Raw genomic sequence first — 57671 nt, 5'->3', positions numbered from 1 at the left:
GTTCAGCGCACCACCCTTGAAACCGGCCAGCGGCGAGACGTGGAAGAACTTGAAGCGCGGGCCGAGGGTTTCGCAGTAATCGCGCACCGGTTCCCACACCGCCGGGTCCTTGGTGTTGTTGTCGATGATCAGGACTTCGTAGTCCGGGTAATCGAGGGCGGCCAGTGCATCGAGGGTCTGTTTGACCATGTCCGGCGGCTCGTTGTAGCACGGCACGTGAATCGACACTTTCGGGCGATAGCTGGAGTCGCCCTCGACCGGCAGGAACTCGCGCCGACGTTTGTGAATCCACACCGCCTCGGCCAGCTCATGCGCCTCGGTCAGCAAGACGATAAACACCCCGAGCGCACCCAGCGCCAAGAGGAAACCGACAGTCAGACTGAACCACGTGCTGTATTGCAGGCTGTAGTCGTAACCGATCCACACCAATACCGAGCCGCAAAGAAACGCGATAAAGGTCAGGAAGATCCGCCCACGTTGACGCAGGGCCGAGCCGTCGATCATCAGCAAGGTCAGCGACAACAGCGCCAGCACCACCGAACCGATCGCCAGCACGCGCCATTGCGGGATTGCGACCACCGGGCCTTCAAAGTTGAATTTCTGCTGACGCGCAGCGTTGAACACGCCCCAATAGGCGCCGACCGAGCCTTCGTCGCTGGCCTTCCACGGCTGGTCAAAGGCTTCGATCACGAAGTAGTTGAAGCCTTGGCGGTTGAGCTTGTTGACCAGGTTACGCAGGTAGATCGCCTGATCCGCCGGCGACGCATCGGCGCCACCGCGCATGCGGCCGTTGCTCGGCCAGCCCACCTCGGAGAGCAGCAGCGGTTTTTTCGGGAACATCTTTTTCAGATCGCGAGCGCGATCGAAAACGAACTGCCCGGCCTTGTCGACCGGGATGAACTCCCAGTACGGCAGAACGTGCGCAGCAATCAGGTCAACGTGCTTGGCCAGCTCCGGGTGTTCTTCCCAGACGTGCCATTGCTCGGACGTGGTCACCGGCACTTTCACCGCCGCGCGCACGCGATCGAGCAGCACGCTCAGCTCTTGGGCGGTGATTTCCTTGCGGAAGATCGCTTCGTTACCGACCACCACGCGAACCACGCTGCGTGATGTATTGGCCAGTTCGATGGCACGGGTGATCTCGCGTTCGTTGCGTTCCTGGTCGGGGCTGATCCAGATCCCCAGCGTCACGCGCAAGCCGAATTCTTCAGCCAGTTTCGGGATGTCTTGCAGCGAGCCGTCGACCGAGTAGATGCGGATGTTGTCCGTCAGCTTGCTCATGATCTCCAGATCGCGGCGCATTTCGTCGTCAGTCGGATACTGATCCTTCTGCGGGAACTGTCCCTGCTGGAACGGTGAATAGGAGAAACCGGAGATCTGCTCCGGCCAGTTCGGCGCGGAAACCGGGCGATTGATCAGCGCCCAGAAACCGGTGAACAGGGCGGCGATTGCCAGAACCACCACCAGGTTGAGTCCAAATTTACGCGATGACATAGCTATTTCGGGTTCCAAAGGCTGTGGAACGGAGGATCGGTCGGCTATACGCCCGAGGGGCGCGCATCCTACACCGGCAGTTCGCAAGTCGTACATCAGGCAGGGAAATGCCCGACATTGGGCAGCCGACTTTGACTTAAGTTCTTACACTTGTAGCTGATGTTTAGAACTTGTCGCCGCGTGGCCCTATAATGCGCGCCGGTTTTTGGGGTAATGGTCATGAGTACAGAAGATCCGCGGTTTGCAGGCATCGCCCGTTTGTATGGCATTGAAGGCCTGGAACGCCTGCGCGCGGCCCATGTGGCGATCGTCGGCGTCGGTGGTGTCGGTTCCTGGGCGGCGGAAGCCATGGCCCGTTGTGGCGTCGGCGAGATTTCGCTGTTCGACCTTGATGACGTCTGCGTCAGCAACGCCAACCGTCAGTTGCACGCGCTCGACAGCACCGTCGGCAAGCCCAAGGTCGAAGTGATGGCCGAGCGTCTGCGCGGGATCAACCCGGATTGCACCGTGCACGCCGTGGCGGATTTCGTCACCCGCGAGACCATGGCCGAGTACATCACGCCGAACATCGACTGCGTGATCGACTGCATCGACGCGGTCAACGCCAAGGCCGCGCTGATCGCCTGGTGCAAGCGCCGCAAGATCCAGATCATCACCACGGGTGGCGCGGGCGGGCAGATTGATCCGACGCTGATTCAGGTGTGCGACCTCAACCGGACGTTCAATGACCCCTTGGCCTCGAAAGTGCGCTCGACGTTGCGTCGCGATTACGGCTTTTCGCGCACCGTGACCCGTCATTACAGCGTGCCGTGTGTGTTTTCCACCGAGCAACTGCGCTACCCGAAACCGGATGGCAGCATTTGCTTGCAGAAGAGTTTTGTTGGCGATGGCGTGAAACTGGACTGCGCCGGTGGATTTGGCGCGGTGATGATGGTCACGGCGACGTTTGGCATGGTTGCGGCGACCAAGGCTGTGGACAAGATTGTCGCGGGTGTTCGGCGACCGGCGGAGCGTATTAAGCCTCAGGTTTGATGTTGGGGCTGCTGGCCTCTTCGCGAGCAGGCTCGCTCCCACATTGAGATGCATTCCCCTGTGGGAGCGAGCCTGCTCGCGAAAGCGATTAACCGGCCAACTCATTCATCCGCTTGAGCACAGCATTAAGGCCATTACTGCGCGACGGCGATAGCTGGCGCGAAAGCCCTAGCTGATTGAACCAGTCCGGCAGATCAATTTGCTGCAACTCCGCCGCCGACAACCCGTTAACCCGCAACAGCAACAACGCCACCAACCCACGAATCATCCGCGCATCGCTGCTGGCGCTGAATTGCCAGTGACCGTCGTGCAGTTCACCCACCAGCCAGACCTGACTCTCACAGCCATGCACCCGGTTAGCCTCGCACTTATCTGCATCGTTGAGCGCCGGCAAGCGATCACCAAACTGCATCAACAACCGCGCCCGCTGTTCCCAGCCCGCCGCGTTCTGAAACGTCTGCAGCGCTTCAACTGCCTCGACCGGCAAACTCATCGCAACAACTCCAGCGCCTGATCCAGCGCCTCAAAGAAGCGTTCCAGATCTTCCGAGTCGTTGTACAGCGCCAGCGACACCCGAATCGCTCCGGCCAGCTCAAAGCTTTTCAGTAGCGGCATGGCGCAGTGATGCCCGGCGCGCACGGCAATACCTTGCTCAGTCAGCAAGTGCGCCAAATCAGCGTTATGCACACCTTCAACGACAAAACTCGCCAGCGCCAATTGCGGCTTGCCGAGCAAACGAATGCCATTGCGCGCCGCGAGGCCACGCAGCAGGTAGTCATGCAGCGCCGCTTCATGGGCGGACACCGCTTCCTGATCCAGACCCGCCAGATAATCGAGCGTGGCGCCAAGGCCTATCACACTGGCAATCGGCGGCGTGCCCGCTTCAAAACCCAGTGGCGCCGGGCGAAAGCGCGCGTCGTGATAATTGGCTTCCAGCACCATCTCACCGCCGAACTGCCAGGGCTTCAACTGCTCAAGTGCTGCATTGCGCCCGAATAGCACGCCGAGGCCATCGGGGCCATACAGCTTGTGACTGGAAAACACATAAAAGTCGCAACCCAGCGCCTGCACGTCATGCCGACCATGAACCACGCCCTGCGCGCCATCGACCACGGTCAGCGCGTTCTGCGCCTTGGCCATGCCCAACAATGCCGGTAATGGCTGCCAGGCGCCCAATACGTTGGATAACTGACTGACCGCCAGCAATCGCGTGCGCGGACCAATCAAATGCACGGCAGCAGCGAGGTCGATCAAGCCGTCGGTATCCAGCGGCAGGATCACCAGTTTCAGATTGCGCCGTTGCGCCAGTTGCTGCCACGGCAGCAGATTGGCGTGATGCTCCAGGGCGCTGATGACAATTTCATCGCCCGGGTGGAAAAGATGTTCCAGGCCATAAGCCAGGAGATTCAGCGCACTGGTGGCGCCGTGGGTGAAGATGATCTGCCCGCTGTCACCGGCGTTCAGCCATTGCGCGACCTTCAGCCGACTGTCCTCGAACGCCTGCGTCGCGTGAGCGCCGGGCAGGTGTTGCGCACGGTGCACATTGGCTGCGCCATTGGCGTAGTAATGCGTCAGTGCGTCGAGCAGGGCCTGGGGTTTTTGCGTGGTGGCGGCGTTGTCCAGATAGGTCTGGTCTTGCCGTTGCAGCGCGGCGATGGCCGGGAAAGCGGCACGCCAGGGGGAGGGAATCATCACGGTCTTTAGCCCTGGTGAAGAGGGGCGGGATGTACGCCAAATCCTGTAGGAGTGAGCCTGCTCGCGATGGCGTCCGTGAGGGCGCTAAAAGCATCGCGAGCAGGCTCACTCCTACAATGGATTATCCAAGCACTTAGTTGTGAGCGTGGAGCGCTTCGTTCAGTTCGATCGCCGATTTGTGGGTTTTGCATTCCACAGCACCGGTTTCCGAATTGCGACGGAACAGCAGGTCAGTCTGACCGGCCAGCTCACGCGCCTTGACGACTTTAACCAGATTGTTGTTTTCGTCCAGCAGCGCCACCTTGGTGCCGGCGGTCACGTACAGGCCCGACTCAACGGTGTTGCGGTCGCCCAACGGAATACCGATACCAGCGTTGGCGCCGATCAGGCAGCCTTCGCCGACCTTGATGACGATGTTGCCGCCGCCCGACAGGGTGCCCATGGTCGAGCAGCCGCCGCCCAGGTCCGAACCCTTGCCGACGAACACGCCAGCAGAAACGCGGCCTTCGATCATGCCCGGGCCTTCGGTGCCGGCGTTGAAGTTGATGAAACCTTCGTGCATCACGGTGGTGCCTTCACCGACGTAAGCGCCCAGACGCAGACGTGCGGCGTCAGCGATACGCACGCCGGCCGGGACCACGTAGTCGGTCATTTTCGGGAACTTGTCCACCGAGAACACTTCCAGCAGGTCGCCACGCAGGCGAGCTTCCAGTTGCATTTCGGCCAGTTCGCTCAGGTCGATGGCGCCCTGGCTGGTCCACGCGACGTTTGGCAGCAGCGGGAAAATCCCGGCCAGGCTCACGCCGTGCGGCTTGACCAGACGGTGCGACAGCAGGTGCAGCTTCAGATAAGCCTCAGGGGTCGAAGTCAGCTGTGCGTCTTCAGCCAGCAGGGTGGCGACCAGCGGCTTGTGGCTTTCGGCCAGACGCGTCAGCAGCTTGCCTTGCACGGCGTCGATGCCTTTCACGGCTTCAGCCAGTTGCGCCGCCTGAGCGGTGGTGAAGGTAATGGCCTGGTTGCCTTCGGTGTAACCGAGGATCGGCGCAACAGCGGCGACCAGTTCGGCCGAAGGGTTGAGCAGCGGCTGTGCGTAGAACACTTCCAGCCACGCGCCTTGACGGTTCTGAGTGCCGACACCAAAGGCGATGCTGAACAGGGAATTGGACATGTAAATACACCTCTACAAAGAGTGACGGGCTGCTTACTTCAGAGCGGCCGCGTAGATATCTGGCTTGAAGCCAATCAGGGTTCGGTCACCGAGATCGAGCACCGGGCGCTTGATCATCGAGGGTTGAGCGAGCATCAGTTCGATGGCTTTCGACTGGTCGAGATCGGCTTTGCGTTCGTCGTCGAGTTTGCGAAAGGTCGTGCCTGCGCGGTTCAACACCGTTTGCCAGCCGTGTTCGTCACACCATTGGGTCAGGTGTTCACGGTCGATGCCGGCGGTTTTGTAATCGTGAAAGTCGTAACTGACAGCGTGTTCATCGAGCCAGGTGCGCGCCTTCTTCATGGTGTCGCAGGCTTTGATGCCGAAAAGGCGCAACGTTTTACTTGAAACGGTCAAGGAATCGCCCCCTTTACAGGTGCTGGAGAAAAATGGTGTCGGATTATGCCATGACCAAACGGTTTCGTCGGCCACGGTTGTCGTAACGCTGCAAAACCTGTGGGAGCGAGCCTGCTCGCGAAGGGGCCGTGTCAGGCAATATCTCTGTTGAATGACGCACCGTATTCGCGAGCGGGCTCGCTCCCACAATGGGCTGTGTTCCAGGCTGCGACATAGGTGCAACGGTCAGACGCATCCTAAGCGGCTAATATGGCAGTTCAACGCTGTCGATTGTCTGAGATTTCCGCTATATGCAAACTGCTTACACCGTCCTGATCCTGCTGATGCTGGTCAGTGTCTCGCGTCTGGTCGGGCGGGTCATCCCGCTGCCTCTGCCACTGGTACAAATCGCCGCCGGCGCTTTGCTCGCCTGGCCGACGCTGGGTCTGCATGTGGCCCTCGACCCCGAATTGTTCCTGTTTCTATTTCTGCCCCCCTTATTGTTTTCCGATGGCTGGCGCATGCCCAAGCGTGAGTTCTGGAACCTGCGCGGGCCGATCCTCACGCTGGCGGTGGGGTTGGTGCTGTTCACCGTGGTCGGCGCCGGGTACTTCATTCATTGGTTGTTGCCGTCCATTCCACTGCCGGTGGCTTTCGCCCTGGCGGCGGTGTTGTCGCCGACGGACGCCGTGGCGGTGTCGGCCATTTCGCAAAACCGCCTGCCGACTCCGCTGATGCATATATTGCAGGGCGAGGCGCTGATGAATGATGCCTCGGGTCTGGTGACCTTCAAGTTCGCACTGGCAGCGGCCATCACGGGCGTGTTCTCGCTGACCAATGCCAGTCTGACCTTTGTCGTGGTGGCGCTCGGCGGATTGGCGGTCGGTGTGGCCTTGAGCTGGCTGGTCGGGCGCTTGCGGGCGTGGATGATCGCTCGTGGCTGGGATGACCCGGCTACCCATGTGGTGTTCATGTTGCTGTTGCCGTTCGCCGCTTATGTGCTGGCCGAACGTCTTGGCGTCTCGGGCATCCTCTCGGCCGTGGCGGCGGGGATGATGCAGAGCTGGCTCGATCTGCTGCCTCGACAGACCAGCACCCGCTTGCTCAATCGCAGCGTCTGGTCGCTGCTGGAGTTCGCTTTCAACGGTCTGATTTTCCTGCTGCTTGGCCTGCAATTGCCGGACATCATCAAAGCTGTAGTCAGCCATGAACCGACGCTGTGGCCGACGTTGTTCTATCGCTGCCTCGATGTCGTGGCGATTTTCCTCACGCTGGTGTTGCTGCGGTTTATCTGGGTGCAGAGCATCTGGCGTTTGTCGGTGTTGCTGCGCCGTGTGCGCGGCAAGGGCGAGCTGACACAAGTACCGACCGCGCGCTCCTGCTGGCTGCTGACCGTCGGCGGGGTGCGAGGTGCGGTGACCCTGGCGGGGGTGATGTCGGTGCCGATGTTGATGGGGCCGGACGCGTTTCCCGAGCGTGATCTGCTGATTTTCATCGCTGCCGGAGTGATTCTGCTGTCGCTGGTTTCGGCGTGCATCGCGCTGCCTCTGCTGTTGCGCGGCATCGAAAAAAGTCCGGACGACAAACGCCGTCAGGAAGTGCGTGATGCGTGGCGTAAAACTGCGGAAGCGGCGATTCACGCCCTCGAAACCGAAGAAACCACCCCTCAGGACGCGGCTCAAGCGGCGCTGTCGGCAGAACTGAAGGCGCGGATCATGTCCGAGTATCGCCATCAGCTCGATGTCTTCAACGATTCCGCCGAAGCGCAGGCGTTGGCGTTCCAGATGGATCTGCTCGAGCGTCGCTTGCGCCTCAAGGCGCTGCGGGCGCAACGCCTTGAGTTGTACAGCTTGAGCCGTCACCACCAAATTGGTGATGACGTGTTGCGCGAGGTATTGGGGGAATTGGATCTGAGCGAAGCGAACCTTGGACAGATCAAATGATTTTATGCCGGTCGTACTCGCGGATGGCTCGCTACCTGTCGCGAGCATTTAGCTCATGGACGAGTCAGGGACGGTGCGAAGGATCATCGGGTGATTCGGAAGGTGTTTCTGGATAGATGCTCAGGATCATGCGCATGTCATCTTCGCTAAGGATCTTGTTGGGGGCGAGCTCATAGACGCCATCGGTGAGTTCCTTGTCTACGCGATAATGCATGATCGAGTTTTTATCGTAGGGAGTAAGCACCAGGCGGAGAGTGTCGATAGGATCGAAAAAGTTCTTTTCAATCTCCTCGGGACTCCAGCCGTGACGTGCGTAAAGTTCTCGAACTTTTTGTTTGTTCCAGGGGATATTGGCGTCGGGGTGCAAGTGTTCATGATGGAGACCCAGTACGTGGCCAAACTCATGGAGTACTGTTGCCTCGAAAAACTCGCTGCCGGGCTTTTCTGCAATATAGGTTGTCGGTTCACCGGGTTCAGCCAGTAGGCAGTCTGTGCCGATACGCGAGATATTTAAATCGGTGTTGGTCTTTATTCTTATGGTTGCATTGGTTCTGCTGGTAAAAACTATATTAAGGTTGGTTAACTTGGCCCATTTCCAGATGGTGCTTTTAAAAGCCTTTGCATCTGCAGCACTCAATTCGTCAAGAAAGCAGACGGAAAGCGTTCGGAAATTACTCCAGAGTTTTGAGTGGACACTCACCGATCTTGCAGCTTTGCCGCCGTTAAGTGCATTGCGTTGGCTCTCTGTGACGGCAGTCTGGTAGGCGAGAAGCGGATCCGCGGGGTGAATGGTCTTGCAAATTTTGCAGCTGTTCATTTTCTCAATTTCCTTATTTAAGTTCAGTTTTATACAAATGCCCGATCAAGGGCACCATCCTCGGTAACTCGGTAACTCGGTAACTCGGTAACTCGGTAACTCGGTAACTCGGTAACTCGGTTGGAGTGGATGGTTGTGAAGGTTTTTACTTTTTTCGTAGCAAATAGGGCAGAACTTGGTTAATAGCAGTTCTAGTGGTTTCTGTTTTTTTTGATTGTTTCGCGCTTGATGAAGTAACGCTAAACTTAGTGGAAAGTTTGATTTTGTAGAAGTTATATGTTGGGTGGTTGTGTTGCTTTGTATTAATGCGATGGGGTTTTTGTTGTTAGGGGTAGTGGCGTTTCTGCAGATTTATTGTTGTTGGTTTGGGCTGTGAAATGGGCTGGAGTGCGCGCGCTCAACGATAACGACCGGGCAATATAGAAGTTGAATATAAAAAAAGAGCGGCGAGATGGTCTTTGTAGCACCCGTGCCGGATTGCCCGGCACGGGCAGGCGGAGATTACTTGTGGCGAATCAGGAAGTCCCGGATCCGCTCGGCCGCCTCTACACATTCGGCCAGCGGCGCGACCAGTGCCATGCGCACGCGGCCAGCGCCCGGGTTGACGCCATCGACGTCACGGGACAGGTAAGAACCCGGCACCACGGTCACGTGCTCCTGCTCGAACAGATCGCGGCAGAACGCGGCGTCGTCGCCTTGCACGTTCGGCCACAGATAGAAGCTGCCATCCGGGCGCTGCACATCCATCACTGGGGCAAGAATCGCCAGCACCGCATCGAACTTCTCGCGGTACAGCGCACGGTTGGCGCGCACGTGCACTTCGTCATTCCACGCTGCCACGCTGGCCAGTTGCGTTTGTACCGGCATCGCGCAGCCGTGGTAGGTGCGATACAGCAGGAAGCCTTTGAGGATGTCGGCGTCGCCGGCAACGAAACCGGAGCGCAGGCCCGGCAGGTTGGAACGCTTGGACAGGCTGTGGAACACCACGCAGCGTTTGAAGTCCTTGCGACCCAGTTCAACACAGGCAGTCAGGAGACCCGGTGGCGGGGTTTGTTCGTCGAAGTACAACTCGCTGTAGCACTCGTCGGCGGCGATCACGAAATCGTATTCGTCGGCCAGGGCGATCAGCTTCTTCAAGGTGTCGACCGGGATCAGCGCGCCCGTCGGGTTGCCCGGCGAGCAGAGGAAGAGGATCTGGCAGCGTTTCCAGATGTCTGGCGAAACGGCATCGAAATCCGGGTTGAAACCGTTCTCGTCGAGGCACGGCAGGTAATGCGGCTTGGCCCCGGCAAGGAACGCGGCGCCTTCGTAGATTTGATAGAACGGGTTCGGGCTGACCACCAGCGCGTCGTCGCCACGGTTGACCGCGGTCTGGGTGAATGCGAACAACGCTTCACGGGTGCCATTGACCGGCAGTACGTTGCGCGCTGGATCGATCCAGCCGCTCGGCACGCCGAAACGCCGCTCGCACCAGCCGCCAATCGCCTCACGCAGGGCAGGGATGCCGAGGGTGGTCGGATACACCGCCATCTGATCCAGACTGTTGGCCAGCGCTTCGGCGACAAAGCTTGGCGAACGGTGTTTCGGCTCGCCGATCGACAGGGCGATCGGGCGTTTGTCCGGGTTCGGGGTCACGGTGCCGAGCAGGGCGCGGAGCTTTTCGAACGGGTACGGCTGGAGCTGGTTCAGAGCGTTGTTCATTGGGGCCTCTTTTAATGTGGGAGGGATTGGTTCAATGCGCGCCTTACACAAAACCTGTAGGAGTGAGCCTGCTCGCGATGAGGAAGGCACATTCAATATCTATGCAAGCTGATGAACCGCTATCGCGAGCAGGCTCACTCCTACAGGGGTTTGTTGAACAGGCTGGTATCGGAGTCTTCCTTCCCACCGGAGTAATAGTTACTAATTCAAATACTGATACGCGAAAGCTTGATATCCGGTTCCTGATTGACGCTCAGTTGCTCAACAATCGCATCCTGCAAACGGCTGCACAGCAGCGGGTCGGACAGCGGCTGGTTGTGCGCGTCGGTGATAAAGAACACGTCTTCCACCCGCTCGCCCAAGGTCGCAATTTTGGCGTTCTGCAGCGACAGGTCGAATTCGAGGAAAATCCCGCCGATCCGCGCCAGCAGTCCAGGGCGATCAGGCGCGGTCAATTCCAGCACGGTCACCGGACGCTGAGCATCGTTGTGGATGGTGACCTGCGGCGCAAAGGCGAAATGCTTGAGCTGGCGCGGCACCCGGCGCTGAATAATCGTCGGGTAATCGTCCGGATTGCGCAGGGCTTCGGTCAGGCCTTCGCGGATCTGTTTGACCCGCGTCGGGTTGTCGCCGATGGACTCGCCTTCGTTGTCGAGCACGATGTAGGTGTCGAGGGTGAACTGGCTGCTCGAGGTGATGACCCGCGCGTCGTGAATGTTCAGGTTCAACTGGTCCATCGCCGCCACGGTCACCGCGAAGAAGTCGTGCTGGTCCGGTGCATAAATGAAGATTTGCGTGCCGCCCTCGAACTCGCGCTGGGTGGTCTCCTTGATCAGTACCAGCGGCCCGCCATCGACCGGTTGCTGCAGGATCGCATCGCTGTGCCAGGCCACGTCGCCGGCGGTGTGGCGCAGGAAATAGTCATCGCCCAACTGCGCCCACAACTGCTCGACATCGTCCGGATCGGTGCCGCCGCGCACCAGAATGTCCAGTGCGGCGCTTTGGGTCTGGCGGATCTGCTCTTCGCGATCCACCGGGTTTTCCAGGCCGCGACGCAGCGCGCGTTTGGTCTCGGTGTAGAGCTGACGCAACAGGCTGGCGCGCCACGAATTCCACAGCGTCGGGTTGGTCGCGTTGATATCGGCCACGGTCAGCACGTACAGATAGTCGAGGCGGGTTTCATCACCGACAGCCAAGGCAAAGTCGTGGATTACCTGCGGGTCGGACAAGTCCTTGCGCTGGGCGGTGGTCGACATCACCAGATGGTTCTGCACCAGCCAGACGATCAGGCGGCTGTCCCACACCGGCAACTGGTGGCGCTGGCAGAACGCTTCGGCATCGACCGCGCCGATCTCCGAGTGATCGCCATGCCGGCCTTTGCCGATGTCGTGGTACAGGCCGGCCATGTAGATCAGTTCGGGCTTGGGCAGTTTGGCCATCAGCTTGGCCGCCAGCGGAAATTTCTCCGAGACCTGGGTGTACTGCAATTTGCGCAGGTGCTTGATCAGGTTCAGCGTGTGCGCATCAACCGTATAAATGTGGAACAAGTCGTGCTGCATCTGCCCGACGATAAAGCCAAACTCCGGCAGATAACGCCCGAGAATGCCGTAACGGTTCATCCGCCGCAGGTTGCGGTGGATGCCGATCTTGCACTTGAACAGCTCGATGAACAGGCTGGTGTTGCGAATATCGTTACGGAAATTGTCGTCGATCAGGTGACGGTGCTCGCGCAGCAAGCGAATGGTGTCGGCGCGCACGCCTTTGATTTCTGGCTGCTGCGCCATGAGAACGAAAATCTCGAGCATGGCGAACGGCGTGCGGCGGAACACGTTGTCGTTGCGCGCCTCGATGTAGCCATCATGCAACTGGAAGCGCGAGTTGATCGGCTGCGGCGGCGCTTCGTCTTCCGGCGCGAGGATGACTTCCTCGAAATGCTGGATGATCAGGTCGCTGAGCTGGGCGATGCTCATCACTACGCGGAAATACTGTTGCATGAAGTTTTCGACGGCCTGTTTGGCGTCGTCACCTTCAAACCCGAGCAGCCCGGCGATGGTGCGCTGATGATCGAACAGCAAGCGGTCTTCGGAGCGACCGGCGAGCATGTGCAGGGCATAGCGCACTTTCCAGAGGAATTCCTGGGAGGAGGCGAGCAACGCGTTTTCACTTTCGACCAGGAAACCTTCGCCGGCGAGGGCGCGCAGGTTCAGGGTGCCGTACTGACGTCGGGCCACCCACAGAATCGTCTGAATATCCCGTAGTCCGCCGGGCGAGCCTTTGACGTTGGGTTCCAGGTTGTATTCGGTGTCGTTGTATTTGTGGTGACGGGCCTTTTGTTCGGCGCGCTTGGCCAGGAAGAACTCCTTGGCCGGCCACATGTGTGCGGTGCTGGTGACGTCGAGCATGCGCTGGCGCAGACGCTCGGGACCGCAAATGGTGCGGCTTTCCATCAGATTGGTGACGACCGTCAGGTCAGCACGGGCCTCTTCGGCGCATTCGTCGACCGAGCGCACGCTCTGACCGACTTCCAGGCCGATGTCCCACAAAAGCGTCAGAAAACGCTCGATGGAGTCGCGGAAAACTTCGTGATCGGCGCTGTCCAGCAGGATCAGCAAATCGATATCGGAATAAGGGTGCAGCTCTCCGCGACCATAGCCGCCAACCGCGACCAGCGCGATGTCGGCGTCTTCGCTCCAGTTGAACTGCTCCCAGGCCTTTTGCAGGATGTTGTCGACGAACCAGGCACGGTCTTCGATCAGGCGGCGAATGTCGCGACCCTGGCGAAAACGCGTGTCGAGGACCTCGCGAGCCTGGCGGATCGCCTTCTTGAACGCCGCGATAGGACTCGCTTTCAGGGCCAGTTCAGCCTGGAACTGGCCGCGGTCGAAGAGTTCGGGATCCACCTGCGGCATCGATTGGCTTTCCTTCTATAAGGCTGGGAGCGTTGTCTGGATCAGGCCGAGATGCGCGGGATGGTGTCATCGGCGCGCAGGGTGAAGATCTCGTAACCGGTGTCGGTCACCAGCAGAGTGTGTTCCCACTGCGCCGAGAGCTTGCGGTCCTTGGTGATCGCCGTCCAGCCATCGCCCAATACTTTGGTGTCGGCTTTGCCCTGGTTGATCATCGGCTCGATGGTGAAGGTCATGCCAGCCTTCAGTTCCATGCCGGTGTCAGCGCGGCCGTAATGCAGGATCTGCGGCTCTTCGTGGAAAACCTTGCCGATGCCGTGACCGCAGAACTCGCGAACCACCGAGAAACCGTTCTTCTCGGCGTGCTTCTGGATCACTTCGCCGATGTCGCCGAGGCGGCAGCCGGGTTTGACGATCTCGATCGCCTTGTACATGCATTCCTGAGTGATCTGCGACAGGCGCTCGGCCCAGACCGGCACTTCGCCGACATGGAACATGCGGCTGGTGTCGCCGTGGTAACCGTCTTTGATCACGGTTACGTCGATGTTCAGGGTGTCGCCGTTTTTCAGCGGCTTGTCATTCGGGATGCCGTGGCAGACCACGTGGTTGATCGAGGTGCAGATCGACTTCGGGTAGCCCTTGTAGTTGAGCGGGGCCGGGATGGCTTGCTGCACATTGACGATGTAGTCGTGGCAGATCTGGTTCAGCTCATCGGTGGTGACGCCCGGTTTGACATGTTCGGCAATCATTTCCAGCACATCGGCGGCCAGTTTGCCGGCGACACGCATGCCAGCGATGTCCTCGGGGGTTTTGAGGTTGACGGTCATACAGGCTCTCTCTGCGCTCGGCGGCGCTTGCTGATACGAATTAGGGTGGCGAGTGCTCGATTGGCGACCCTGAAAAACGCGATTCTAACAGACGCACGGCGCAATTCAGCGCTCGCGTGCATCGCTTCTCTCTATACAATGGTGCGTTCGGGGCCGATTCCAAGGGGGCTGCGCCCATGTCCTTGGTGCGAATACAGAATCCGGGTTCCGTTTCTGCGCACCCTGTGGTATAAAATGCGCCGCTTTCCGGGGATACCCCGAAAAGCTTAAATCCACACACGTGTCGACACGATGACCTGGGTGCTTTTGGCTTTATGCCACTGGTTGGTCATTGGGATACGTGGAGGCCAAACCCGACTTATTAAGGAACTATCATGTCCCAAGTCAATATGCGCGATATGCTGAAGGCCGGTGTGCACTTCGGTCACCAAACCCGTTACTGGAATCCGAAAATGGGTAAGTACATTTTCGGCGCGCGTAACAAGATTCACATCATCAACCTTGAAAAAACCCTGCCAATGTTCAACGAAGCTCTGACTTTCGTAGAGCGTCTGGCCCAGGGCAAAAACAAGATTCTGTTCGTCGGCACCAAGCGTTCCGCTGGCAAGATCGTTGCTGAAGAAGCAGCACGTTGCGGTTCGCCGTACGTCGATCACCGCTGGTTGGGCGGCATGCTGACCAACTTCAAAACCATTCGTGCTTCCATCAAGCGTCTGCGTGACCTTGAAGTTCAAGCCGAAGACGGTACTTTCGCCAAGCTGACCAAGAAAGAAGCGCTGATGCGCTCCCGTGATCTTGAGAAGCTGGATCGTTCGCTGGGCGGTATCAAGGACATGGGCGGTCTGCCAGACGCACTGTTCGTGATCGACGTTGACCACGAGCGCATCGCGATCACCGAAGCCAACAAGCTGGGCATCCCGGTAATCGGCGTTGTCGATACCAACAGCAGCCCGGAAGGCGTTGACTACATCATCCCAGGCAACGATGACGCAATCCGCGCTATCCAGCTGTACATGGGTTCGATGGCTGACGCAGTGATCCGTGGTCGCAACAATGTTGCTGGCGGCACTGTAGAATTCGCAGCTGAAGAAACTCAGGCTGCAGCTGAGTAATTAACGCCCTGGCGTTGACTCAGTAAGCAAAAAGGGGGCTTGGCCCCCTTTTTGCCACCTCGAAAACCATTTGTCGGCGCCCACGGCACTGTTTGTAATGTGCGGCAGCTAACAAGGGTGGTTCGGGAAGAATTGAACGCCCGTTCGATCGGGTGGAATGGTTGAAAACCTATCCAAGAGGAATTTGAAAATGGCAGCAATTACTGCAGCGTTGGTCAAAGAACTGCGCGAGCGTACCGGCGAAGGCATGATGGATTGCAAGAAAGCCCTGGAAAAGGCTGACGGCGACATCGAAAAAGCCATTGATGACATGCGTGCTTCGGGCGCGATCAAGGCTGCGAAGAAGGCTGGCAACGTTGCCGCTGAAGGCGCAATCGCAATCAAGGACGACGGTAAAGCTGCCGTTATCCTGGAAGTGAACTCGCAGACCGACTTCCTGGCTCTGCAAGACGACTTCAAAAACTTCGTTGCTGCCAGCGTTGAAAAAGCCTTCGCTGACAAGCTGACCGACGCTGCTCCGCTGATCGCTTCGCAAGAAGCTGCTCGTGAAGCGCTGGTTGCCAAAGTAGGCGAAAACGTCAACATCCGTCGTCTGACCCGTATCGAAGGTGACGTTGTAGGTTCGTACCTGCACGGCAACAAGATCGGTGTTGTTGTGGCTCTGAAAGGCGGTGACGTCGAGCTGGCCAAAGACATCGCGATGCACGTCGCTGCAAGCAACCCTGAGTTCCTGCTGCCTTCGCAAGTTTCGGCTGAAGCGATCGAGCGTGAAAAAGCTGTGTTCCTGCAGCTGAACGAAGAGAAGATCAAAGGCAAGCCAGAAAACATTGTTGAGAACATGGTCAAAGGCCGTATCAGCAAGTTCCTGGCAGAAGCAAGCCTGGTTGAGCAGGCGTTCGTCAAGAGCCCTGAAATCAAGGTTGGCGAGCTGGCCAAGAAAGGCGGCGCAGAAATCGTTTCCTTCACTTACTACAAAGTAGGCGAAGGCATCGAGAAGCCGGTCGACAACTTCGCTGAAGAAGTTGCTGCCCAGCTGGCTGCCGCCAAGCAGTAAGATGGTTTTTTAACTGTCGCCGAAAGAGGCTGCCCGCTTACGCGCGCAGCCTCTTTTCAGATGGGGTTACCAATTTTTTAATTGGTTTCCACTTGGAACTGACTTACAAAGCCATGTTCCGATGGCGCTGAAGCAGCGCCAAGCTAGAGTGAACGCCAGCTGTAAGACAGCTCGCAAAGAATTTTTAAAATACGCCGCAGGAGAGATTCGCAATGGCTCAGCAGGGCAGTGGTTATCAGGCTCGCTATAAACGCATTCTACTCAAGCTTAGCGGCGAGGCCCTGATGGGCTCGGAAGAGTTCGGGATCGATCCAAAAGTGCTGGATCGGATGGCGCTGGAAGTCGGCCAACTGGTCGGTATCGGCGTACAAGTCGGTCTGGTGATCGGTGGTGGCAACCTGTTCCGTGGCGAAGCCTTGAGCAAAGCCGGTATGGATCGGGTTACAGGCGACCACATGGGCATGCTGGCCACTGTGATGAACGCCCTGGCCATGCGCGATGCGCTGGAACGTGCCAATATCTCGGCCATCGTGATGTCGGCCATTTCCATGGTTGGCGTGACCGATCATTATGATCGCCGCAAAGCCATGCGCCACTTGAACTCCAAGGACGTGGTTATTTTCGCGGCCGGTACCGGCAATCCGTTCTTCACCACGGATTCGGCAGCCTGCCTGCGCGCAATCGAAATCGATGCCGATGTCGTGCTCAAAGCGACCAAGGTCGATGGCGTCTACACCGCTGACCCGTTCAAAGACCCGCATGCCGAGAAGTTCGATCATCTGACTTATGATGAAGTACTGGATCGCAAGCTGGGCGTGATGGATCTGACCGCTATTTGCCTGTGCCGCGACCACAAGATGCCGCTGCGCGTATTCAACATGAACAAGCCCGGTGCCCTGCTGAACATCGTCCATGGCGGCGCTGAAGGCACCCTGATCGAGGAAGGTCAACAATGATCAACGAAATCAAGAAAGACGCTCAAGAGCGCATGCAGAAATCCCTGGACTCTCTGGCCCACGCGTTTGGTCAGATTCGTACCGGCAAGGCTCACCCAAGCATTCTGGGTAGTGTGATGGTGCCGTACTACGGCGCAGACACTTCCATCACGCAAGTGGCCAACATCACTGTAAAAGATTCGCGCACCCTGCAAGTCGTTGCGTTCGAGCGCAACATGCTCGCCGCGGTCGACAAGGCTATCCAGAGCGCTGGCCTGAACCTCAATCCGACCAACCTGGGCGAATTGTTGCTGATCTCCATGCCTGCCCTGACTGAAGAAACCCGCAAGGGCTTCACCAAACAGGCGCGCAGTGCTGCCGAAGACGCGCGTGTTGCCGTACGCAACATTCGTCGTGACGCCTTGGGCGAGCTGAAGAAACTGGTCAAGGACAAAGAAATCAGCGAAGACGAAGAGCGTCGTGCCGCTGCCGATATTCAGAAACTCACCGACAAGGCCGAGGCTGATATCGACACGGCTACCAAGCAAAAAGAAGCGGATCTGATGGCCGTATAAGGTTCGAGCTTTTAATGGACAAGACCAAGCAGACTGCGCCGTCCGCGGTGCCGCGCCATGTCGCGATCATCATGGATGGCAACAATCGCTGGGCGAAAAAACGCTTTATGCCGGGTGTCGCCGGGCATAAAGCGGGTGTGGATGCTGTGCGTGCCGTCATCGAGGTGTGTGCCGAGGCCAAGGTCGAAGTGCTCACCCTGTTCGCGTTTTCCAGTGAAAACTGGCAACGCCCGGCCGATGAAGTCAGTGCCTTGATGGATCTGTTCTTCAAAGCATTGCGTCGTGAGGCCAAGCGCCTCAACGACAACAACATCAGCCTGCGTATCATTGGCGATCGTTCGCGCTTTCATCCGGAGCTTCAGGCAGCAATGCGTGAAGCCGAAGCGATGACGGCGGGTGCCAACCGTTTCATCCTGCAGATCGCCGCCAATTACGGTGGTCAGTGGGATATCGCGCAGGCTGCCCAGCGTCTGGCGCGTGAAGTCCAGGCCGGGCATCTGCGCCCGGAAGACATCACTCCGGATTTGCTGCAAACCTGTCTGGCAACCGGCGATCTGCCATTGCCTGACCTGTGCATCCGTACCGGTGGTGAGCACCGCATCAGCAACTTCCTGCTGTGGCAACTGGCCTACGCCGAGTTGTACTTCTCCGACCTGTTCTGGCCGGACTTCAAACACGATGCCATGCGCAATGCGCTGGCCGATTTCGCTTCGCGCCAGCGTCGCTTCGGTAAAACGAGCGAACAGGTCGAAGCTGGAGCCCGGGTTTAATGCTTAAACAACGAATCATCACTGCACTGATCCTGCTGCCGATTGCCTTGTGCGGGTTTTTCCTGCTGGAAGGCTCCGGTTTCGCCTTGTTTATCGGTCTGGTCGTGACTTTGGGGGCCTGGGAATGGGCGCGTCTGGCAGGCTTCACCGGGCAAGCGTTCCGCGTGGGTTTCGCCGCGGTGGTCGCGTTCATGCTGTTTATCATGTACATCCTGCCCGGGCTTGCCCCATGGGTGCTGGGTGCTTCGGTGTTGTGGTGGGCGGTGGCAACCTGGCTGGTGCTGACCTATCCGCACTCCAGCGTGCATTGGTCCAGCGCCGCGACCAAACTGGTCATCGGTCTGTTGATTCTGCTGCCGGCCTGGCAGGGTCTGGTGCAGATCAAGCAGTACCCGCTCGGTAACTGGCTGATCATGGCTGTGATGGTGCTGGTCTGGGGTGCCGATATCGGCGCTTACTTTTCGGGTCGCAAATTTGGCAAGCGCAAGCTGGCCCCACAAGTCAGTCCGGGCAAAAGCTGGGAAGGCGTCTACGGTGGTCTGGCGCTGAGTCTGGTGATTACCGCCATTGTCGCGTTTGTCCGCGACTGGACTGTCGCCGAGTTGCTCAAAGGCTTGATTGGCGCTGCGCTGATCGTCTTCATCTCCGTGGTTGGCGACCTGACCGAAAGCATGTTCAAGCGTCAGTCCGGCATCAAGGACAGCAGTAACCTGCTGCCTGGTCATGGTGGTGTGCTTGATCGTATCGACAGCCTGACAGCGGCCATTCCGGTGTTTGCCGTGCTGCTGTGGATGGCTGCGCCGTGAGTCGCCCTCAACAGATTACCGTTCTGGGGGCGACCGGTTCGATCGGCCTTAGCACGCTGGATGTGATTGCCCGCCATCCTGAGCGTTATCAGGTGTTCGCGCTGAGTGGTTTCACGCGCCTGAGTGAGCTTTTCGCCTTGTGCGTGCGTCACGTGCCGCAATTTGCCGTGGTGCCGGAAGCTGCCGCCGCGCGCGGCTTGCAGGACGATTTGCGTGCCGCCGGTTTGCCGACCCGCGTACTGGTGGGGGAGGAGGGCCTGTGTCAGGTCGCTGCTGCTCCGGAAGTCGATGCGGTGATGGCGGCGATCGTCGGTGCGGCAGGTCTGCGCCCGACCCTGGCGGCCGTCGAGGCCGGCAAGAAGATTCTCCTGGCCAATAAAGAAGCGCTGGTGATGTCCGGCGCCTTGTTTATGCAAGCCGTGCGCAAGAGCGGTTCGGTGTTACTGCCGATCGACAGCGAACACAACGCCATTTTCCAGTGCATGCCACAGGATTTTGCTCGTGGATTGAGCGCGGTGGGTGTCCGTCGGATTTTACTCACAGCCTCTGGCGGCCCGTTCCGACAGACGCCGATGAGTGAGTTGGTGCATGTTTCACCTGATCAGGCGTGTGCGCACCCGAACTGGTCCATGGGGCGCAAGATTTCCGTCGATTCGGCCAGCATGATGAACAAGGGTCTTGAGTTGATCGAGGCCTGCTGGTTGTTTGATGCAAAGCCGTCGCAAGTCGAGGTAGTGATTCACCCACAGAGCGTGATTCACTCGCTGGTCGATTATGTCGACGGCTCGGTACTGGCGCAGTTGGGCAATCCCGACATGCGTACGCCGATCGCCAATGCCCTGGCCTGGCCGGAGCGCATTGATTCCGGTGTAGCACCGCTGGATCTGTTCGCCGTCGCGCGTCTGGATTTCGAAGCGCCGGATGAAGGGCGCTTCCCGTGCCTGCGTCTGGCACGTCAAGCTGCCGAGGCGGGCGACAGTGCTCCGGCGATGCTTAATGCGGCCAACGAAGTGGCGGTGGCAGCGTTTCTCGACGGACGGGTTCGTTACCTGGAAATCGCGAGTATCATCGAGGAGGTCTTGAGCCTTGAACCGGTCGTTGCGCTGGGAGATCTCGAAGCCGTGTTTACGGCAGACGCCAAGGCGCGAGTTCTGGCCGAGCAGTGGTTGAAGCGTCACGATCGTTAGAATTTGCAACACAATGGCTACACGCGGCACTGAACAGGTTTGCGGAGAAAGTAGATGAGCGCGCTCTATATGATTGCCGGCACCCTGATCGCCTTGGGTGTGCTGGTCACCTTTCACGAATTCGGCCATTTCTGGGTCGCGCGTCGTTGTGGCGTCAAGGTCCTGCGTTTCTCCGTAGGCTTTGGCATGCCGCTGCTGCGTTGGCATGACAAGCAGGGCACCGAGTTTGTCGTCGCGGCGATACCGTTGGGCGGTTACGTCAAGATGCTCGACGAGCGCGAAGGCGAAGTGCCGGTCGATCAGCTTGATCAGTCGTTCAATCGCAAATCCGTGCGTCAGCGTATCGCCATTGTTGCCGCCGGCCCCATTGCCAACTTCCTGTTGGCGTTGGTGTTCTTCTGGGTGTTGGCCATGCTCGGCAGCGAGCAGATTCGCCCGGTCATCGGTGCGGTTGAATCCGGCAGCATCGCCGCCAGTGCTGGTTTGAGCGCTGGCCAGGAAATTGTTGCTGTCGATGGGGAGCCGACTACCGGTTGGGCTGCCGTCAATCTGCAATTGGTCCGGCGCCTTGGTGAAAGCGGCTCTCTGCAGTTGCAAGTGCGCGAACAGGGCACGACTGTCGATTCGCCGCGTGAGCTGAAGCTGGACAACTGGCTCAAAGGCGCTGATGAGCCGGATCCGATTCGTTCTCTGGGTATTCGTCCGTGGCGCCCGGCCTTGCCGCCGGTACTCGCTGAACTTGATCCGAAAGGCCCGGCTCAGGCTGCCGGCCTGAAGACTGGCGATCGCCTGTTGGCACTCGACGGTCAGTCACTGAATGACTGGCAGCAGGTGGTTGATACTGTTCGCACGCGTCCTGATACCAAAATCATGCTGCGCATCGAGCGCGACAGTGCTCAAATCGACGTCCCTGTCACGCTGGCGGCGCGCGGTGAAAGCAAATCGCCAAGCGGATATCTGGGCGCAGGTGTAAAAGCGGTCGACTGGCCACCAGAGATGATTCGGGAAGTCAGTTATGGGCCGTTGGCCGCGATTGGCGAGGGTGCTCGTCGCACTTGGACCATGAGCATTCTGACGCTCGATTCTCTGAAGAAAATGCTGTTCGGCGAGCTCTCGGTAAAAAACTTGAGTGGACCGATAACCATTGCTAAAGTGGCGGGCGCTTCTGCCCAGTCGGGCGTCGCTGATTTCCTGAATTTCCTTGCTTATCTGAGTATTAGCCTGGGCGTTCTGAATTTGCTGCCCATTCCTGTACTGGATGGGGGGCATTTGTTGTTTTATCTGATCGAGTGGGCGCGTGGTCGTCCCTTGTCGGATCGGGTGCAAGGTTGGGGGATACAGATCGGTATCAGTTTGGTGGTCGGGGTGATGTTGCTTGCTCTGGTCAACGATCTGGGTCGACTGTAACGCTTCGCTGAATTGCGAATCTGCCGCATTTTGCGGCAGTTTGTTTATTGCCAGTTGGAATAAGAAAGGACTTCATGAAACGTCTGCTGCTAACTGCGGTTCTCACCGTATTGATGATCGCCGAAGTTCACGCCGAGTCCTTCACTATCTCTGATATTCGCGTCAATGGCCTCCAGCGGGTCTCCGCGGGTAGTGTCTTTGGTGCCTTGCCGTTGAACGTCGGTGAGCAGGCGGATGATCGTCGCCTGGTGGAATCCACTCGTGCGTTGTTCAAAACCGGTTTCTTTCAAGATATCCAGCTGGGCCGCGAAGGCAACGTTCTGGTCATCACGGTCGTCGAGCGTCCGTCGGTCGCCAGTATCGAAATCGAAGGCAACAAGGCGATCTCGACTGAAGACCTGATGAAGGGTCTCAAGCAATCCGGTCTGGCCGAAGGCGAGATCTTCCAGCGTGCCACCCTCGAAGGTGTGCGTAACGAACTGCAGCGTCAGTACGTCGCGCAAGGTCGCTACTCGGCTACGGTCGATACCGAAGTGGTATCGCAACCGCGTAACCGTGTCGGCCTGAAAGTGAAGATCAACGAAGGCACCGTTGCGGCGATTCAGCACATCAATGTGGTGGGTAACACGGTTTTCCCTGAGGACGACCTGACCGACCTGTTCGAGCTGAAAACCACCAACTGGTTGTCGTTCTTCAAGAACGACGACAAGTACGCCCGCGAAAAACTGTCCGGTGACCTGGAGCGCCTGCGTTCCTACTACCTGGACCGTGGCTATATCAACATGGATATCGCTTCGACCCAGGTGTCCATCACCCCGGACAAGAAGCACGTCTACATCACTGTCAACGTCACGGAAGGCGAGAAGTACACCGTTCGTGACGTCAAACTCAGCGGTGACCTGAAAGTCCCTGAAGATCAAGTCAAGTCCTTGCTGCTGGTGCAAAAAGGTCAGGTGTTCTCGCGCAAGCTGATGACCACCACGTCGGAGCTGATCACTCGTCGTCTGGGTAACGAGGGTTACACCTTCGCCAACGTCAACGGCGTGCCTCAGCCACACGATGACGACCACACCGTGGACATCCTGTTTGCTGTCGATCCGGGCAAACGTGCCTACGTCAACCGCATTAACTTCCGTGGTAACACCAAGTCGGAAGACGAAGTGCTGCGTCGTGAAATGCGTCAGATGGAAGGCGGCTGGGCTTCGACTTATCTGATCGACCAGTCCAAGACCCGTCTTGAGCGTCTGGGCTTCTTTAAAGAAGTCAACGTTGAAACTCCGGCTGTTCCGGGTGTCGACGACCAGGTTGACGTGAACTACGCCGTTGAAGAACAGGCTTCCGGTTCGATTACCGCCAGTGTCGGTTTCGCCCAGAGCGCCGGTCTGATCCTCGGTGGTTCGATCACCCAGAACAACTTCCTCGGTACCGGTAACCGCGTCAGCGTCGGTCTGACCCGCAGTGAATACCAGAGCCGCTACAACTTCGGCTACGTTGACCCGTACTGGACCGCCGATGGCGTGAGCCTGGGCTACAACGCGTTCTATCGCACCACCGACTACAAAGACCTCGACGTCGACGTAGCAAGCTATGCGGTAGACAGCCTGGGTGCTGGTGTAAACGTTGGCTACCCGATCAGCGAGACTTCGCGCCTGACCTTTGGTCTGTCCGCTCAGCAGGACACGATCAAGACCGGTACTTACACCGTTGACGAGATTTTCGACTTCGTTAACAAGGAAGGCGACAAGTACCTGAACTTCAAGGCTTCGGCCGGCTGGTCCGAGTCGACCCTGAACAAAGGCGTACTGCCGACCCGTGGTCGTTCGCAGAGCCTGACTCTGGAGACCACCATTCCGGGCAGCGACCTGTCGTTCTACAAGCTTGATTACCGCGGTCAGCTGTTCCAGCCGATCAGCGAGAACTACACCCTGCGTCTGCACACCGAATTGGGTTATGGCGACGGTTATGGTTCGACTGACGGCTTGCCGTTCTATGAAAACTACTATGCTGGTGGTTTCAACTCGGTTCGTGGCTTCAAGGACAGCACCCTCGGCCCGCGCAGTACGCCGAGCCGTGGTACCAACCCGGGCACGCTGGCTGACCCGGACCAGGATCCACTGCCGTTCGGTGGTAACGTCCTGATCCAGGGTGGTGTCGAGGTTCTGTTCCCGCTGCCGTTCGTGAAAGATCAACGCTCCCTGCGTACCTCGGTATTCTGGGATGTGGGTAACGTATTTGACTCGCAGTGCAAGGACACTACCAATGCGAACGGCTCGACGTCGAACACCAAGTGTAACGACATCAGCCTGAGCAACATGGCCAGTTCCGTGGGTGTGGGCGTGACCTGGGTCACCGCACTGGGTCCTCTGAGCTTCGCGTTGGCCATGCCGATCAAGAAACCGGATGACGCTGAAACTCAAGTGTTCCAATTCTCCCTCGGCCAGACGTTCTAAGCGTCTGACCCAAGATAACGACAATGGATTTTGTAGGAGTGCATCGTGCGTAAGTTGACTCAATTGGTTCTCCTGGCCTCCTTGATGGTGGCAGGCCCGGCATTTGCCGACATGAAAATTGCCGTTCTGAACTATCAGATGGCCTTGCTGGAATCCGACGCTGCGAAGAAATACGCTGTGGATGCCGAGAAGAAGTTCGGTCCGCAACTGACCAAACTGAAAACGCTGGAAAGCAGCGCCAAGGGCATTCAGGATCGTCTGATGGCCGGTGGCGACAAAATGCAGCAAGGCGAGCGTGAGCGTCTGGAGCTGGAATTCAAGCAAAAGGCCCGTGACTTCCAGTTCCAGTCCAAGGAGCTGAACGAAGCGAAAGCTGTTGCCGACCGCGAAATGCTCAAGCAACTGAAGCCGAAGCTGGATAGCGCAGTGGAAGAAGTCATCAAGAAAGGTGGTTTTGACCTGGTGTTCGAGCGTGGCGCAGTGATTGATGTCAAACCTCAGTACGACATCACGCGCCAGGTTATCGAGCGCATGAATCAGCTGAAGTAACCCATGACCGCGACTATCAAGCTCGGCCAGTTGGCCGAGTTCCTCGGCGCCACCCTGCGTGGCGACCCTGAGAAGCAAATTACTGGGCTAGCCACTTTGCAAGAGGCTGGCCCAGCTCAGTTGAGCTTTCTGGCAAACCCTCAATATCGCAAATACCTGGCAGGCTCGCAGGCAGCAGCACTGCTGCTCAAAGAGGCCGATGCCGAAGGTTATGCCGGTAATGCGTTGGTGGTGCCTGATCCTTATCTGGCTTACGCGCGTATCTCGCATCTGTTCGATCCCAAGCCAAAAGCCTCTGCGGGTATCCATCCCTCTGCGGTAATTGCGGCAGACGCAGTGGTTGATCCAACCGCCAGCGTCGGCCCTTTCGTGGTGATCGAGGCCGGTGCGCGGATCGGTGCGCAAGTGACCCTGGGCGCGCATTGCGTCATCGGTGCCCGCAGCGAAATCGGCGAAGGTGGTTGGCTTGCCCCGCGCGTGACGCTGTATCACGACGTGCGCATCGGCAAGCGTGTGGTGATTCAGTCCGGTGCCGTGCTCGGTGGTGAAGGCTTCGGTTTCGCTAACGAAAAAGGCATCTGGCAGAAGATCGCCCAGATCGGTGGCGTGACCATCGGCGACGATGTCGAGATTGGCGTAAACACCGCCATCGACCGCGGCGCTCTGGCCGATACCGTAATAGGTAATGGCGTGAAGCTCGACAACCAGATCCAGATTGCCCACAACGTTCAGGTCGGTGATCACACGGCCATGGCGGCGTGCGTCGGGATCTCCGGCAGCACCAAGATCGGCAAGCATTGCATGCTGGCCGGTGGTGTCGGTCTGGTCGGCCACATTGATATTTGCGACAACGTTTTCCTGACCGGGATGACCATGGTGACCCACTCGATTACCGAGCCGGGTGCCTATTCTTCCGGCACAGCCATGCAACCGGCGGCCGAATGGCGCAAAAGCGCGGCCCGCATCCGTCAGCTCGATGACATCGCGCGACGGTTGAAACAGCTGGAAAAGCGCGTAGGGGAAGTGACCCCTGACGGCAATGCTTCATCAGATGGCTGATACCATTTCCATATCAAGTGTGCACAGCCTCTAGACTGCCTCCTTGATTTGCTAGAGGAGTGCGCGTCAGTCGCGCTCCCAATCTTTACATAGGCTTCCCCCCGAAATGATGGACATCAACGAGATTCGCGAATACCTGCCTCACCGTTACCCGTTCCTGCTGGTGGACCGGGTGGTGGAACTGGACACTGAAGGCAAGCGCATTCGCGCCTACAAGAATGTCAGCATCAATGAACCGTTCTTCAATGGTCACTTCCCTGCGCATCCAATCATGCCGGGCGTACTGATCATCGAAGCGATGGCTCAGGCTGCCGGGATCCTCGGTTTCAAAATGCTCGACGTCAAACCGGCCGACGGCACCCTGTATTACTTCGTCGGTTCTGACAAGCTGCGCTTCCGCCAGCCGGTGTTGCCGGGCGATCAGCTGATCCTTGAAGCCAAGTTCATCAGTTGCAAGCGTCAGATCTGGAAGTTCGAATGCCAGGCTTCGGTCGATGGCAAGCCGGTCTGCTCCGCTGAGATCATCTGCGCGGAACGCAAGCTATGAGTTTGATTGACCCTCGCGCAATCATCGATCCGTCGGCCGTTCTGGCTGACGGCGTCGAGGTCGGCCCGTGGTCGATCATCGGCGCAGGTGTGGAAATCGGCGAGGGGACTGTGATCGGGCCTCATGTAATCCTCAAAGGCCCAACGCGCATCGGTAAGCACAATCGCATCTACCAGTTTTCCTCGGTAGGCGAAGACACGCCCGATCTGAAATACAAAGGCGAAGAAACCCGTCTGGTGATCGGTGACCACAACGTCATTCGTGAAGGTGTGACCATCCACCGTGGCACCGTTCAAGACCGTTCGGAAACCACGCTGGGCGATCACAACCTGATCATGGCCTATGCCCACATCGGTCACGACAGCGTCATCGGCAACCACTGCATTCTGGTCAACAACACCGCGTTGGCCGGTCATGTACACGTGGATGACTGGGCGATTCTTTCCGGGTTCACCCTGGTTCACCAGTATTGCCACATTGGCGCCCACAGCTTTTCCGGCATGGGCACCGCCATCGGCAAGGACGTCCCGGCGTTCGTCACCGTTTTCGGCAACCCGGCCGAAGCGCGCAGCATGAACTTCGAAGGCATGCGCCGTCGCGGTTTCAGTGAGGACGCGATCCACACCCTGCGTCGCGCTTATAAAACGGTCTATCGTCAAGGCCTCACGGTTGAGCAGGCACTGGCCGAACTGGTCGAACCTGCTGCGCAGTTCCCGGAAGTCGCGATATTCCGCGACTCCATCCAGTCGTCGACTCGCGGCATCACTCGCTGATCATGGCCAATTTGCGTATTGCGCTGGTGGCGGGTGAAGCTTCCGGTGACATTCTCGGCGCCGGTCTCATGCGCGCCCTCAAGGCACAGCATCCGGCGGTCGAGTTCATCGGCGTGGGTGGTCCGTTGATGCAGGCCGAAGGCCTGACCTCCTACTTTCCCATGGAGCGCTTGTCGGTCATGGGCCTGGTGGAAGTCCTCGGCCGGCTGCGCGAGTTGCTCAAACGCCGCAAGGACCTGATTGCCACGCTGATCGCCGAGAAGCCGGACGTGTTCATCGGTATCGACGCGCCGGACTTCAACCTCAATATCGAACTCAAGCTGCGTCAGGCCGGAATCAAGACCGTGCATTACGTCAGCCCGTCGGTATGGGCGTGGCGCCAGAAACGCGTGCTGAAGATCCGCGAAGGCTGTGACCTGATGCTGACACTGCTGCCGTTCGAAGCAAAATTCTACGAAGAAAAAGGCGTACCGGTACGGTTCGTCGGTCACACGCTGGCCGACACCATTCCGCTGGAAGCTGATCGCGCTGCGGCGCGTGCCGAACTGGGCCTGCCCGACGGCCCGCTGGTGGCGTTGATGCCCGGCAGTCGCGGCGGCGAAGTCTCCCGTCTGGGCGCGCTGTTCCTCGACACCGCCGAACGTCTGCGTGCGCTGCGCCCGGGTTTGCGCTTCGTCATTCCGTGCGCCAATGCGGAACGCCGCGCGCAGCTTGAAGAGTTGCTTGCCGGCCGGGATCTGCCGGTGACCTTGCTCGACGGCAAATCCCATCTGGCGCTGGCCGCGTGCAACGCCGTGCTGATTGCCTCCGGTACCGCCACCCTTGAAGCGCTGTTGTACAAGCGGCCGATGGTCGTGGCGTACCGTTTGGCACCGCTGACGTTCTGGATTCTGAAACGCATGGTCAAGAGCCCGTACGTGTCCTTGCCGAATCTGCTGGCCCAGCGTCTGCTGGTCCCGGAATTGTTGCAGGATGATGCAACGGTCGAAGCATTGGCGCAGACCCTGTCGCCGCTGATCGAAGGCGGCGAAGAGCAGACTCGCGGTTTCGACGAGATCCACCGCACGCTGCGGCTGGATGCCTCCAATCAGGCGGCGGACGCCGTCCTCAACCTGATCGGTCAGACACGATGAGCAAGACAAGCATGCAGATGGGGCTGGATTTCACCTTGGTCGCCGAAGTTGAAGAACTGGTTGCCGGTGTCGACGAAGTCGGTCGCGGGCCATTGTGCGGTGCGGTGGTGACGGCAGCGGTGATCCTCGATCCGAACCGGCCGATCCTCGGCCTCAACGATTCGAAGAAACTCACCGAAGCCAGGCGCGAAAAGCTCTATGACGAAATCATCGAGAAGTCCCTGAGCTGGTGCATCGCCCGCGCCGAAGTCGAAGAAATCGACGAGCTGAACATCCTTCATGCAACCATGCTGGCCATGCAACGCGCAGTGGCCGGCCTGCACATTCAGCCAAAACTGGCGATGATCGACGGCAACCGGTGCCCGCAACTGCCGATGCGCGCTGAAGCGGTGGTGCAGGGCGACGGCAAGGTGCCGGCCATCGCTGCAGCGTCGATTCTGGCCAAGGTCAGTCGCGACCGCGAAATGGCCGCGTTCGAATTGATCTACCCGGGTTACGGCATCGGTGGTCACAAAGGCTATCCGACGCCCGTTCATCTGGAAGCGTTGGTGCGGCTTGGCCCGACGCCGATTCACCGGCGCTCGTTCGCCCCGGTGCGTCAGGCTTATGAAGCGCTGGAAGGTCTGACGCAGGTTTAGTCGCAAGGCTGATGTTTTGTTCGAGGCCCGGTACAATCCGGGCCTTGTTGTCTCTATGTAACTGGACAGGATCACTATGCCGGCTTCATTCGTTCATCTACGCCTGCACACTGAATACTCCCTGGTCGACGGGCTGGTACGGATCAAGCCGCTGGTCAAGGCGCTGACGGCCATGAACATGCCGGCGGTCGCGGTCACCGACCAGAACAACATGTGTTCTCTGGTCAAATTCTATAAAAACACCATGGGCGCCGGCATCAAGCCGATTTGCGGCGCCGACCTGTGGCTGTCGAACAAAGACCCGGACGCTCCGCTGAGCCGGCTCAGCCTGTTGGTGATGAATGCCAAGGGCTATCGCAACCTCACTGAATTGATCTCGCGCGGCTTCATCGAAGGCCAGCGCAACGGCATGATCATCATCGAGCGTGAGTGGGTCGCCGAAGCCAACGAAGGCCTGATCATGCTGTCCGCCGCCAAAGAAGGCGAGATCGGCATGGCCATGATCGGCGGCAATCCGGCCGAAGCCGAAGTGCTGGCGCGCGAATGGATGGCGGTGTTCCCGGATCGTTTTTATCTGGAAATCCAGCGCACCAATCGTCCTAACGATGAAGAGCAACTGCACGGTGCCGTCGCACTTGCCGACAAGCTTGGCGCGCCGCTGGTGGCGACCAACGATGTGCGCTTCATCAAGCAGGAAGACTTCGCCGCTCACGAAACCCGCGTGTGCATCGGTGAGGGCCGCGCCCTCGACGATCCGCGGCGCTCGAAGAATTACAGCGATCAGCAATACCTGAAAAGCGCCGAGGAGATGATCGAGCTGTTCAGCGATATTCCTGACGCGATTGAAAACACCGTCGAGATCGCCAAGCGCTGCAACATTGAAGTGAAACTGGGCACTCACTTCCTGCCCAACTTCCCGATCCCCGATGGCATGACCATCGACGAGTATTTCCGCAAGGTCTCCTTCGACGGTCTCGAAGAACGCTTGTCGGTGCTGCTGCCCAAAGACACCACCGAAGACTACGAAGCCAAGCGTCAGGTCTATGTCGATCGCTTGAATTTCGAGCTGGATATCATCATCCAGATGGGCTTCCCGGGTTACTTCCTGATCGTGATGGACTTTATCCAGTGGGCCAAGAACAACGGCGTACCGGTAGGTCCGGGCCGTGGGTCGGGCGCCGGGTCGCTGGTGGCCTACGTGCAGAAGATCACCGACCTCGACCCGCTGGAATACGACCTGCTGTTCGAACGTTTCCTTAACCCGGAACGGGTATCGATGCCCGACTTCGACGTCGACTTCTGCATGGACGGTCGTGACCGGGTAATCGACTACGTGGCCGAGAAATACGGCCGCAACGCGGTAAGCCAGATCATCACCTTCGGTTCCATGGCCGCCAAGGCTGTGGTGCGCGACGTAGCGCGGGTGCAGGGCAAGTCCTACGGTTTGGCGGATCGTCTGTCGAAGATGATTCCGTTCGAAGTCGGTATGACCCTCGAGAAAGCCTACGAACAGGAAGAGATCCTGCGTGACTTCATCAAGGTCGATGAAGAGGCTGCGGAAATCTGGGAGATGGCGCGCAAGCTCGAAGGCGTCGTGCGTAACGTCGGCAAACACGCCGGTGGTGTGGTAATCGCGCCGACCAAGCTGACTGACTTCTCGCCGATCTATTGCGACGAGGCCGGTGACGGTCTGGTAACCCAGTTCGACAAGGACGACGTTGAAGCCGCCGGTCTGGTGAAGTTCGACTTCCTCGGTCTGCGTACGCTGACGGTGATCGACTGGGCGCTGAAAACCATCAACCGCGACCGCGCCAAGGTCAACGAACCGCCGCTGGATATCGCGGTTATCCCGCTGGACGACAAACCGACGTACTCGTTGTTGCAGAAAGCTGAAACCACGGCGGTGTTCCAGCTTGAATCGCGCGGCATGAAAGAGCTGATCAAAAAGCTCAAGCCCGACTGCCTCGAAGACTTGATCGCACTGGTGGCCCTGTTCCGTCCGGGCCCGCTGCAGTCCGGCATGGTGGATGACTTCATCAACCGTAAGCACGGTCGCGCCGAACTGGCGTACCCGCACTCGGACTACCAGTACGAAGGCCTCAAGCCTGTTCTGGCACCGACTTACGGCATCATCCTGTATCAAGAACAGGTGATGCAGATTGCTCAGGTCATGGCCGGTTACACCCTCGGCGGTGCAGACATGCTGCGTCGGGCGATGGGTAAGAAAAAACCCGAAGAAATGGCCAAGCAGCGCGGCGGCTTCATTGAGGGTTGCAAGACCAACAATATCGACGCCGACCTCGCCGGTAACATTTTCGACCTGGTGGAAAAATTCGCCGGTTACGGCTTCAACAAGTCTCACTCCGCTGCTTACGGTCTGGTGTCGTACCAGACCGCCTGGCTGAAAACCCATTACCCGGCGCCGTTCATGGCCGCGGTACTGTCGGCGGACATGCACAATACCGACAAGGTCGTGACCTTGATCGAAGAAATTCGCACCATGAAGCTGCGCCTCGACGCGCCGGATGTGAATACTTCGGAATTCAAGTTCACGGTGAACGATGAAGGCCGGATCATCTATGGCCTGGGCGCGATCAAAGGCGTAGGCGAGGGGCCGGTTGAGGCGATCACTGAGGCGCGTCTGGCGGGGCCATTCAAGGACCTGTTCGATTTCTGCGCCCGGGTCGACCTCAAGCGCATCAACAAACGCACGCTCGACGGCTTGATTCGCAGCGGCGCTCTGGATCGCCTTGGTCCGTACTTCCACGATGAGCAAAAAGCCTACCAGGCCAACATCGACCGCAACCGCGCGGTGCTGCTGACGGCCATGGAAGAGGCGATCAAGGCCGCCGAACAAACTGCACGCACTCAGGACAGCGGGCACTCGGACCTGTTCGGTGGACTGTTCGTCGAAGAAGACGCTGACGTTTACGCCAACCATCGCAAGGCCAAGGAGTTGACGCTCAAGGAGCGGCTCAAAGGGGAGAAAGACACCCTGGGCCTGTACCTGACCGGTCACCCGATTGATGAATACGAAGGTGAAATCCGTCGTTTCGCCCGCCAGCGCATCATTGATCTGAAACCGGCGCGTGATACCCAGACCGTCGCGGGCATGATCATTGCGCTGCGGGTCATGAAGAACAAGAAGGGCGACAAGATGGGGTTCATCACCCTGGATGACCGCTCTGGACGCATCGAGGCCTCGTTGTTTTCCGAGTCGTTCCATGCGGCGCAGTCGTTGTTGCAGACTGACGCGATGGTGGTCGTCGAAGGCGAGGTCAGCAATGACGACTTCTCCGGGGGCCTGAAGCTGCGGGTCAAGCGCGTGATGAGCATGGAAGATGCCCGCACCAATCTGGCCGAAAGCCTGCGCCTGAAGCTGCAAACCCAGGACCTCAAAGGCGATCAGCTACGCTGGTTGGGTGATTTGCTCAAGCGTCATCGCGGCGCGTGCCCGATCACCATGGAGTACACCAGTCCGGATGCGAAGACCTTGCTGCAGTTTGGCGAGACGTGGCGAATCGACCCGGCGGATGCCTTGATTCAGGCTCTGCGTGACCAGTTCGGGCGAGACAACGTCTTCCTCCAATACCGTTGACCGGCAAGTGCCATCACTGCGCTTGCCCGCAACCTGAATTTTTAATCTCGACCTCAGCGCGCCTCTCCCTTAAGGTAGGGCGCGAATAGACAACCGGCCGGCCCAAGCTCATTTGGGACACGACCCAAGACGGACGCCTATGAACCCGAATTTTCTAGATTTCGAACAGCCGATCGCCGACCTGCAAGCGAAGATCGAAGAGTTGCGCTTGGTCGGTAATGACAATTCGCTGAATATCGGCGATGAGATCTCCCGCCTGCAGGACAAGAGCAAAACGCTGACCGAAGACATCTTCGGCAAGCTGACCAGCTGGCAGATCGCACGCCTGGCGCGTCACCCGAAACGCCCGTACACCCTCGACTATATCGAGCACATCTTCACCGAGTTCGACGAACTGCACGGCGACCGTCACTTCTCTGACGACGCCGCCATCGTTGGCGGTATCGCCCGTCTGGAAGACCAGCCGGTGATGATCATCGGTCACCAGAAGGGCCGTGAAGTCCGTGAGAAGGTGCGCCGCAACTTCGGCATGCCGCGTCCGGAGGGCTACCGCAAGGCTTGCCGTCTGATGGAAATGGCCGAGCGTTTCAAGATGCCGATCCTGACCTTCATCGACACCCCGGGTGCCTATCCGGGTATCGACGCTGAAGAGCGCAACCAGAGCGAAGCGATCGCCTGGAACCTGCGTGTGATGTCGCGCCTGAAGACCCCGATCATCGCCACCGTTATCGGTGAAGGTGGTTCCGGCGGTGCACTGGCCATCGGTGTCTGCGACCAACTGAACATGTTGCAGTACTCGACCTACGCGGTGATCTCGCCGGAAGGCTGCGCTTCGATTCTGTGGAAGACCGCCGAAAAAGCGCCGGATGCTGCTGAGGCGATGGGTATCACCGCCGAGCGTCTGAAAGGCCTGGGCATCGTCGACAAGGTGATTGGCGAGCCTCTGGGCGGCGCGCACCGTGATCCGGCGGCTGCGGCGGCTTCGATTCGTGCAGAGCTGAGCTCGCAACTGGCGATGCTGAAGAAGTTCGATAACGAAGCGTTGCTGAAGCGCCGTTATGATCGACTGATGAGCTACGGTCTCTGATCGAACGCCGATTTAGCTGACAATGCAAAACACTGTGGGAGCGAGCTTGCTCGCGAAGGCGTTATAACAGGCAACGAAAATGTTGAATGTTGAACCGCTTTCGCGAGCAAGCTCGCTCCCACATTGGTTTCGGTGAAGGTGAAAAAATGAGTCAGTTCTCGATTGATTTGCCTTCCCGGTTATTACTGAGCCTTGAGCCTTGGCGCAATGCCGCTCATTGGCGCATCGCCTTCTCCGGTGGTCTCGATTCCACCGTCCTGCTGCATCTGCTTGCCTCCCTGGCAAAATCCGAATCCCTCCCACCGCTAAGCGCAGTTCATATCCATCACGGCCTCCAGGCTGCAGCCGATGTGTGGCCGTCACATTGCCAATCCGTATGCGATGCGCTGGGCGTGCCGCTACAGATCGAGCGCGTGACAGTGCAACCCGGCGCGAGTCTGGAGCGGGCGGCGCGGGATGCGCGTTACGCGGTGTTCAGTTCGCTGACGCAAGCGAATGACGTATTGCTCACTGGCCAGCATCGCGATGATCAAGCGGAGACACTTTTGTTCCGGCTATTACGTGGCGCCGGTGTGCGCGGGTTGTCCGGGATGCCCGCGCAACGGGCGGTGGGGCAGGGCACGCTGGTTCGTCCGTTGCTGGACATCTCCCGGGCCGAACTGGAAGGGTATGCGCAGGCTCATCAATTGCGTTGGATCGAAGACCCGTCCAATCAGGATCGGCAGTTCTCGCGCAACTATCTGCGCCATCAGGTCATGCCGCTGCTGAGCGCTCGCTGGCCGCAAGCGCAGGTAAGCATGGCCCGCAGCGCCGTCCATCTGCGGGAGGCGCAGGGGCTGCTCGATGAGTTGGCGCAGATTGATCTGGCGCAAGCGAGCACCTCCCATGTTTTCGAGTGGCTGGGTTTACCTTCGCTGGAACTGGCGCCACTCGCCGCACTGTCTACTGCTCGCCAACGAAACGCGATCAGCCATTGGCTCCAACCCTTCACGCAACTGCCAGACACTGACCATTGGTCGGGCTGGACGGATCTCTGCGAAGCGGCTTCCGATGCTTCACCGGTCTGGCGCCTGGCCAGTGGCGAACTGCACCGCAGCGCCGGTCGTGTGTGGTGGCTCAGCGGTCAATGGCTGCACACGCCAGTGATCGGTTACGAGTGGCAGACCCCATCTTCACCGCTACGCTTGGCCGATAACGGACATGTCACGTTCAGCGGGCAGACTCCCGTCGGGCCTTTGCGCATTGCCTATCGTCAGGGCGGTGAGGTCATGCATCTGCCGGATCGCGGTCACCGTGATCTCAAACGCCTGCTCAATGAGCGCGCGGTGCCGGGCTTCGTGCGTGGCAGATTGCCGCTGCTGTTTCGCGACGATGAATTGCTCGCGGTGGCGAACCTGCCGGGGCTTGATGGCCCTGTGCAGGACGGCTGGAAATTGCATTGGCTGCCAACAGACGAAGATCAAGGTTTGAGCTGAAAGGAGCATTCCGGTAGACTACGCTCCCTTCTTGATACAACTTCTGTGGATTCGCCTGAATTGCAGGAGTTGCCGATTACCAAGCAGTCTTTGCTGGGCGATTCCAAAAAATGTGTAGCGAGCAACGTACCGGTGTTTCACCTGCCGGTCTGTCCCAACGCGGCGGTTTTTTTGAAAGGTGCACTGTGATTAATGCAGGTGATCGGGGGCTTCGGCCTTCCTTCGCTTTCCCCGGCGGCTCGTACCGCTTTAACGCAGACTTCTAGGGTTTTTCATGACGCGCTACATATTCGTCACGGGCGGTGTTGTTTCTTCATTGGGGAAAGGCATTGCATCGGCTTCATTGGCAGCCATCCTGGAGGCGCGGGGACTTAAGGTCACCATGCTGAAGCTGGATCCGTACATCAACGTCGATCCGGGCACCATGAGTCCGTTCCAGCACGGTGAAGTGTTCGTCACCCACGACGGCGCCGAAACCGACCTGGACCTGGGTCACTACGAGCGGTTCATCCGCACGACCATGACCCAGAACAACAACTTCACCACTGGCCGTGTCTACGAGCACGTGCTGCGCAAAGAGCGCCGTGGTGACTACCTGGGTGCGACCATCCAGGTGATCCCGCACATCACCGACGAAATCAAGCGCCGCATCATCAAGGGTGCCGGTGACGCTGACGTGGCGATGGTTGAAATCGGTGGCACCGTCGGTGACATCGAGTCGCAACCGTTCCTCGAAGCCATCCGCCAACTGCGTTTCGAAGTCGGCGCCAAGCGCGCGATGCTGATGCACCTGACTTTGGTTCCGTACATCGCCACCGCTGGCGAGACCAAAACCAAGCCTACTCAGCACTCGGTAAAAGAGCTGCGTTCGATCGGCCTGCAGCCAGACGTGCTGGTGTGCCGTTCCGATCACCCGATCGACATTTCGTCGCGTCGCAAGATCGCTCAGTTCACCAACGTTGAAGAGCGTGCGGTGATCGCGCTGGAAGACGCCGACACCATCTACAAGATCCCGGGCATCCTGCACTCGCAGGGTCTGGACGATTTCGTTGTTGAGCGTTTCGGTCTGCAATGCGGCAGTGCTGATCTGTCCGAGTGGGAAGCGGTGGTTGACGCCAAGCTGAACCCGGAACACGAAGTGACCATCGCCATGGTCGGCAAGTACATGGAACTGCTGGACGCCTACAAGTCGCTGATCGAAGCGATGAGTCACGCCGGTATCAGCAACCGCACCAAGGTCAACCTGCGTTACATCGATTCCGAAGACATCGAGAACCAGGGCACTGCGCTGCTCGAAGGTGTCGACGCGATCCTCGTACCGGGCGGCTTCGGTCTGCGCGGCGTGGAAGGCAAGATCACCGCCGTTCAGTACGCTCGCGAAAACAAGGTTCCGTACCTGGGTATCTGCCTGGGCATGCAAGTAGCGGTCATTGAATTCGCCCGTAACGTAATGGGCTGGAAAGACGCCAACTCCACCGAGTTCGATCGCGCCAGCGGCCATCCGGTTGTCGGTCTGATCACCGAGTGGGAAGACGCTACCGGTGCTGTTGAAGTGCGTACCGAATCGTCCGACCTGGGCGGCACCATGCGTCTCGGCGCTCAGGACTGCCTGCTCGAAGCCGGCTCCAAGGTGCACGACTGCTACGGCAAGGACGTGATCGTCGAGCGTCACCGTCACCGTTACGAAGTGAACAACAATCTGCTGCCACAGCTGATCGAAGCCGGCCTGAAAATCTCCGGTCGCTCCGCTGACGCGGCGCTGGTTGAAGTGGTTGAAGCGGCCGATCACCCATGGTTCGTCGCATGCCAGTTCCACCCTGAGTTCACCTCGACACCACGCGATGGCCATCCGCTGTTCAGCGGTTTTGTCAAAGCTGCGTTGGCTCAACACCAGAAGAAGGCTTAATCCCGATGGCACAGAAGATCATCCGCGTCGGCGACATCGAAATTGCCAACGACAAACCCATGGTGCTGTTCGGCGGCATGAACGTGCTGGAAAGCCGTGACATGGCCATGCAGGTTTGCGAAGAGTATGTGAAGGTCACCGAAAAACTCGGTATCCCTTACGTGTTCAAGGCCAGTTTCGACAAGGCCAACCGTTCTTCTGTGACCTCCTATCGCGGTCCTGGCCTGGAAGAGGGCATGCGCATCTTCCAGGACATCAAACAAGCCTTCGGCGTACCGATCATTACCGACGTCCACGAGCCTGAACAGGCCGCGGTCGTCGCTGAGGTCTGCGACATCATTCAACTGCCGGCCTTCCTGTCGCGCCAGACCGATCTGGTCGTCGCGATGGCCAAGACCAATGCAGTGATCAACATCAAGAAAGCCCAGTTCCTCGCGCCTCAGGAGATGAAACACATCCTGAACAAGTGCGTCGAAGCGGGTAACGATCAATTGATCCTCTGCGAGCGTGGTTCGAGCTTCGGCTATAACAACCTCGTGGTCGACATGCTCGGCTTCAGCATCATGAAGCAGTTCGAGTACCCGGTATTCTTCGACGTGACCCACGCGCTGCAAATGCCGGGTGGTCGTGCCGATTCCGCCGGCGGTCGCCGTGCACAGGTTCTGGATCTGGCCAAGGCCGGCATGAGCCAGTCGCTGGCGGGCCTGTTCCTCGAAGCGCATCCGGATCCGGACAACGCCAAATGCGACGGCCCTTGCGCCTTGCGTCTGGACAAACTGGAGCCATTCCTGGCCCAGCTCAAAGCGTTGGACGAACTGGTTAAGAGTTTTCCGACGGTAGAAACCGCGTAACACTCAATTCTCCGGTAAAGTACCGCACGATTTGTCGCTCATGCCCTCGGGCATGAGCGTTATCGTCTGCAAGTCTGCCCGCTGCACACCCCTTGCCGACGGTAAAAAGATTTCCTCTAGCTGCGTCGTTTTCGTCAACTTTGGAGTGTTTACAACAATGGCAAAAATCGTCGACATCAAAGGTCGTGAAGTTCTCGACTCCCGTGGCAATCCCACCGTGGAAGCGGACGTGCTTCTCGACAACGGCATCATCGGCAGCGCTTGCGCGCCGTCCGGTGCATCCACTGGCTCGCGTGAAGCGCTCGAGCTGCGTGATGGCGACAAGAGCCGTTACCTGGGCAAGGGCGTGCTCAAAGCGGTAGCCAACATCAACGGTCCGATCCGCGATCTGCTGCTGGGCACCGACCCAAGCGACCAGAAAGCCCTGGATCACGCGATGATCAAGCTCGACGGTACCGAAAACAAAGCGACCCTGGGCGCCAACGCCATCCTCGCCGTGTCCCTGGCTGCGGCCAAGGCGGCTGCACAGGACCAGGATCTGCCGCTGTACGCACACATCGCCAACCTCAACGGCACCCCGGGTGTGTACTCGATGCCGGTGCCGATGATGAACATCATCAACGGTGGCGAGCACGCCGATAACAACGTCGACATCCAGGAATTCATGGTGCAGCCGGTTGGCGCCAAGTCGTTCTCGGAAGGTCTGCGCATGGGCACCGAGATTTTCCATCACTTGAAAGCTGTGCTGAAGGCTCGTGGCCTGAGCACTGCCGTTGGCGACGAAGGCGGTTTCGCACCGAACCTGGCGTCCAACGAAGACGCTTTGAAAGTGATCTCCGAAGCCGTTGCCAACGCCGGTTACAAGCTGGGCACCGACGTGACCCTGGCTCTGGACTGCGCGGCCAGCGAATTCTACGAAGACGGCAAGTACAACCTGTCCGGCGAAGGCCAGGTGTTCACCGCCGAAGGTTTTGCTGACTACCTGAAAGGCCTGACCGAACGTTATCCGATCATCTCGATCGAAGATGGTCTGGACGAGTCTGACTGGGCTGGCTGGAAGATCCTCACCGACAAGATCGGCGAGAAGGTTCAACTGGTCGGCGACGACCTGTTCGTGACCAACACCAAGATCCTGAAAGAGGGCATCGATAAAAACATCGCCAACTCGATCCTGATCAAGTTCAACCAGATCGGCACTCTGACCGAAACCCTGGAAGCCATCCAGATGGCCAAGGCTGCCGGTTACACTGCCGTGATCTCGCACCGTTCGGGCGAAACCGAAGATTCGACCATTGCCGACCTGGCTGTGGGCACCTCGGCTGGCCAGATCAAGACCGGTTCGCTGTGCCGTTCCGACCGCGTTTCCAAGTACAACCAACTGCTGCGTATCGAAGAGCAGTTGAATGGCAAGGCCAAGTACAACGGTCGCAGCGAGTTCCGCGGCTAAGTACAAATCGATGGAAGGACACCGGATTGTGTCGAAAAAGTCGTGACAGCGATGGATTTGCCACTAATCTGATGCCTTAACAGCACAAGCCTGGGTCTTCCAGGCTTCGTGCTATCAGATGCTTCAAAGTTTTGGCGTGGCTGTCTTTTTTCACTGGATACCTGATATTCGATGCGCAGTCCTTACTGGTTGTTTCTCGTTTTGCTCTTGCTACTGGCCGGTCTGCAGTACCGCCTGTGGGTGGGCAATGGCAGTCTGGCGCAAGTCGCCGAGCTGAATCAGCAGATTGCTGATCAACATGCCGAGAACGAAGGTTTGCTGGAGCGCAACCGAGTGATGGACGCTGAAGTCAGCGAGTTGAAAAAGGGCATGGAGACCGTTGAAGAACGGGCTCGTCACGAACTGGGCATGGTCAAGGACGGCGAAACCCTTTACCAGTTGGCCCAATGATCAATTCCCTGCCGGCCTTCTGGGCCGTTATTCCCGCTGCGGGCGTCGGTGCCCGAATGGCCGCGGACCGTCCCAAGCAATATCTGCAACTGGGCGGGCGCACAATTCTCGAACACAGCCTCGGCTGTTTCCTCGATCACCCGAGCCTCAAAGGGCTGGTGGTCAGTCTTGCTGTTGATGATCCTTATTGGCCGAACCTGGCTTGCGTCAGCGATCCGCGCATTCAACGGGTTGAGGGCGGGGCCGAGCGTTCCGGCTCGGTGCTCAATGCCTTGCTGCATTTGCATGCGCAGGGTGCCGATGATGAGGATTGGGTACTGGTGCACGATGCGGCACGGCCGAATCTGAGTCGCGAAGATCTCGACAAGTTACTCGATGAACTGGCAGATGACCCGGTGGGCGGTTTGCTCGCGGTGCCGGCGCGCGACACGTTGAAGCGGGTCGACAAGCACGGTCGGGTGGTTGAGACCGTGGATCGTAGTGTGATCTGGCAGGCGTACACGCCGCAGATGTTTCGCCTCGGCGCGTTGCATCGGGCGTTGGCGGACAGTCTCGTTGCTGATGCTGTGATTACTGATGAGGCCTCGGCGATGGAGTGGGCCGGTCTGGCGCCGCGTCTGATTGAAGGGCGGGCGGATAACCTCAAGGTGACCCGGCCTGAAGATCTGGAATGGTTGCGCCAGCGTTGGGCTAATCGCCGCTGATTGCTGTGGCGCTTATTCCGCAGCCTTCGCGAGCAAGCTCGCTCCCACATTTGATTTGCGCCTGACCCCAATTTGCATTCACCGCCGATCCCCTGTGGGAGCGAGCCTGCTCGCGAAAGCGATAGTTCAGGCAACCCATCACTCAGCTCCGATACTCCGGCCGCTCAGCCAACCCTACCTTCAAAAAATCCACCAACTTGCGCACCTTCGGCGACAAATGCCGCTGCTGCGGATACAGCGCCCATACCGCCGTATTCGGCGGCTGATGCGCCTCCAGCAACGAAATCAACGCGCCACTGTGCAAATGCTCCAGCACGTAATAATCCGGCAACTGACACAGCCCAACCCCCTGAAGCGCTGCGTCCAGTACCGCTTGCCCACTGTTGCAGCGCCAGTTGCCTTGCACCCGTTGGGAAAACTCCCGACCATTTTGCTCAAGCTGCCAGATATCTGTGCTGCCGATCAGGCAATTGTGCCGACTCAATTCCGACAAGCTATGCGGGCGACCGTACCGCTCAACGTAGGACGGTGACGCGCAAAGATACATTCGCCTTGGCGCCAGGCGTGTTGCGACCAACCGCGAGTCCTGCAAGCGACCCAAGCGAATCGCCAGATCCAGACCTTCATGCACCAGATCAAGTTGTCGATTGCTCAATTCGATATCGATGCGCAACTGAGGATAAAGCCCCATGAACCGCGTCACCAACGGCACGATAAAACGTTCGCCGTAAGCCACGGCACACGTCATGCGCAGCATGCCTTTCGGTTCGCTGGTCAGGTCGCCTACCGCACGCAGGGCTTCCTCGCGACCATCCTGCAAGCGTTGGCAATGTTGCAGAAAAGTCTGCCCGGCCTCGGTCAGCGTCACCCGCCGAGTACTGCGATAGAGCAGGCGCGTCTGCAAGCGCTCTTCCAGCCGTACGATTTGTCGACTGATATGTGAAGACGAAACTCCAAGACGTTCGGCAGCGGCGGTGAACTGGCTGCATTCAGCAACGGCGACGAACTCGTCGATGCCTTCCCAGCGGTTTTCGGACATCGGGATTATCCCTGTATGGCAATAATGTTTTGCTTTTGTCCGGATTATTCATCGTAAAGCCATGTATTACACTCCTTGTCTGGTTTTTTATTCAATGTATTCACTGGAGAGTCAGCATGATCAAGTCGCGCGCCGCCGTTGCCTTCGAGGCCAAGAAGCCGCTGGAAATCGTAGAAGTCGATGTCGCCATGCCCAAGGCCGGTGAAGTGTTGCTGCGTGTGGTGGCTTCCGGGGTTTGCCACACTGACGCCTACACCCTGTCCGGCGCTGATCCGGAAGGCATCTTTCCGTCGATCCTCGGCCACGAAGGTGGCGCCATCGTTGAAGCGATCGGCGAGGGCGTGACTTCGGTTGCCGTTGGCGATCACGTGATTCCGCTGTACACCCCGGAATGCGGCCAGTGCAAATTCTGTAAGTCGGGAAAGACCAACCTGTGTCAGGCGATTCGCGCCACTCAGGGTAAAGGTTTAATGCCGGACGGCACTTCGCGCTTTTCCTACAAGGGCGAAACGATTTTCCACTACATGGGTACTTCGACATTCTCGGAATACACCGTGTTGCCGGAAATCTCCGTGGCCAAGATCTCCAAAGATGCGCCACTGGAAAAGGTCTGCCTGCTGGGCTGTGGCGTCACCACCGGCATTGGTGCCGTGCTCAACACCGCCAAGGTCAAGCCAGGTGACACCGTGGCCATCTTCGGCCTGGGCGGCATCGGTCTGTCGGCTGTGATCGGCGCGGTAAAAGCCAAGGCTGCGCGCATCATCGCCATCGACATCAATCCGGCCAAATTCGAGATCGCGAAACAACTCGGCGCCACCGACTGCGTGAACCCGAAGGACTTCGATCGTCCGATCCAGGAAGTGATCGTCGACATGACCGATGGCGGCGTCGACTTCTCCTTCGAATGCATCGGCAACGTGCAACTGATGCGCGCAGCACTCGAGTGCTGCCACAAAGGTTGGGGGGAGTCGGTGATCATCGGTGTGGCCGGTGCCGGCCAGGAAATTTCAACCCGTCCGTTCCAGTTGGTGACCGGTCGCGTCTGGCGCGGTTCGGCGTTCGGCGGCGTGCGCGGTCGTACCGAGTTGCCAAGCTACGTCGACATGGCGCAGAGCGGCGAGATTCCGTTGGATACGTTCATCACCCACACCATGGGTCTGGAAGACATCAACAAAGCGTTCGACCTGATGCACGAAGGCAAGAGCATCCGTACTGTCATTCATTTCTGATCAATCGCCGGGATATGGCGACACGTCGTGAAGGCGTGTTGCCGTGACCGCGTAGGAGTCTTTACATGAGCCTGGAAAACATCTCCTGTCAGAAAAGTTTTGGCGGCTGGTACAAGCGTTACCGCCATCGCTCCGATGTGCTCGGTTGCGACATGGTGTTCGCCGTGTACCTGCCGCCGCAAGCGGAGCAGGGCGGCAAACTGCCGGTGCTGTACTGGCTGTCCGGCCTGACCTGCACCGACGAGAACTTCATGCAAAAGGCCGGCGCGATGCGCATGGCTGCCGAGCTTGGCCTGATTATCGTTGCGCCGGATACCAGCCCTCGCGGGCCGGACGTGCCGGGCGATCCGGATGGCGCGTGGGATTTCGGCCTCGGCGCCGGGTTTTATCTCAATGCCATCCAGGAACCCTGGTCGCGCCACTATCGGATGCATGACTATGTCGTGCAGGAATTGCCTTCACTGGTTGAAGCGCATTTCCCCGCGTCGGATAAACGCAGCATCAGCGGACACTCGATGGGCGGCCACGGTGCGCTGGTCTGTGCATTGCGCAATCCGGGACGTTACCAATCGGTGTCGGCATTTTCGCCGATCAACAACCCGATGGATTGCCCATGGGGACAGAAGGCTTTCTCCCGCTATCTGGGGGAAGACCGTTCGAAGTGGAAAGAGTGGGATGCCTGTGTGCTGATCGCTGAAGCGGATGAAAAACTGCCGCTGCTGGTCGATCAAGGCGATCGCGATGACTTCCTCGCTACCCAGCTCAAACCCGAAGCCTTGCAACAAGCGGCAAAACAAGCGGGCCATCCGCTGACGTTGCGCCTGCAACCGGGCTACGACCACAGCTATTTCTTCATCTCAAGCTTTATAGACGACCACTTGCAGCATCACGCACGCGCCCTGCGCGGTTAATGCAGGTAGAATCACGCCCTGACAAAAATCGGGGCGTTTTTTTTATGCGTATTGGCCACGGCTATGATGTGCACCGTTTCGCTGAAGGCGATTTCATTACTCTGGGCGGCGTGCGCATTGCACACAGCTTCGGGCTGCTCGCTCATTCCGACGGTGACGTCCTGCTGCACGCCTTGAGCGATGCCTTGCTCGGCGCTGCGGCGCTGGGTGATATCGGCAAACACTTCCCGGACACCGACCCGCAATTCAAGGGCGCTGACAGCCGTGCTCTGCTGCGTCACGTGGTCGCGCTGATCCATGCCAAAGGCTGGAAAGTCGGCAACGTCGATAACACCATCGTTGCCCAGGCGCCAAAAATGGCCCCGCATATCGAATCGATGCGCGCGCTGATCGCGGCGGATCTTCAAGTTGAGTTGGATCAAGTGAACGTGAAAGCTACCACCACCGAAAAGCTTGGCTTTGTCGGTCGCGAAGAAGGCATCGCCGTGCACTCCGTTGCCTTGTTGCTGCGCGCATGAATGAACTGCAATTGCTCGGCCCGCGGGCCTATGGTGAACCCCTCGGCACGGCGGTACTGAAAGCCATCGCTGAAGATTTTCAGGTCGATGAAGTCCTCGACATCCCGTTCAGCGGCGACGGCGAACACCTGTGGATCTGGGTCGAAAAGCGCGGCCTGAACACTGAAGAGGCCGCACGGCGTATCGCCAAGGCTGCTAGCGTGCCGTTGCGCACCGTCAGCTATGCCGGGCTCAAGGATCGTCAGGCGCTGACCCGTCAGTGGTTCAGCGTGCAATTGCCGGGCAAGGCAGATCCGGATCTGTCGGCGGCGGAAAACGATACGCTGAAGATCCTCAAGACCACCCGGCACAAGCGCAAGCTGCAACGCGGCGCGCATTCGGCCAATGGTTTCACTTTGCGCCTGACTCAGTTCGCAGGCGACAAAGCGGCGATTGAACAGCGCCTGCAACTGATCGCCCAACAAGGCATCCCCAATTATTTCGGCGCCCAGCGTTTCGGCCATGACGGCGGCAACGTCGTTGATGCCCGTTCGTGGGCGGCGCGCAAGGCCTTGCCGGAGCAACGTAATGTGCGTTCGCGCCTGCTCTCGACCGCGCGCAGTTTTCTCTTCAACAAGGTACTCGCCGCACGGGTAGCCGATGGCACCTGGCAAAAAGCCCAGGTCGGCGATCTGCTGGCCTTCACCGACAGCCGCAGTTTTTTCCCGGCCGGTGAGGCGGAGTGCAGTGATCCGCGTCTGGCCATTCTTGACTTGCATCCGACCGGCCCGCAGTGGGGCGCAGGTGACTCGCCGACCGCAGGCGCTGTCCATGATCTGGAGCAGAGGGTTGCCGCGAGTGAAGCGGATCTGCGCGATTGGTTGATCAACGCCGGTATGAGCCACGAACGTCGCATCCTGCGGCTGCCCATTGGCGGGTTGACGTGGCATTATCCCCAGCCTGACATTCTGCAACTGGAATTCGTCCTCCCGGCCGGATGCTTCGCCACTGTATTGGTGCGCGAGCTCGTTGATCTGGTGCCGGTGGGGCAGACGGACAGCCCATGCGTATTCTGATTTCTAACGACGATGGGGTAACTGCACCCGGTCTCGCCGCGCTTTATGCTGCGCTGGCGGATTACACCGAATGCGTGGTTATCGCCCCGGAGCAGGACAAAAGCGGCGCCAGCAGTTCGCTGACGCTCGACCGTCCGCTGCACCCGCAATATCTGGCCAACGGCTTTATCAGCCTCAATGGCACACCGACCGACTGCGTGCACCTGGGCCTGAACGGCTTGCTGGAGCGCGAGGCGGACATGGTGGTTTCCGGGATCAACCTCGGTGCCAACCTTGGCGATGACGTACTGTATTCCGGAACTGTGGCGGCCGCTCTTGAGGGGCGTTTCCTCGAGCGTCCGTCGTTCGCTTTTTCGCTGGTTTCGCGGCAGGTGGATAATCTGCCGACGGCGGCGTACTTTGCGCGCAAACTGGTCGAGGCCCATGCCGGGCTCGATCTGCCACCGCGCACGGTGCTCAACGTGAACATTCCCAATCTGCCCCTCGATCACATTCGTGGTATCCAACTGACCCGACTCGGCCATCGCGCCCGCGCGGCAGCACCGATGAAAGTGGTGGATCCGCGTGGCAAGGCCGGTTACTGGATTGCCGCTGCCGGCGATGCCGAAGATGGCGGCCCGGGCACCGATTTTCATGCGGTGATGCAGGGCTACGTTTCCATTACGCCGTTGCAGCTCGATCGCACCTTCAATGACGCCTTCAGAAGTCTCGACGGCTGGCTGGAGGGACTGCGCTGATGGCCCGTGAACACGAAGACAGGCTGCGCAGCGGCATCGGCATGACCTCTCAACGCACCCGTGAGCGTCTGATTCAGCGGCTGTACGAAGAGGGTGTGTCCAACGCCAAAGTGCTGGAAGTGATTCGACGGACGCCGCGTCACCTGTTCGTCGATGAAGCGCTGGCCCATCGAGCCTATGAAGACACGGCGCTGCCGATTGGCAATAACCAGACCATTTCCCAGCCTTATATGGTGGCGCGCATGAGCGAGCTGCTGTTGGAGGCGGGGCCGCTGGATAAGGTGCTCGAGATTGGCACCGGTTCCGGTTACCAGACTGCGGTGTTGTCGCAACTGGTCGAGCGAGTGTTCTCGGTCGAGCGCATCAAAGTGCTGCAGGACCGTGCCAAGGAACGCTTGGTTGAACTGAATCTGCGCAACGTGGTGTTCCGCTGGGGCGATGGTTGGGAAGGGTGGCCGGCGCTGGCGCCGTATAACGGCATCATCGTCACCGCCGTGGCCACGGATGTACCGCAAGCCTTGCTCGATCAATTGGCTCCGGGCGGGCGCATGGTGATTCCGGTGGGCTCCGGGGAGGTGCAGCAATTGTTGCTGATCGTGCGTGAGGAAAACGGCTTTTCCCGACACGTTCTGGGGGCTGTTCGTTTCGTGCCGTTGCTCAATGGGCCGCTGGCCTGAGCATTTGTTTGCGTGTGCTGAATTCCTTTCGTTCGCCTGTGTCTTACTTCGGCGACGATGGTTTAAACGCAGCAGATTGTCAGCTGGCAAACGTGTGCGCGAAGCGATTTCGCTTCATTAAAGGTAAAGCCGATCCGGCCCGTTATACTTGCGACACCTCATGCCGAATCGCGGCATTTCACATTTTTCAGCCACCACAAAGGGAGCGGCGGGTGAGTCTCACAGTCATTGCGCAGCGTATGGGTAACACGAGCTTTCAGCGCCTGGTGACTGGCCTTGTCTTGAGCACCTTGCTGGTCGGTTGCTCCAGCACCAAATCGAGCAATGTGCGGGTGGTCGATCGCAACAACGCGGTCGCCCAGCGTCCTACCGTGACGACCGGGCAGTATGTAGTCCGTCCGGGCGATACGATGTTTTCGATCGCGTTTCGCTACGGTTGGGACTACAAAGCCCTCGCTGCCCGGAACAATATTCCTACGCCCTATACGATCCATCCGGGTCAGACAATTCGCTTCGATGGCCGCACCGGTTCAACGCCGACGGCGGTGGTGAGCAACAGCAGTTCTTCGCCTTCTTCGTCGAGCAAAACCACGGTAATCCGGCGTCAGGCAAATGGCACGACGACCACCACAACCACCGGTTCTGCTGGCGGTTCTGCGGGCGTTGCACCGTCCGTCGCCAACAAGCAAGCACCCGCGCCACTGCCTCCGGCAGGCCCGGCCCCGACCGGCTGGGGATGGCCATCTAATGGCATTCTGATTGGAAAATTCTCTTCAAACGGTAGTTTGAATAAAGGAATTGATATCGCCGGAGATTTGGGACAGCCTGTTTTAGCTGCGTCTGATGGGACGGTGGTATACGCCGGGAGTGGCTTAAGGGGCTACGGCGAATTAGTCATCATCAAACACAGCGAAACCTACGTCAGTGCCTACGGCCATAACCGCAGGCTGTTGGTTCGGGAGGGACAGCAGGTCAAGGTCGGACAGACAATTGCCGAAATGGGGTCAACGGGTACAGACCGGGTGAAACTGCATTTTGAGATTCGCCGCCAAGGTAAACCTGTAGATCCGCTGCAGTTCCTGCCAAGACGTTGATTTGTAAGCCAGCCTGTTCCGTCACGTAGAGGGGACAGGCTCCAGCGCTGCCAAGGATAAAGGCGTCGCTTGAGCTTGGGGTCGAACTCACCAAAGGACTATAACAATGGCTCTCAGTAAAGAAGTGCCGGAGTTTGACATCGACGATGAGGTTCTCCTTATGGAGACCGGCATCGATTCGGATTCGATGTCGAATGATGAAGGGGCTGCTCCACCTTCCGTTCGTTCCAAATCCAAACACTCCGCTTCACTTAAACAACATAAGTACATCGACTACACGCGTGCACTTGATGCCACGCAGCTGTATCTCAACGAAATCGGCTTTTCCCCATTGCTCTCTCCCGAGGAAGAAGTTCATTTTGCGCGCTTGTCGCAAAGTGGCGATCCGGCCGGGCGCAAGCGCATGATCGAAAGTAACCTGCGGCTGGTGGTCAAAATCGCCCGGCGTTACGTCAATCGGGGGCTGTCGCTGCTGGATCTGATCGAAGAGGGCAACCTCGGGCTGATCCGGGCGGTGGAAAAGTTCGATCCCGAGCGCGGCTTCCGCTTCTCGACCTACGCAACCTGGTGGATTCGTCAAACCATCGAGCGCGCCATCATGAATCAGACCCGGACCATCCGGTTGCCGATTCATGTGGTCAAGGAGCTCAACGTGTACCTGCGGGCCGCACGGGAGCTGACGCAAAAACTCGACCACGAACCTTCACCCGAAGAAATCGCCAACCTGCTGGAAAAACCGGTAGGTGAGGTCAAGCGCATGCTGGGCCTGAACGAACGGGTTTCTTCGGTCGACGTCTCGCTGGGTCCGGATTCGGATAAAACCCTGCTGGACACCCTCACTGATGATCGTCCGACCGATCCTTGTGAACTGCTGCAGGACGACGATCTGTCGCAGAGCATTGATCAATGGCTGTCGGAGCTGACCGACAAGCAGCGCGAAGTGGTGGTACGTCGCTTCGGCCTGCGCGGTCACGAGAGCAGCACGCTGGAAGATGTAGGCCTGGAGATCGGCCTGACCCGGGAACGGGTGCGGCAGATCCAGGTGGAAGGTCTCAAGCGCCTTCGTGAAATCCTTGAGAAGAACGGCCTGTCGAGCGAGTCGCTGTTTCAGTAAGCGCCTTACACGTCCGCCCGCAAAAAGCCCCGACTGGTCGGGGCTTTTTGTTGCCTCTGAATCTGTTGATCATCTTCGACCCCCTGTTCATAGCCAGACGTACGGTCGGCATTTCCATCGTTTGTAGTCTCGCGGTGTAAGCCTTGGCTTACTCTTTCGTAAGTGTTCCCTATTTTTCCCAGACGGCAGACGTCGACTGCTCTTGAAGATTCAATTTAACTTGTTGATTTATATATTTATTTTTTAATGTGAAGTGCTTATTACAGCGCTTTTCTGAACTCGCGGCCGATTGCTCTCGCTGGGGAATTCTCTAGTATCTGGGTTGTGTCGACGGACAGACACGCCCTTCAAGGAAGAGGGGAATGGACATCGCAGGACGCGATTCATCAGGACGATGAAAAGGAATACAGGGAATAGGGAAAAAATGTGGGCGGGTCATACCGCCCCTTTTTTTTGCTCGCAGAAAAGCAAAACACAGAAAAGCAAAAAGGCCCGCGATGGGCCTTTTCATTCGAGCGCGGGGCAGATCAGCGTTCGAGGTCTTTGATCTTGCCTTTGACGCCATCCCACTCTTCGGCATCCGGCAGCGATTCTTTCTTCTCGGTGATGTTTGGCCAGATTTCGGCCAGATCAACGTTCAGTTGAATGAACTCCTGCATCTCTTCCGGAACTTCGTCCTCGGAGAAGATTGCTACAGCCGGGCATTCCGGTTCGCACAGGGCGCAGTCGATGCACTCATCCGGGTGAATCACCAGGAAGTTCGGGCCTTCGTAAAAGCAGTCCACCGGACAGACTTCTACGCAGTCGGTGTACTTGCACTTGATGCAGTTGTCGGTGACGACGAAGGTCATTTCTAATTTTCTCCTCAGGCGGCGGCAGCGTTGCCCCTTCACGGTTGGGGTCGCCAGGTTCGGGAGCGATACCTGCTGGCCAGGCTATTAGCCAGCAGCATCCCAAACCGCGCGAGATTCTAACAGCTTGAAGCCGTTTGCGTTATATCCGCTTCTTCAGTGCTTATATCCGGTTCTTCAGTGCATAGAGCATTTCGAGTGCACGGCGCGGGGTCAGGTCATCCAGATCCAGTTTAGCCAGCTCATCGAGCACCGGGTGCGGCAGACTGGCGAACATGTCGCTTTGTTGCGGCGTCGCCGGTTTGCCCTTGGCGACCGGTTTTGGCGCTTCATGCGGCAAAGCGGTTTCTTCCAGTCGGCTCAGGTGCTCGCGGGCACGCACGATCACTTCGCTTGGCACGCCGGCCAATTGCGCCACCGCAAGTCCATAGCTCTGACTGGCGGGGCCTGGCAGTACGTGGTGCAGGAAGACGATGCGCTCGTTGTGCTCGGTGGCGTTGAGGTGAACGTTGGCCACCAAGGGTTCGGCTTCCGGCAACACGGTCAGTTCGAAGTAGTGGGTGGCGAACAGCGTATACGCGCGCAGATGCGCCAGACGCTCCGCCGCGGCCCATGCCAGCGACAGACCGTCGAAGGTGCTGGTGCCGCGACCGACTTCGTCCATCAGCACCAGGCTGCGCTCGGTGGCGTTGTGCAGGATGTTGGCGGTTTCGCTCATCTCGACCATGAAGGTCGAACGACCACCGGCCAAGTCGTCGCTGGAGCCGATACGGGTGAAGATGCGGTCGACCAGCGACAGTTCGCAACTGGCTGCCGGCACGAAGCTGCCAATGTGCGCCAGCAGCACGATCAATGCGGTTTGGCGCATGTAGGTAGATTTACCGCCCATGTTCGGGCCGGTGATCACCAGCATGCGTGTGTTGTCATCCAGACTGAGGTCGTTGGCCACAAACGGCGTGGTCAACACTTGCTCGACCACCGGGTGACGACCCTGAGTGATGCGCATGCACGGCTCGCTGACGAAGCGCGGGCAGTTCAGGTCGAGGTTCAGTGCACGTTCGGCGAGGTTACTCAACACGTCCAGTTCGGCCAGCGCGCCGGCGGTGTCCTGCAGCGGCGGCAACTGGCTGATCAGGTCTTCCAGCAGCGCCTCGTAGAGCATCTTCTCGCGGGCGAGGGCACGGCTCTTGGCCGACAGCGCCTTGTCTTCGAATTCTTTCAGTTCAGGCGTGATGAAACGCTCGGCGCCTTTTAACGTCTGGCGCCGGATGTAATCCGCCGGGGCTGATTCGGCCTGCTTGCTCGGCAATTCGATGAAGTAGCCGTGAATGCGGTTATAGCCGACTTTCAGGTGGCTCAGACCGGTGCGGGCTTTCTCGCGGGCTTCGAGATCGATGAGGAACTGGCCGGCGTTTTCGCTCAGCGATTGCAGCTCGTCGAGTTCGCTGTCATAGCCGGTTTTCAACACGCCGCCGTCACGGATCACCGCTGGCGGGTTGTCGATGATGGCTTTTTCCAGCAATGCCGCCAGTTCCGGATAAGTGCTGGTGATCGTCGCCAAACCTTGCAGGTGCGGCGCTTCCAGATCGGTCATCGCCACTTGCAGTTCTGGCAGCGCGCCGAGCGCGTCACGCAGGCGCGCGAGGTCACGAGGGCGGGCATTACGCAGGCCGATCCGCGCGAGAATTCGCTCGATGTCGCCGATTTCCTTAAGCTGCGGTTGCAGCTTTTCGAAGCGATAGCGATCAAGCAGGCATGTTATTGAGGTCTGGCGCGCCAGCAACACGGTCAAGTCGCGCAACGGACGGTTCAGCCAACGGGTCAGCAAACGGCTGCCCATGGCGGTCTGGCAGCGATCGACCACCGATTGCAGGGTGTTGTCGCGGCCACCGGCCAGGTTGGTGTCGAGTTCCAGGTTGCGGCGGCTCGCACCGTCCAGCACTACGGTGTCGTCGAGGCGTTCGTGGCGCAGGCTGCGCAGGTGGGGCAGGGCGGTGCGCTGGGTTTCCTTGGCGTAGGCCAGCAGGCAACCAGCAGCGCCGATGGCCAGGGTCAGGTTCTCGCAGCCAAAGCCTTTCAGGTCTTGGGTGGAGAACTGCTGGCAAAGGCTTTTCAGTGCTGAATCACGCTCGAAATCCCACGGCGCACGACGACTGACGCCACGGCGTTTTTCCGCTGGCAAGTCCCTCGGCCAGTCATCCGGGATCAGCAGCTCCACCGGGTTGATCCGCTCCAGTTCCGCGAGCAGGTTCTCCCAGCCTTTGATTTCCGACACGCTGAAACTGCCGCTGGTGATGTCCAGCACGGCGAGGCCGAACAGACGCTCGTCACCCAGCAGCGCAGCGATCAGGTTGTCGCGGCGCTCGTCGAGCAGCGCCTCGTCACTGACCGTTCCTGGCGTGAGGATGCGCACCACCTGACGTTCCACCGGGCCTTTGCTGGTGGCCGGGTCGCCGACCTGCTCGCAGATCACCACCGACTCGCCAAGCTTGACCAGCTTCGCCAGATAGCCTTCCGCTGCGTGGTAAGGAATGCCACACATCGGAATCGCCTGTCCCGCCGACTGCCCGCGCGCGGTCAGGGTGATGTCGAGCAACTTGGCAGCCTTCTTCGCGTCTTCGTAGAAGATCTCGTAGAAGTCGCCCATGCGATAGAACATCAGCTGATCCGGGTGCTGATTCTTCAGGCGCCAGTACTGCTGCATCATCGGGGTGTGGGAGGACAGGTCTGAAATAGCTTTATTCATCAGAGGTTTAGCTTTACCGGAAAAAGTGACAAGGCAAAAACGGGGTCGTTTGCATCTACGAAATAGCGAGTGTTTGCCAGCGATGCGGCCCGTGGGTTGATTCAATGGGACGGAGTATGAAGTTTTTTTGAGGTGGATGCAGCAACGCGCGGCCGCTCGGGTTGGCATTGTGTCCTATAGTGCCGAAAAGCTATCGAATGATCGGAATTCGAGGATTGCAGATCAGTTGAGGACGCAGCTTGGAACAGTCAGAGGGCATCGGCTCACAAGCGTCAGCGAGCGATTGTTACTACGATGCAGAAAAAATGACCCTCAGCCGGGCGCGGCGGTCAGCTTTGCTGGGCAGCAATGAAAGCGATCTGCTGCTGGCGCTGATAGCCGGCGTGACCGATAAGGAACAGCTCATCTCCAGGGTTTGGGGGGAGCGCGGGCTGGTGATTTCCGACAGCAGTTATTACAAGACCCTGCACATGCTCCGCGCACATTTCGCTGACGTCGGGTTGCCTCGGGACAGTCTCAAGACCTTGCCTCGCCGTGGCGTGGTGCTGTTGTGTGAAATCCGGTTGGTCAGCGCGCAGACTCAAGCCTCTGAGTCGCCGCCCGCGCTGGTAAACGATGCTGAACCATTCATCGTCGACGCTCCCTCGGTGAAAAAGCCATTCAGTCGTTACTGGCGCTTCCTTTTGCCAGCAATCCTGGTGCCGGCGATTGCTCTTCCTGTCTTTTACGCTTACCTGCTGTTTAAAAAACCTGCTGATCTGGAGGAGTGGAAACTCATCTGGCAAGAAGGCGAAGCGAAATTGTATGTAGAAGAAAGTGAAAAAATGTCCAAAGAGGATATTGTCGAAGCGCTCAGTGAGTTTGAACCACCCATTGTATTGTCCGATATTAACTACTATGTGCGAAAACCGCTCTCCCAATTACTGGTCAAGTGTATCAAGCCGGAAAGTAAGGGGGAGGCGATATGCGTGAACTACCAACTCGTTGGAAAAAAGTAATCGCACTGTTTGGCGTCTTGTCTGTATGCATCTTTGGTGCTCTGATTATAAAATATTTCTATTTTATTAATCGCGATATTCCACGTGCACCCTGTTTTGCATCCATCGATTTTGTCCATACTCATGATCACAAAGTCCGTTGGCATGGCGTTGGTGATATGACGATCGATCCAAAGGAGGGCGCTCTTTATGTGTACTACGTCGTCAAAACCCCTGAAGGCAAAGTTTATACCTATGATCGAAAGTTTGAGATTGTACTGACACATCTGGACACTTCCAGGTTTCTGTTCAAGACGCGTTCGATTGTAAAGTTTGATGCGGACACCGCCGGCGATGAACTTCCTTTTATGGAAAGAGGTTTTCAAGGCGGTATGGTGACGTTCAATTACTTCTCCGATGCCGAGTATTATTACAATATCAATAACCTGATCAATGGCGTATGCCACGTCCCTCGCTAGCGCAAACCCTTGAGGTGCAAGGCCTCTGGGCGAGTAAGTAAGACTGAGTAAGATGCCGGTAAGGCCTCGACGGCCCAGCGTTGTTAATGTGATTCGAGTCAAGCCAACAGCCCCTGCGACTACCGGAGAGTCAGCCGCAGTGCGGCTGTTTAGTTGCCTTGAATGACATGATGATGTTTAAGCTGTTGAGGAAGGTTATAAATGCTCTGGTTTTGCGTGCGCAGTTCTCACGGGGCCAAGTCTCCCGCCTGGAAGCGATCGATTGCAATAAACCGCGAAGGTATTGTGTTTGTGCCGGCGGTTATTGCTGGAAAAGAAAAGGACATCAGTTTTTCCACGTTGTCCGATCACACTCCGGTTTTGCTTTGCTTCGATCATGTTTACGTACCAGTGGCGTGGATGGTCGAACACTTCCCGATGTGCAGAACTCGCTGTCGCGACATAATGATGGCGGCACTTTCTGGTGTGCGAGAAACGTTAGGTTGTCGTAAGGCATGGTCTCGGGTGAACTACTTCCGTGGACGCGCTGGAGAAAAAAATTATATGGGATTTGTTTTATGAGACCGAGTCTGTTTTGGCATCTGTCTCTGCTGATGGGTAGTGTTTTGATCATCGATAGTTCATGGGCTGGCGCGCGGGAAAGTTGCGCACAGCGCCGCGCCGAACTTGTGTTGCAGATTGAGCGCGCTGAGGCGGCGGACAATGTTTATCGCCAATCCGGTTTAGAGCAGGCACTTGCCAATGTCGAGCGTTATTGCCAAGAACCCTCCGCGCAAAATGACCGTTCAAGCGCCATCCAAAAGGCCGCAGCCGAAGTGCGACGCAGACAGAACTATCTGGATGCCGCGCGTCAGTACGGTGATGTGAAAGTCATCAAAAAACAGGAAGCCAGGCTCGAACGGGCTCAGACAAAACTGCAAAAGCTCATGGATGAGTAAAGGGGCAACCACCACCAACGAACCGCAGCAGGTTTTCTCTTTCAACTCTGCAATTCAACGTGCTCATCAGTGACACCGGAAAATCGACTATGAAAAACATCCTTATCTTTGCTTCAGTCTTTACTTCTGCTGTGCTGATCTCTGGCTGCACCGCCACCGACTGGGTGCATGCTGCCGGTGGAATCATGGGCGCCAAGGACGATTACGACAGGAAGGCCAGAACCGATCGACTGAAAAAAGCCAATGCTGCCGCGCGACGCGTCAGAAGCTGACTACAAGTTACAACCGGGCCGTTATTCAATGCAGAATGATGGCTCGGCAATATCATTTTTAGGCTGAATTCATAGTTATGCGTTAAATATGCAAATCAGCATTTGTCTTCGCGAATAACTTCAAGCACTATGCGCGTTATGCAAAAACGCAACGTAGCCTCCGTCTTAAGAGCACTGCTCGACCAGCACGGGATCTCCCCCACGGAGCTCCACCGTCGCACCGGCGTGCCTCAATCCACTCTCTCGCGGATTCTCAGCGGGAAGATCGTCGATCCCTCGGATAAACACATTTCGAAGATCGCCGAGTACTTCGCCGTGAGCACCGATCAATTGCGCGGGCGCGCAGATGTCGCGCCGTCGGCCGGAGCCGCGCGTGATGATGTACACGCGGAACTCAAGGACATAATGCTGTGGGACGACGATACGCCCGTCGATGATGACGAAGTATCGGTGCCGTTCCTTCGCGAGGTTGAATTGGCTGCTGGATCAGGAAGATTCGTCATCGAAGAGAGCGAGCGCTCTAGCCTGCGCTTCGGCAAGCGTAGCCTGCGCCATAACGGTGTGCAGTTCGACCAGGCCAAGTGCGTGACAGTACGTGGCAACAGTATGTTGCCAGTGTTGCGTGATGGCGCCACTGTCGGCGTCAACGCGGGCAAGTGCGGCATCGGAGACATCATCGATGGTGACCTGTACGCGATCAATCACAACGGCCAGTTACGCGTGAAGCAGCTTTACCGCTTGCCTACCGGCATCCGTCTGCGCAGCTTCAATCGCGATGAGCATCCGGACGAGGACTACAGCTTCCAGGAAGTCCAGGAGGAGCAGATCGTCATCCTCGGCCACGTCTTCTGGTGGGGCATGTACGCCCGCTAACCCGACCTTCTTCAGACAAACCCGCCCATTGGCGGGTTTTTTTTCGCCTTGATGGAACCGCCAAACCCTTGAGCTGCGGGGCTTCCATGCATCTACGCATTTAAAATGCATAAATAAATGCATTTGCGCATTGACTGGATATGCATACATGCATATCCTTGCCACCAAGCCGCTCGACAAAGCGGCTGGCAAGAAAGCTCTTTAGTTCCACAAGAACAGGCAGCGATGAACCGGCCTCAACGGTTCAGAGGGTTGGCAACTGACCCGGGTGTGCAGCGTAAAGCACCAGAAGCAGTTATCCGGCGGGCAGGGACCGCGGTCGGAAAAACAATTTGAATGGACTCGTACCGCGCCAGTAGCGCCGAACAGTCAGCTTCCTTCTTGAACACAGGATTTGAAGGAAGGCGAAGGAGCGCATTACTGAAAGGCCTGGCCTGAGCGCCGGGCCTTTTGGAATGCCTTTATGAATGTAATACCCCCCGGATCAAAAAGCCAAGGAGTATCAAATGAACCTTTATGCACTCATTGAGTACGGCAAAGTCAGTCAACTGGAAGAAAGCGAAACGGAGCCACCTTTTGTATCAGCAATGGCCTCCTGGGTCGATGTGACAGGAAATACGCAAGTGCGGGTGGGCTGGAAGGCGACACTCAACGGCGTCTGGACGTTTACTGCGCCATCCGAGCAAGACTTGCGCAATGACGCTCAGGAAAAGAAGTGGGAGTTGCTGAATGGGGCCACGATGTGGCTGATGCTCAACTCTCTGCAATTCAAGGCAGACCTTAACGTAGCAGACCCGCAGGAGCAGGCGTTGCTACTTCTGTACAAACAGTACTGCATTGCTCTCAGCGATATCGATAAGCAAACAGGTTACCCGGTGACTATTGATTGGCCAACCGTACCGTACTGACAAGTGCACATTGCCGGTTTGCTCCGCTAACAGCAGTTTGGGTGCCTGCCTGAACTCGCAGGCGTTTAAACTTCAGGTAATTACTGATTTGAAAATACATGAGGAAGAATCAATGAATCGTTATGCCCTTATCGAGACGGTGTATCAACAAAACTATTACGTCGTCACGCAACTAGTAGATGCGGAAGATTTTCCTCCCTTCCCTGAAAATGGCGGGGGAAGCTGGATTGATACCGCGGGACTCGCGGTTCAAGTGGGTTGGCTGGCTCAATTTCAGACGTTTCAGTGGGTCTTTACCCAACCGGACTACGAGGCTTACGTGCGTCTTGCCACAGCCCGAATGAACGAGCGTTTTGATAAAGCCATTCACTGGCTTACCTTTAATCCACTGCAATACAAAAAAGATATCGGTACCGCCACGCCTGACGATGAAGCTGCACTGTTTTCTTACAAGCAGTACTTTGTCGCCGTCAGCGAAGTGAAAAACCAGTCTGGTTATCCATCAACCATCAACTGGCCAATCGCGCCCTTCTAAAAAATAAAAAGCTCGGGGAGTCGCCGGCTTTCTTACATGTTCATTTACTCGCCACACCTATTTCGATCGGATGAATTGAAAGTCGGAAAGCGCCGAAAATCATGCCTGTTGTTAATGCAAACAAGGAATTAACATGAATCGTTACGTATTCATTGAGATGAGTAATCAGTACCCGTTTTCCCGGGTTGCGGAGATTATCGAGTCTGAAGAAATACCGCTCACTCCTCCTCAGGGAATCTCGGGCAGT

54 protein-coding genes (2 of these 54 only partly in view) are annotated in these 57671 nt (G+C 58.0%); 42 read left to right on the top strand and 12 right to left on the bottom strand.

All coding sequences use genetic code 11. The features are described 5' to 3' along the window. Positions 1-1494: the 5' portion of a glycosyltransferase gene (locus ACWR1S_RS11445; protein ID WP_454563547.1), read on the bottom strand. It extends 1098 nt beyond the left edge of the window; 1494 of the gene's 2592 nt are visible here — the first part of the coding sequence; the start codon lies at positions 1492-1494; its stop codon lies off the left edge, out of view. A 219-nt stretch (positions 1495-1713) separates the two neighbouring features. On the opposite strand from ACWR1S_RS11445, the gene tcdA reads away from it, so the two are divergent. After that, positions 1714-2526, top strand: a complete 813-nt coding sequence (tcdA, locus tag ACWR1S_RS11440) for a tRNA cyclic N6-threonylcarbamoyladenosine(37) synthase TcdA (RefSeq protein ID WP_454563546.1) — start codon at positions 1714-1716, stop codon at positions 2524-2526. Between the two features lie 88 nt (positions 2527-2614). On the opposite strand, the gene ACWR1S_RS11435 is transcribed toward tcdA, so the two are convergent. The 4 genes from ACWR1S_RS11435 to ACWR1S_RS11420 form a co-directional block, all read right to left on the bottom strand. Next, positions 2615-3019 (bottom strand): SufE family protein, encoded by a 405-nt coding sequence (locus tag ACWR1S_RS11435; RefSeq protein ID WP_454563545.1) that lies wholly within the window; start codon positions 3017-3019, stop codon positions 2615-2617. Next, positions 3016-4221: an aminotransferase class V-fold PLP-dependent enzyme gene (locus ACWR1S_RS11430; RefSeq protein WP_454563544.1), complete on the bottom strand. Its 1206-nt coding sequence runs from the start codon at positions 4219-4221 to the stop codon at positions 3016-3018. Before ACWR1S_RS11430 ends, ACWR1S_RS11435 begins: the two co-directional genes overlap by 4 nt. A 133-nt stretch (positions 4222-4354) precedes the next feature. Further along, the gene (dapD, locus tag ACWR1S_RS11425; protein WP_122591337.1) at positions 4355-5389 is read right to left on the bottom strand and encodes a 2,3,4,5-tetrahydropyridine-2,6-dicarboxylate N-succinyltransferase; all 1035 of its coding nucleotides are present in this window, start codon (positions 5387-5389) and stop codon (positions 4355-4357) included. Between the two features lie 33 nt (positions 5390-5422). Beyond that, entirely contained in the window at positions 5423-5785 is a 363-nt protein-coding gene (locus tag ACWR1S_RS11420; RefSeq protein ID WP_116028741.1) for an ArsC family reductase, read from the bottom strand. A gap of 290 nt (positions 5786-6075) precedes the next feature. Here ACWR1S_RS11420 and ACWR1S_RS11415 point away from each other — a divergent pair, with 290 nt between their 5' ends. After that, entirely contained in the window at positions 6076-7707 is a 1632-nt protein-coding gene (locus tag ACWR1S_RS11415; RefSeq protein ID WP_454563543.1) for a Na+/H+ antiporter, read from the top strand. A 64-nt stretch (positions 7708-7771) separates the two neighbouring features. On the opposite strand, the gene ACWR1S_RS11410 is transcribed toward ACWR1S_RS11415, so the two are convergent. The 4 genes from ACWR1S_RS11410 to map form a co-directional block, all read right to left on the bottom strand. After that, positions 7772-8524, bottom strand: a complete 753-nt coding sequence (locus ACWR1S_RS11410; RefSeq protein ID WP_454563542.1) for a M12 family metallopeptidase — start codon at positions 8522-8524, stop codon at positions 7772-7774. A gap of 501 nt (positions 8525-9025) precedes the next feature. Further along, positions 9026-10225: a succinyldiaminopimelate transaminase gene (dapC, locus tag ACWR1S_RS11405; RefSeq protein WP_454563541.1), complete on the bottom strand. Its 1200-nt coding sequence runs from the start codon at positions 10223-10225 to the stop codon at positions 9026-9028. Between the two features lie 206 nt (positions 10226-10431). Continuing rightward, positions 10432-13134, bottom strand: coding sequence for a [protein-PII] uridylyltransferase (locus tag ACWR1S_RS11400; RefSeq protein WP_116028744.1), 2703 nt, complete (start codon positions 13132-13134; stop codon positions 10432-10434). Between the two features lie 41 nt (positions 13135-13175). Further along, entirely contained in the window at positions 13176-13958 is a 783-nt protein-coding gene (gene map / locus ACWR1S_RS11395; protein ID WP_454563540.1) for a type I methionyl aminopeptidase, read from the bottom strand. Positions 13959-14332: 374 nt separating this feature from the next. Here map and rpsB point away from each other — a divergent pair, with 374 nt between their 5' ends. The 23 genes from rpsB (at position 14333) to ispD (ending at position 40471) form a co-directional block, all read left to right on the top strand. Beyond that, entirely contained in the window at positions 14333-15070 is a 738-nt protein-coding gene (gene rpsB / locus ACWR1S_RS11390; RefSeq protein WP_003222119.1) for a 30S ribosomal protein S2, read from the top strand. A gap of 190 nt (positions 15071-15260) precedes the next feature. Continuing rightward, positions 15261-16124 (top strand): translation elongation factor Ts, encoded by an 864-nt coding sequence (gene tsf / locus ACWR1S_RS11385; RefSeq protein ID WP_454563539.1) that lies wholly within the window; start codon positions 15261-15263, stop codon positions 16122-16124. A 212-nt stretch (positions 16125-16336) separates the two neighbouring features. Beyond that, on the top strand, positions 16337-17080 hold the full coding sequence (gene pyrH / locus ACWR1S_RS11380; RefSeq protein ID WP_003222124.1) for a UMP kinase: 744 nt from the start codon (positions 16337-16339) through the stop codon (positions 17078-17080). Next, positions 17077-17634, top strand: coding sequence for a ribosome recycling factor (frr, locus tag ACWR1S_RS11375; protein ID WP_007908855.1), 558 nt, complete (start codon positions 17077-17079; stop codon positions 17632-17634). Before pyrH ends, frr begins: the two co-directional genes overlap by 4 nt. A gap of 14 nt (positions 17635-17648) precedes the next feature. Continuing rightward, positions 17649-18404 carry a polyprenyl diphosphate synthase gene (gene uppS, locus ACWR1S_RS11370; RefSeq protein ID WP_007908854.1) on the top strand — a complete coding sequence of 252 codons (756 nt, stop codon included), beginning with the start codon at positions 17649-17651 and terminating at the stop codon, positions 18402-18404. Next, the gene (locus tag ACWR1S_RS11365) at positions 18404-19210 is read left to right on the top strand and encodes a phosphatidate cytidylyltransferase (RefSeq protein WP_160056213.1); all 807 of its coding nucleotides are present in this window, start codon (positions 18404-18406) and stop codon (positions 19208-19210) included. The genes uppS and ACWR1S_RS11365 overlap by 1 nt, the downstream gene beginning before the upstream one ends. Then, entirely contained in the window at positions 19207-20397 is a 1191-nt protein-coding gene (gene ispC / locus ACWR1S_RS11360; RefSeq protein ID WP_454563538.1) for a 1-deoxy-D-xylulose-5-phosphate reductoisomerase, read from the top strand. The genes ACWR1S_RS11365 and ispC overlap by 4 nt, the downstream gene beginning before the upstream one ends. 54 nt (positions 20398-20451) lie before the next feature. Beyond that, positions 20452-21804: a sigma E protease regulator RseP gene (gene rseP, locus ACWR1S_RS11355; protein ID WP_454563537.1), complete on the top strand. Its 1353-nt coding sequence runs from the start codon at positions 20452-20454 to the stop codon at positions 21802-21804. Between the two features lie 74 nt (positions 21805-21878). Beyond that, positions 21879-24254 carry an outer membrane protein assembly factor BamA gene (gene bamA, locus ACWR1S_RS11350; RefSeq protein WP_454563536.1) on the top strand — a complete coding sequence of 792 codons (2376 nt, stop codon included), beginning with the start codon at positions 21879-21881 and terminating at the stop codon, positions 24252-24254. A 45-nt stretch (positions 24255-24299) separates the two neighbouring features. Further along, entirely contained in the window at positions 24300-24803 is a 504-nt protein-coding gene (locus tag ACWR1S_RS11345) for an OmpH family outer membrane protein (RefSeq protein ID WP_007908849.1), read from the top strand. Positions 24804-24806: 3 nt separating this feature from the next. Continuing rightward, positions 24807-25862, top strand: a complete 1056-nt coding sequence (gene lpxD / locus ACWR1S_RS11340) for a UDP-3-O-(3-hydroxymyristoyl)glucosamine N-acyltransferase (protein ID WP_454563535.1) — start codon at positions 24807-24809, stop codon at positions 25860-25862. A gap of 106 nt (positions 25863-25968) precedes the next feature. Beyond that, entirely contained in the window at positions 25969-26409 is a 441-nt protein-coding gene (gene fabZ / locus ACWR1S_RS11335) for a 3-hydroxyacyl-ACP dehydratase FabZ (RefSeq protein WP_003222142.1), read from the top strand. Beyond that, complete coding sequence (gene lpxA, locus ACWR1S_RS11330; protein WP_064393182.1) at positions 26406-27182, top strand: acyl-ACP--UDP-N-acetylglucosamine O-acyltransferase; 777 nt, start codon at positions 26406-26408, stop codon at positions 27180-27182. The genes fabZ and lpxA overlap by 4 nt, the downstream gene beginning before the upstream one ends. Before the next feature lie 2 nt (positions 27183-27184). Then, the gene (lpxB, locus tag ACWR1S_RS11325; protein ID WP_454563534.1) at positions 27185-28315 is read left to right on the top strand and encodes a lipid-A-disaccharide synthase; all 1131 of its coding nucleotides are present in this window, start codon (positions 27185-27187) and stop codon (positions 28313-28315) included. 11 nt (positions 28316-28326) lie between these two features. Next, complete coding sequence (gene rnhB / locus ACWR1S_RS11320) at positions 28327-28953, top strand: ribonuclease HII (RefSeq protein WP_201228095.1); 627 nt, start codon at positions 28327-28329, stop codon at positions 28951-28953. 76 nt (positions 28954-29029) lie between these two features. Then, a complete protein-coding gene (gene dnaE, locus ACWR1S_RS11315) occupies positions 29030-32551 on the top strand; it encodes a DNA polymerase III subunit alpha (RefSeq protein WP_454563533.1) in 3522 nt (1173 codons plus the stop codon). A gap of 139 nt (positions 32552-32690) precedes the next feature. Continuing rightward, positions 32691-33638, top strand: coding sequence for an acetyl-CoA carboxylase carboxyltransferase subunit alpha (locus tag ACWR1S_RS11310; RefSeq protein ID WP_038357918.1), 948 nt, complete (start codon positions 32691-32693; stop codon positions 33636-33638). Between the two features lie 146 nt (positions 33639-33784). After that, the gene (gene tilS / locus ACWR1S_RS11305; protein ID WP_454563532.1) at positions 33785-35113 is read left to right on the top strand and encodes a tRNA lysidine(34) synthetase TilS; all 1329 of its coding nucleotides are present in this window, start codon (positions 33785-33787) and stop codon (positions 35111-35113) included. A 274-nt stretch (positions 35114-35387) separates the two neighbouring features. Continuing rightward, positions 35388-37019, top strand: coding sequence for a CTP synthase (locus ACWR1S_RS11300; RefSeq protein WP_007908841.1), 1632 nt, complete (start codon positions 35388-35390; stop codon positions 37017-37019). A gap of 5 nt (positions 37020-37024) precedes the next feature. Then, positions 37025-37870: a 3-deoxy-8-phosphooctulonate synthase gene (gene kdsA, locus ACWR1S_RS11295; protein ID WP_454563531.1), complete on the top strand. Its 846-nt coding sequence runs from the start codon at positions 37025-37027 to the stop codon at positions 37868-37870. Positions 37871-38027: 157 nt separating this feature from the next. Then, positions 38028-39317 carry a phosphopyruvate hydratase gene (gene eno / locus ACWR1S_RS11290; RefSeq protein ID WP_007908839.1) on the top strand — a complete coding sequence of 430 codons (1290 nt, stop codon included), beginning with the start codon at positions 38028-38030 and terminating at the stop codon, positions 39315-39317. A 171-nt stretch (positions 39318-39488) separates the two neighbouring features. After that, positions 39489-39767, top strand: a complete 279-nt coding sequence (gene ftsB, locus ACWR1S_RS11285) for a cell division protein FtsB (protein WP_007908838.1) — start codon at positions 39489-39491, stop codon at positions 39765-39767. Then, positions 39764-40471, top strand: coding sequence for a 2-C-methyl-D-erythritol 4-phosphate cytidylyltransferase (gene ispD / locus ACWR1S_RS11280; protein ID WP_186612500.1), 708 nt, complete (start codon positions 39764-39766; stop codon positions 40469-40471). Before ftsB ends, ispD begins: the two co-directional genes overlap by 4 nt. Positions 40472-40613: 142 nt before the next feature. Here the strand turns inward: ispD and ACWR1S_RS11275 are convergent, their stop codons facing one another. Beyond that, positions 40614-41510 carry a LysR substrate-binding domain-containing protein gene (locus ACWR1S_RS11275; protein ID WP_454563530.1) on the bottom strand — a complete coding sequence of 299 codons (897 nt, stop codon included), beginning with the start codon at positions 41508-41510 and terminating at the stop codon, positions 40614-40616. Positions 41511-41626: 116 nt separating this feature from the next. On the opposite strand from ACWR1S_RS11275, the gene ACWR1S_RS11270 reads away from it, so the two are divergent. From ACWR1S_RS11270 to rpoS, 8 genes are all read left to right on the top strand, one after another. After that, on the top strand, positions 41627-42739 hold the full coding sequence (locus tag ACWR1S_RS11270; RefSeq protein WP_008081726.1) for an S-(hydroxymethyl)glutathione dehydrogenase/class III alcohol dehydrogenase: 1113 nt from the start codon (positions 41627-41629) through the stop codon (positions 42737-42739). 65 nt (positions 42740-42804) lie between these two features. Then, complete coding sequence (gene fghA, locus ACWR1S_RS11265; protein WP_454563529.1) at positions 42805-43650, top strand: S-formylglutathione hydrolase; 846 nt, start codon at positions 42805-42807, stop codon at positions 43648-43650. Between the two features lie 44 nt (positions 43651-43694). Further along, a complete protein-coding gene (ispF, locus tag ACWR1S_RS11260; RefSeq protein WP_034149878.1) occupies positions 43695-44168 on the top strand; it encodes a 2-C-methyl-D-erythritol 2,4-cyclodiphosphate synthase in 474 nt (157 codons plus the stop codon). Beyond that, on the top strand, positions 44165-45223 hold the full coding sequence (truD, locus tag ACWR1S_RS11255; protein WP_454563528.1) for a tRNA pseudouridine(13) synthase TruD: 1059 nt from the start codon (positions 44165-44167) through the stop codon (positions 45221-45223). Before ispF ends, truD begins: the two co-directional genes overlap by 4 nt. Next, positions 45211-45960 (top strand): 5'/3'-nucleotidase SurE, encoded by a 750-nt coding sequence (surE, locus tag ACWR1S_RS11250; RefSeq protein WP_454563527.1) that lies wholly within the window; start codon positions 45211-45213, stop codon positions 45958-45960. Before truD ends, surE begins: the two co-directional genes overlap by 13 nt. A 41-nt stretch (positions 45961-46001) precedes the next feature. Beyond that, a complete protein-coding gene (locus ACWR1S_RS11245) occupies positions 46002-46637 on the top strand; it encodes a protein-L-isoaspartate(D-aspartate) O-methyltransferase (RefSeq protein WP_171057346.1) in 636 nt (211 codons plus the stop codon). 212 nt (positions 46638-46849) lie between these two features. After that, the gene (locus ACWR1S_RS11240; RefSeq protein WP_454563553.1) at positions 46850-47731 is read left to right on the top strand and encodes a peptidoglycan DD-metalloendopeptidase family protein; all 882 of its coding nucleotides are present in this window, start codon (positions 46850-46852) and stop codon (positions 47729-47731) included. A gap of 106 nt (positions 47732-47837) precedes the next feature. Beyond that, positions 47838-48845, top strand: coding sequence for an RNA polymerase sigma factor RpoS (gene rpoS, locus ACWR1S_RS11235; protein WP_007908828.1), 1008 nt, complete (start codon positions 47838-47840; stop codon positions 48843-48845). Between the two features lie 527 nt (positions 48846-49372). Here rpoS and fdxA read toward each other — a convergent pair. Together fdxA and mutS are read right to left on the bottom strand one after the other, a co-directional pair. Continuing rightward, the gene (gene fdxA / locus ACWR1S_RS11230) at positions 49373-49696 is read right to left on the bottom strand and encodes a ferredoxin FdxA (RefSeq protein WP_008077096.1); all 324 of its coding nucleotides are present in this window, start codon (positions 49694-49696) and stop codon (positions 49373-49375) included. A 163-nt stretch (positions 49697-49859) separates the two neighbouring features. Continuing rightward, on the bottom strand, positions 49860-52430 hold the full coding sequence (gene mutS, locus ACWR1S_RS11225) for a DNA mismatch repair protein MutS (RefSeq protein WP_454563552.1): 2571 nt from the start codon (positions 52428-52430) through the stop codon (positions 49860-49862). Between the two features lie 251 nt (positions 52431-52681). Between mutS and ACWR1S_RS11220 the strand changes: the two genes are divergently transcribed. The 9 genes from ACWR1S_RS11220 to ACWR1S_RS11180 all read left to right on the top strand — a co-directional run. Next, entirely contained in the window at positions 52682-53440 is a 759-nt protein-coding gene (locus ACWR1S_RS11220; protein WP_454563526.1) for a winged helix-turn-helix domain-containing protein, read from the top strand. Beyond that, the gene (locus ACWR1S_RS11215) at positions 53407-53898 is read left to right on the top strand and encodes a hypothetical protein (RefSeq protein WP_454563525.1); all 492 of its coding nucleotides are present in this window, start codon (positions 53407-53409) and stop codon (positions 53896-53898) included. Before ACWR1S_RS11220 ends, ACWR1S_RS11215 begins: the two co-directional genes overlap by 34 nt. 201 nt (positions 53899-54099) lie before the next feature. Continuing rightward, positions 54100-54459 carry a hypothetical protein gene (locus ACWR1S_RS11210; RefSeq protein ID WP_454563524.1) on the top strand — a complete coding sequence of 120 codons (360 nt, stop codon included), beginning with the start codon at positions 54100-54102 and terminating at the stop codon, positions 54457-54459. Beyond that, positions 54456-54836, top strand: coding sequence for a DUF1090 domain-containing protein (locus ACWR1S_RS11205; RefSeq protein WP_454563523.1), 381 nt, complete (start codon positions 54456-54458; stop codon positions 54834-54836). Before ACWR1S_RS11210 ends, ACWR1S_RS11205 begins: the two co-directional genes overlap by 4 nt. Positions 54837-54925: 89 nt before the next feature. Continuing rightward, on the top strand, positions 54926-55108 hold the full coding sequence (locus ACWR1S_RS11200; RefSeq protein ID WP_454563522.1) for a hypothetical protein: 183 nt from the start codon (positions 54926-54928) through the stop codon (positions 55106-55108). A 138-nt stretch (positions 55109-55246) separates the two neighbouring features. Then, on the top strand, positions 55247-55981 hold the full coding sequence (locus tag ACWR1S_RS11195; RefSeq protein WP_454563521.1) for an XRE family transcriptional regulator: 735 nt from the start codon (positions 55247-55249) through the stop codon (positions 55979-55981). A gap of 506 nt (positions 55982-56487) precedes the next feature. Continuing rightward, the gene (locus ACWR1S_RS11190) at positions 56488-56889 is read left to right on the top strand and encodes a tail fiber assembly protein (protein WP_454563520.1); all 402 of its coding nucleotides are present in this window, start codon (positions 56488-56490) and stop codon (positions 56887-56889) included. A gap of 112 nt (positions 56890-57001) precedes the next feature. Beyond that, a complete protein-coding gene (locus ACWR1S_RS11185) occupies positions 57002-57424 on the top strand; it encodes a tail fiber assembly protein (protein ID WP_454563519.1) in 423 nt (140 codons plus the stop codon). Between the two features lie 133 nt (positions 57425-57557). Then, positions 57558-57671: the 5' end (the start) of a phage tail protein gene (locus ACWR1S_RS11180; protein ID WP_454563518.1), read on the top strand. 315 nt of this gene lie beyond the right edge of the window; only the first 114 of its 429 coding nucleotides appear in the window; it begins with the start codon at positions 57558-57560; its stop codon lies off the right edge, out of view.

This window comes from Pseudomonas sp. AIG, assembly GCF_977020205.1.
The sequence above is the reverse complement of the archived record's forward strand: the minus strand, read 5'-3'. Positions and strand labels throughout refer to the sequence as shown.

Excerpts from the sequence above, each read along its gene's own strand:
- ispD (WP_186612500.1), top strand. The coding sequence starts at position 39,764 with ATGATCAATTCCCTGCCGGCCTTCTGGGCCGTTATTCCCGCTGCGGGC.
- ACWR1S_RS11205 (WP_454563523.1), top strand. The coding sequence starts at position 54,456 with ATGAGACCGAGTCTGTTTTGGCATCTGTCTCTGCTGATGGGTAGTGTT.
- lpxD (WP_454563535.1), top strand. The coding sequence starts at position 24,807 with ATGACCGCGACTATCAAGCTCGGCCAGTTGGCCGAGTTCCTCGGCGCC.
- ACWR1S_RS11190 (WP_454563520.1), top strand. The coding sequence starts at position 56,488 with ATGAACCTTTATGCACTCATTGAGTACGGCAAAGTCAGTCAACTGGAA.
- ACWR1S_RS11300 (WP_007908841.1), top strand. The coding sequence starts at position 35,388 with ATGACGCGCTACATATTCGTCACGGGCGGTGTTGTTTCTTCATTGGGG.
- rpsB (WP_003222119.1), top strand. The coding sequence starts at position 14,333 with ATGTCCCAAGTCAATATGCGCGATATGCTGAAGGCCGGTGTGCACTTC.
- dapC (WP_454563541.1), bottom strand. The coding sequence starts at position 10,225 with ATGAACAACGCTCTGAACCAGCTCCAGCCGTACCCGTTCGAAAAGCTC.
- truD (WP_454563528.1), top strand. The coding sequence starts at position 44,165 with ATGAATGAACTGCAATTGCTCGGCCCGCGGGCCTATGGTGAACCCCTC.
- fdxA (WP_008077096.1), bottom strand. The coding sequence starts at position 49,696 with ATGACCTTCGTCGTCACCGACAACTGCATCAAGTGCAAGTACACCGAC.
- ACWR1S_RS11200 (WP_454563522.1), top strand. The coding sequence starts at position 54,926 with ATGAAAAACATCCTTATCTTTGCTTCAGTCTTTACTTCTGCTGTGCTG.
- eno (WP_007908839.1), top strand. The coding sequence starts at position 38,028 with ATGGCAAAAATCGTCGACATCAAAGGTCGTGAAGTTCTCGACTCCCGT.
- tcdA (WP_454563546.1), top strand. The coding sequence starts at position 1,714 with ATGAGTACAGAAGATCCGCGGTTTGCAGGCATCGCCCGTTTGTATGGC.
- rnhB (WP_201228095.1), top strand. The coding sequence starts at position 28,327 with ATGCAGATGGGGCTGGATTTCACCTTGGTCGCCGAAGTTGAAGAACTG.
- frr (WP_007908855.1), top strand. The coding sequence starts at position 17,077 with ATGATCAACGAAATCAAGAAAGACGCTCAAGAGCGCATGCAGAAATCC.
- tsf (WP_454563539.1), top strand. The coding sequence starts at position 15,261 with ATGGCAGCAATTACTGCAGCGTTGGTCAAAGAACTGCGCGAGCGTACC.
- lpxA (WP_064393182.1), top strand. The coding sequence starts at position 26,406 with ATGAGTTTGATTGACCCTCGCGCAATCATCGATCCGTCGGCCGTTCTG.
- ftsB (WP_007908838.1), top strand. The coding sequence starts at position 39,489 with ATGCGCAGTCCTTACTGGTTGTTTCTCGTTTTGCTCTTGCTACTGGCC.
- ACWR1S_RS11185 (WP_454563519.1), top strand. The coding sequence starts at position 57,002 with ATGAATCGTTATGCCCTTATCGAGACGGTGTATCAACAAAACTATTAC.
- rpoS (WP_007908828.1), top strand. The coding sequence starts at position 47,838 with ATGGCTCTCAGTAAAGAAGTGCCGGAGTTTGACATCGACGATGAGGTT.
- surE (WP_454563527.1), top strand. The coding sequence starts at position 45,211 with ATGCGTATTCTGATTTCTAACGACGATGGGGTAACTGCACCCGGTCTC.
- kdsA (WP_454563531.1), top strand. The coding sequence starts at position 37,025 with ATGGCACAGAAGATCATCCGCGTCGGCGACATCGAAATTGCCAACGAC.
- tilS (WP_454563532.1), top strand. The coding sequence starts at position 33,785 with ATGAGTCAGTTCTCGATTGATTTGCCTTCCCGGTTATTACTGAGCCTT.
- ACWR1S_RS11365 (WP_160056213.1), top strand. The coding sequence starts at position 18,404 with ATGCTTAAACAACGAATCATCACTGCACTGATCCTGCTGCCGATTGCC.
- ACWR1S_RS11435 (WP_454563545.1), bottom strand. The coding sequence starts at position 3,019 with ATGAGTTTGCCGGTCGAGGCAGTTGAAGCGCTGCAGACGTTTCAGAAC.
- lpxB (WP_454563534.1), top strand. The coding sequence starts at position 27,185 with ATGGCCAATTTGCGTATTGCGCTGGTGGCGGGTGAAGCTTCCGGTGAC.
- pyrH (WP_003222124.1), top strand. The coding sequence starts at position 16,337 with ATGGCTCAGCAGGGCAGTGGTTATCAGGCTCGCTATAAACGCATTCTA.
- dapD (WP_122591337.1), bottom strand. The coding sequence starts at position 5,389 with ATGTCCAATTCCCTGTTCAGCATCGCCTTTGGTGTCGGCACTCAGAAC.
- ACWR1S_RS11245 (WP_171057346.1), top strand. The coding sequence starts at position 46,002 with ATGACCTCTCAACGCACCCGTGAGCGTCTGATTCAGCGGCTGTACGAA.
- bamA (WP_454563536.1), top strand. The coding sequence starts at position 21,879 with ATGAAACGTCTGCTGCTAACTGCGGTTCTCACCGTATTGATGATCGCC.
- rseP (WP_454563537.1), top strand. The coding sequence starts at position 20,452 with ATGAGCGCGCTCTATATGATTGCCGGCACCCTGATCGCCTTGGGTGTG.
- ACWR1S_RS11195 (WP_454563521.1), top strand. The coding sequence starts at position 55,247 with ATGCAAAAACGCAACGTAGCCTCCGTCTTAAGAGCACTGCTCGACCAG.
- ispF (WP_034149878.1), top strand. The coding sequence starts at position 43,695 with ATGCGTATTGGCCACGGCTATGATGTGCACCGTTTCGCTGAAGGCGAT.
- fabZ (WP_003222142.1), top strand. The coding sequence starts at position 25,969 with ATGATGGACATCAACGAGATTCGCGAATACCTGCCTCACCGTTACCCG.
- uppS (WP_007908854.1), top strand. The coding sequence starts at position 17,649 with ATGGACAAGACCAAGCAGACTGCGCCGTCCGCGGTGCCGCGCCATGTC.
- dnaE (WP_454563533.1), top strand. The coding sequence starts at position 29,030 with ATGCCGGCTTCATTCGTTCATCTACGCCTGCACACTGAATACTCCCTG.
- ACWR1S_RS11400 (WP_116028744.1), bottom strand. The coding sequence starts at position 13,134 with ATGCCGCAGGTGGATCCCGAACTCTTCGACCGCGGCCAGTTCCAGGCT.
- ACWR1S_RS11410 (WP_454563542.1), bottom strand. The coding sequence starts at position 8,524 with ATGAACAGCTGCAAAATTTGCAAGACCATTCACCCCGCGGATCCGCTT.
- ACWR1S_RS11275 (WP_454563530.1), bottom strand. The coding sequence starts at position 41,510 with ATGTCCGAAAACCGCTGGGAAGGCATCGACGAGTTCGTCGCCGTTGCT.
- map (WP_454563540.1), bottom strand. The coding sequence starts at position 13,958 with ATGACCGTCAACCTCAAAACCCCCGAGGACATCGCTGGCATGCGTGTC.
- fghA (WP_454563529.1), top strand. The coding sequence starts at position 42,805 with ATGAGCCTGGAAAACATCTCCTGTCAGAAAAGTTTTGGCGGCTGGTAC.
- ACWR1S_RS11215 (WP_454563525.1), top strand. The coding sequence starts at position 53,407 with ATGCGTGAACTACCAACTCGTTGGAAAAAAGTAATCGCACTGTTTGGC.
- ACWR1S_RS11415 (WP_454563543.1), top strand. The coding sequence starts at position 6,076 with ATGCAAACTGCTTACACCGTCCTGATCCTGCTGATGCTGGTCAGTGTC.
- ACWR1S_RS11210 (WP_454563524.1), top strand. The coding sequence starts at position 54,100 with ATGCTCTGGTTTTGCGTGCGCAGTTCTCACGGGGCCAAGTCTCCCGCC.
- ACWR1S_RS11310 (WP_038357918.1), top strand. The coding sequence starts at position 32,691 with ATGAACCCGAATTTTCTAGATTTCGAACAGCCGATCGCCGACCTGCAA.
- ACWR1S_RS11270 (WP_008081726.1), top strand. The coding sequence starts at position 41,627 with ATGATCAAGTCGCGCGCCGCCGTTGCCTTCGAGGCCAAGAAGCCGCTG.